We start from the raw sequence: 57671 nt of genomic DNA on the forward strand, positions 1-57671 counted from the left end.
AGAACTGACCACCTTTCTTACCTTCAGCAAGCGCAAACTGGCCTAAGAAGTATTCGTAAATATGACCAAGAATATCTTTACTATTAAGCGACTTATGATTGAATGGGATGGTCGCAATTAGGTTAATCAGTTCATTCAGTTTTGCCTGATCAATTTTTAGCGATGCGTAGTGCTTGTTGAGGACACCTTTAAGCTTCTGGTTATCGCGCTCAATGCCTTCCAGAGCATTATCAATCAGATGCCCTACAGACGTAATTTTCTTCGTCTTACCATCAATAACCAAATCGGCACCACCAATGACCATCGGGGCATTGTCTTGCAGGAACTTCCAACGAGATTCTGTCGGCAGCCAAAACACGTTTTTCTCTTTGTAGTAATCGCGCTGTTCCAGCTCAATCGCGATTTCTTGTTCAAGTTCTTCAGCCGTGTAACCTTCGGGGTCGAGGAAGTACTCGTGATCAGGGTTAGCAAAGTCTTGTTTTAGTTCTTCTTGGCGAAGCGTGAAGGCGTCAGACACGTATTTAACGAAAATTAAGCCAAGCACCGCATGTTTGTATTGAGAGGCATCAAGTGATGCACGGAGTTTGTCTGCGGCTGTCCAGAGCTTGCTTTCTAGCTCTTTCAGGAATAGTTGTTCTTGTTCGTTCATTGCTGATTTCTTGAATTCGAAAAATTTACCTTATGATACCAGTAACTAAGCAAACTTCCTTGAGTTCTGCCTTACTTAACAGTGATTTTTATGAAGTAAGGAGCACATTATGGTTGCTTGGAATAAAGGAAAAAGAGTTGGGCAGAAGAAAGCGTTCAAATTGGAAGACATTTGGCGAATCCGTATTCGGTTGGAGCTTGAGGAACGGTTATTTGAATTGGCGCTGTTTAACCTTGCCATCGATAGCAAACTCAGAGCATGTGACTTGCGTAACCTAAAGGTACAAGACGTTAGCCGCAGTGGCTGTGTGATGTCACGAGCGATTGTGAAGCAGCAGAAAACCCATCAAGAAGTGCACTTCGAGATCACGCCTAAGACCCAACAAACCTTATCTCAATGGATTATCCTGAATGGTCTGACACCAACAGACTACGTATTCCCAAGCCCACGCCGTGAAGGACAACCAATCTCTTACCATTACTACACGACTATGGTTAACCGATGGGTGACTGATATCGGTTTAGATAAAACTCAATACGGCACGCACTCGCTACGACGAACTAAAGCTTCTTTGATCTACGCCAAAACCAAGAACTTACGCGCTATCCAGTTACTTCTTGGTCATGCTAAGTTAGAAAGCACGATTGAATACCTTGGTGTTGAGATTGAAGATGCGCTAAGGATTTCAGAGAGTTGTGAGACTTAAGGGTTCCAAATTGTATTTATATAAATTTCAAAGAGTTGACAAATACTCAGTAGTAAACCTGCTGAATACATGCCTTTATTTTGCGAAACCTGCAAACTTGAACGACCCTACAGAGTCGCTCTTTGAATTAGAACTCCCAAATCGGGATGATAAATACTGTCCCGACTTAGAACATTTCAAAAACATCGCAGCTCTATCTATGGCTGTCGATATGAAACGTCCATACGAGCTATCCGACTCCTTGTTCCATTGGTCTTATTATGCAGATGGGCTAAGAGGCTTCTGTATGGTTTTTGATAAGCAGAGACTTGTTGAAGAATTCAACGATGAGACTTTAGTCCATGATTATATAGGCTATCAGCCTATTTCGAACATTCTCATCGGCGATAACCTAATTACTGAAGAATCGGGACTAGAGGAAGTTCCGGGAAAAAACTTCAAACATGACAACTTTGGAAGACTAGTCACCTCAGCATATATGAACAAACCTGACAGCTATGCAAATGAAAAGGAATATCGATTCATTAAAACTGGGGATGGCGAACTAAAGTACAATCACTTAAATTCTCTTCGAGAAGTGATTATTGGCTCTAAGATGTCCGACCATGACCGAAAGCTATTGGAAAGTATCATCAAGTTGACTGGCCAAGATTCAAAAATCAAGTACGCCAATATACGAAAGAATCGCTATCAAGTTTTCATAGAGCCAGAGCTGCGCCGCTAGCATCGACGTTATCTTGATGGTGACTAAGAGGTGCTGTCTCGATCTGAGGGGTATGGTGGCATAACCAAAACCTAGGGATAAATGACTCAGAAATTATCCAACACCTCCTTGTGCTTACGAGTTACGCGGACAAAAGAAACTTTAAAGTTTCTTTTGTCCGCGGTATAATTTCCTTTAGTAGTTAAATATTACTTGGAGATATTATGAGAATTACAGAAAAACGATTAAGTCTTCTTCTTGATCTAAAACCAAGAATAAGTGACCAAGCTAGACAAGCATTGATAGACATTATTTGTCACCAAAAAAAATTAACGGATATCGCAGAACAATATGATCTGAGTCCTCAAGGGATAAGAAAAAATATCAGAGAGCTTGAGATCCTAGATTTAAAAGTATCATCATCATATGACAGTAGTTTATTTTTTTCGGAATACGCTCATCGACTATGTATGAATGAGTATCCATATGTGGAAGCTATCACACTTCTTTCAAGTGTATGTCGCTCTTTAGGTGGAGAGGTAAATCACAATCGTAATAATGGTGATTATACCTTTACACTCGATGATATGATCTATGTTACTTACCTTAATGATTTCGATGACCCAGTTCGACCTTGGGGAATAGACTCTTACCTAAAATAACAGAATGTTAACGCACTTAGCCTATTTGTGCGGATTCCGATTTACTTGAACATCCATTCCGGTTTTATTTGAACACCTTGGGGGAATGGGTGTTCAGATCCGGTCGGAATATGCAATTTGAAACAAAACTTAATTACGGCAGCAATTTCTAAGGCGCTTTTGTCCCAATCCAATCGGAAGGCAGCACTCATTTTTTAGCTGAAAGTGAATGTCATTATACGTGTTGCGCGATTCTTAACAGTGGTATCACAAAATCATGAAGTTGCTTCTCTATAGATTCTACTGTTGTTAGCGTACTCGGCAATATAGTTGACATTGGAGCCTCGATATCAACGACCGGATCTGTCCCATGAGTTCTGCCTACTGTCCTCTTACAAATGGATACTTCCGATCCGAAATCAAGTCGTTTCACGGCTTGATAAATATCTTCTTGTCTATTTGGATTCGCTGTAAGTCGAACAAGGAAACGTTCAGGCTTAATAGGATTCACGTAAACCACACTAGCTAGACTTGCATTTTCATGCTCAAAATACCGCTCAACAATGTCACCAACGCCAATTTTCCAGCCGCCTTGCTGCGCCTGAGCCTCCGTCGTCCCCCAGAACTTAGAGAAATTTTCACGATGCTCTCTTGGAGCTTGTCGAGATAAATCCCCTATAGTTGGGTTAGGAGGAACAAAACCCATAAACTCAAAGCCGATCTTCAATTCTTGCACTAGCGGGTTCCTATCATCGATCAATAGTTCATAAAAGTCTCGCCAGAGAAAATGCTGCCTATTTTGCGGCTTTACATACCTAGGGTGATTTAAAACAGTCGCTGAAGGCGCTTTCAAACTAGTACGAATGTAGAGAACCCCGTCCACATCAAGTTGAAGATACCGCTCAAGCTGAGGCATAAAGTCAGTGTCCTCATTACCTTCAGTTTCCATCGCATCCAGTTTATTTTCACAAAGAAATACACTACCGTCGTCAAACGTGAGTTTCATATCTGGACGGCAGTTAGGATAAGCACATTGAGTTTCAACCGATAACAACGCTTTAGTACATTGCTCACCGAGTACCTGTCGCACAAATGCTAAACGAAATTGCTCTGATGAATTAAGGCATGCTGCCAAAAATTCAGTAAGGTGATCTTCTCGTGCTTGGGTCAATTTTTGGGTATTTCGAAATAGACTCATATTCCACTATGTTTGATATATTAATGCTCTTAGCATAAGGCAAGGGTGAGTAAAAGATTGGGACATGAAACTAAGAATCGTCAATAAGATCAGTGATACTGACTCGCTTTTGTCCCCCGAGTGGACTAAATCACCCAGTGTCGTAGACCTGAAGCAAGAGCTAAAGGATAGACCTACTACAACTGTAACGGTTACTGAACCAAGCAAAGGCTTCAACTTCTTCACTCCATTCAAGACAGAAGAACAACTCAAAAAAGCATACAAGAGCTTATCTCTTGCGTATCACCCTGACAGAGGCGGTGACACAGAGATAATGAAAGAGCTTAACGACCAATACAAAGCTGCTTCAGCTAACTAAATAACTGGAACTAACTTACTGGAAAAAGTGCTCTGCTATGGAGTTGGACGCTAAAGGCAGTATTTACAAAAATGCGGCGAATTCGACTCGACAGTTTCGGATAGGGCTATCCGAGTATTTTCTCTCATTGCAAGCGGTGTGAGAGCTGACCAATCACATGTGGGATGTGTGTAGTTTTACAGCTTTAAAATAAGAGCCTGTTATATAAGAGCTTCCGATTAGTATTATCCCATATTTGATTGTGATCTCATGGGCTGGCAGCTTCGTTCTATCTATGTTCACCTTCAGGCAGTCCCTGCACGAAATCAACCAATCGCTAGATAACTCTGGTTCTGACGATTTGATAGATAGAGTTAGCTCACACTCTTTTTCACCAAGGCTGGCATTTACTACATGAAACAAGTTCATTCTGTCTTCAGAGTTTAGCTTATCAATATACCGAACAAATTCCTCCACTTTAGGCTCCTTCTTAGAATTCAGTAACGATGGATTAAAACAGAGATTTCTTTAAATCCAAACTGATTTATGTTTCCAAACTACCTTTAGAAGGTAGGCTTTGGTGTGTGTAATGGTGCGTATGATGGTGGCTTTGATGTGATGGACGCACCTCCCTTCTAACATTGCTGTACCACACTACAGGTACAGCCATTAACGGGCGATGAGCGAATTTTAGAGCGGGTGTTCTATGGCGCTTTTGTTCCGAATAAGACTAGAAATCCCGGAGTCGTAAGAAGGTTCTGGACAAAATGAGATAGTCCAGAGCTATCTCCACTCGTTGTCAATCGAAACTGTCTGTAATCAGGCGCATCTGGAAACTAGTATTTAAGATACAATTAACTCGGATAAACCGTCTTCTTTTCTGCTCAGGAATTTGTTAACTCATTGGTAAGCCAAGCTTGTCGAAGAATGCCTTATTACGCTCTTTCGCCATGTTAACTAAGCGATCAAACGAAATAACTTCGATATATGCCTTAAAGCCTTTGTTGTAACCGAAGTAACCTAGATGGTCATGAGTCACTTGCAGGTCTAGCATCTTACATCTCTTAAGCAAAGATGGAGTGAGATCAGCAATCACGTAGCAATAACCCGGAATGTCACTAGCATGTGGAATAGGACGACCTTGAGGTGTTTTCGTTTCACCATCTCTCACTCGCTCTAGGTAGCCAAGTGCTTGCTCGATTGGGTCTTTATCTTCTCCAGCCTTAACATCATTACGCATAGGACGTTTTATTTCGACCACGGTAATTGAAGCAAGCGGCATCGACTTCTTATCCGATACGAGCATTGGGTTATCATAGATGTTCATAGCCAGTAAATCAGGTTCTTTACCACTGTCAGTATCTACAATAGGCATAGTAGTGAGTGGTTTATCGGATGCTAGGTAGTTGTGAAATGCTAAACGCTCATCAACTAGCCATAGGTTGCAAGAGTCCAAGAATACTTCACTAGAGTCTTTTCTCATCGGCATGATTAGCTCATGGATGATTTCTTCTTTGGCATACTTACCATCAGAAGTACGCTCGATAGACTTTTCTAGCAAATCGATAATCACTTTACGATGCGATACGTAATTAGCTAGGTCGGACTTTTTCAAGTCTTCTACTTTTTGTAAATAGCTCTGGATACGTTCTTCATACTCTTCCGCTTGCTCATTGCGTTTCGGAGTCATAATTTGTTGACCTTCGCATAGCAACTGACGCTCGACTGCATACCACTGCTCATGAAGGTGTAATTCAACATCTTTATCAGACTTATCCGGATCAATAATCAGGTCTTTTTCTTCGATGTAGTTGGTAATTGGACGATAACGAGGAGCTTGGGTCACGATGTACTCATCAATCCTACGCTTACCCGCTGAGATATTCTTTTCTAGGACATCTTCAAGGTAAGCTTGCGCTCTCTTAAGAACATCTTCACGAATTACCTTTAATGAAAGCTCTTGCTCAGCAAAGAGGCCATCGAAGCTTTCCGCTATTTCAAATGATGTTCGTTCTGCCCGCACGTTGTCATCCAAAAACTTAGACGATACATAACAGGTATAAACAAACTCTCCTGAGTCATCAGAAATCTTCTGATAGAGACCCGGAAGTTTGCCTTGAATTCCTTCTTCTTTTACCAAACGGTTAGCCGCACATAAAGACAGTTGGTGCTTCTTGTTAACCGAAGCCCTGAACTTGATGTGTGTAAGCTCAAACGTCTCACCAAGAATTTCAATCTGTTCATGTGCTGCCTGTGAGTGCATGTGAGCATCAAACAACTGATATAAACTGATGGTTTCTGAACCATCTTCAACAAAGATCTGAGGCACACCACCTTCACGAACAAAGTACCACAGACAGTGCTCTAGAAGGGCATTGGCAATTGTTTCAGTACCTGATGGGACTGCTTTTCTATACGCCTTATCAAAATCATGAAGTGTTATTACAGAGCCAGTTTGATTCTGCTTTGATGCTGTAACCTTATCACGATGTACACCGTTGCTACTGTTAAAGGCGAACTCACGGTGGCTAAAATTATCTTGTTCAGAAAAGACGCTTGATACACTTACTTGGTCAAATGCCTTAAGCCACAATAAGCGACCAACACCACGGCACCCTTTATCTATCTTGTGGTCAGAGTCTAAGGTCTGGAAGGAGTTAAAGTTTACGTTATTGAAGCCACAGCCATTGTCTGCGACCTTAAATCCAAGAATAGGCGCACAAGACGCACCACCAATATCCATCTCTCCTTGTGGTTCACGGATAATGGTTAGAGTGATTTTGCCTTGGTCTGTGTTGCCTTTTTCTTCAATAGAGTGAATAGAGTTAACAACCGCCTCAAACACTGGCATCAAGCCATGATTTCTTGGCAAAGAGGTATTTCTTAGTCGACCTCTAAGGTTCGTGTGCAAGCTCATCGCCAGCCCCTTGAATTTAATATAATGATTTTAATTTTAGATTAGGAAAAGCATGTTATTGCATAACTGGTTATAGATTAAGTTAAATTCTCAAATTTGCCGGATTTCATTGTCATTTTGGTAGCTAGCTTCTCAATACTAAACTTTATCTACAAAGGCGCTTTTGTCCCTGAGTAATACTATACACCGATTAATTGAAAAGAGGGGACGTCTCCATCCCCTCTAAGCCTATCCATAGTACGTATCGTCCATACTGTAACCACCAAGTTTTGATAGAGCTTCGCTTTCTTCTTCTGTATGCGGGGTATTTAACATTCTGAAATACTCACCCATTTTCATTTGAAATGCTGCACTTTCGATAACCTCTCTAGGTACATCAGGAAGCTTTGAAGAAAAAATGTCAATAATCGCAGTTTGAAGTTGATCATCATCACAGAACAAATATAGCTCTTCAGAAGTATCGGAGGTATGACAAGACTTTGCGAAAAAGGTGAGGTCACTATGGCCTTTATGGCCTAAAGCGTGAGAAAGCCAATCATTTCTCTTGAAAGCTGAAATTAGAGAAGTTTCTGTGTAGTGGCATAGTGAATTTGGCCACCTTATTTGAGTTTAAGAGTACGGCCACCTTTAGCCACTTTATCCAAGCATTCTTAACAAAAAAATAACAGCTTTTGAGCTGAACACCGTTTCTCATCATTTGATGAATTGTCTTCTTGAACATTTAGATTATTGTGCTCTAGACTAAAGCAGTGTGATACATCATTGGCCTCATGTGCGTGATAACAAGCATGAGGCTGTTGATTTTGTTTTCCCAATGCTCTAATTGCATTAACCTTCTTGAGCTTCTGCTACTAGCTTCAGTAACTTAGCAGCCAGATACGCAGAGTTGTCCTGCTTGTATACCGTAATGCTGTCGCAATACTGGACTACAACATTGCCATTTTTTCCCATAACCACAGAGGCTAGCGCCTTCTCCTGTAGGATTGTTTGCATAAATCTGATGGAGCCTTCTTCAAATTCTTCTTGTTGTTTATCATCATTCATAACTTTACCTGTTCGATAGCTCGGATTTGACGCAATAGTTGTGGTGTTACCCCCTTATTCGATGGGCTTTTTAAATGCAGGTGTTGCAGATGATTCAGTTCCCAGTAATACAAATCCCCACAACTGCGCCACTCACTGACACGAGCTATCTCAACGTGTTTTCGTATGCGTGCAATATGGTTATCACTCCCCATTCTTAATTTTCCAGTCCAGTCGATATCAGGAGCAAGGGATGAGCGCCTAAAAATGTTTCTATCACTAATTAATTTCCATGCACCTTTAGGTTCTACTGGATAAATTAACATCCCTGCTAATTTGGCAGCCTGCTCTAGAAGCCTTGCAGACAGGGGATCGTGTGGTATTGACTCCATCACCTCTAAGCTTTTTTTATAATCACCTGATCGGTATGCATCGCGTATAGACTCAATACTGTTGATAAAGCGTCCTGAGTATAGGAGCGAGAACGCGTTGATATATAGAACCCTCATGAGGGTCTCCTTACTGAAATAGGTTTACTATGTATGTATCGAAAACAAAGTTGCTTTTATTCTATTTATTATCGTATGCACTAATATGAAAAAGACTATTAAAAACAATGACTTGAAATGACACCTTGTTACAGTATACTCATATTTCTTACTCATGGGAATGCCGTACCTTTGTGTTAACAGCAATCAATGTGTTCAAAAAAGAAGCAGACATTCCTACCATGTAAATGTTTTGGTTTATTGATAGGATTCATATGAAAAGCATTAAATTTTCTAACGACAATATTTTGCAGCTAGCTAAAAGTAATGAAGCACTTGAGCAGATTCCATTGTTGCTTAAAAAACGTTATGGCAATCAGATGGCAGATATTTGGGCATTTGGAGTTATAACTGGGCTACGTATCGTTGATATGCTGAATATCAGGTTTGAGAACATATCAGGCGATAAACTAACTATAAAATTGGGTGAAAAAGGCAAAAAAAAACATGAAGTAGCTTTATCATCTGAAGCGCAGAAAATTATCAGATCAATAAAAAATAAACATCCAAAATCAAAGTACCTCTTTCAGTCTCATGCTAGGGGCGTTGGGATTAATAAGCCGATAACAGCACGGTCAGTGCACATCGCTTTTAAAGAGGTAGGCGAGAGCTTAAGCATCTCACTTGCTCCTCATATGATGCGTCATATATATGCAATGCGTTTTTTCAAATCATTTGCCCCCTCAGAGCTTGCTGGGACATTGAGTCACTCTTCAGTTGCCAGCACCATTTATTATTTAGGTAGAGGTGGAAAAGGCTTTCATTCTTTGCCACACAACTGAGGCGTAGGGATTATTAATATGGCGAGCTGTGGTGATAGTAACCATCAGAGCGAAGCCCCCCTACCAAGAAAAAATATGGCTCTTATTGCGAGACCCATTAATCATTCTTCAATACTTTGTGTACTTCCATAACTCAATTTGAGCTAGTCGCTTGGCACGGCTAGCATCAAATGCCTCAACGCAACGCCTATCCCAATTTTATTTCTGAATTCAAAGCAATCGACGATTGTTTTTTCAACACCCTTTCCCCTAACCTTTATGCCATCAATTTCGACGGTATTAACAAAAAAAATACATTAAACTGTCTGTGCACCTGATGACTGTGATATTAGGGTCGTCTCCGCATGTTGCTTGATCTCGACTATTGATAGCTAACCATAGTCGAAGTGAGCTGAGTGGCTAAATCATGAAACCTGTTAATGTGACCTCATGCCTCTATGATACATCTCGTCATACATTTCGTATCGAGCGTCTGATTTAACCGTTACATTATCCAGCTTAACAACAACCAAATACAACCTTTAAGTTATATTTATATAAATTGGGTTGCTATATGAAAAAATTTTAAATAGAATCCATTCATACCTTTTAGAGAAAGGGTTAACAAAAAATACCGGACGGACAGTATGTAAAGGGAAATACAAAAATACCCCACATAACAGTTCAAGTCTGGGAGGGGCCACCAAATTTCTAAAGGCGTAGCAGGTTAGTACCTACTACGCCTTTTTTGTATCTGATGGTTTTAAGTGTTGCTATGGGTACACCGTTGGCATCTGAGCTCATCTTCTTATCCCCCTTGTAAACTCTTTTGCTTCAACCCTTTCAACTCTCTTAACCATCTGCTCGATAAAATTCGTGCTCTACAGCCCTTGTGACCTTCAAATGATCCCTCAATGTTTTAGTCGTTGACCGTTTATATATTCCTGATAGGATAGCCGTATGGACGTCTAAATATAAAATGGAGTTACGATGACAAATTTAGGTCACATCAAAAAGTTATCTTGGGTTCTCGCTGCTGCGCTCAGCTTAAGTGCCTGCGGAGAAAAAGATAATTCAGTAATCAAAGTCGGAGCTACGGTTGGGCCACATGCACAAGTAGTTGAAGCAGTAGCGAAAGAAGCGGCAAAACAAGGGCTAAATGTTGAAGTCATCGAGTTCTCTGATTACGTGACACCTAACGCCGCGCTGAGTGACGGTAGCATCGATATTAACAGCTACCAACACCAACCTTTTTTGGATAATTTCAACAGCAGTCATAACTCTCAGCTCGTTTCAATTGGCCAATCTATCTTGATGCGCATGGGGATTTATTCCAATAAATACCGTTCGTTAGAAGAGTTACCAAACCGTGCCAGAATTGCCATTCCAAACGACCCAACTAATGGAGGCCGAGGGCTGTTACTACTCGCTGATGCGGGCTTGATTGAGCTTAAACCAGGTGTTGGCCATAAAGCCGCGTTAACCGATATTAAGAGCAATCAAAAAGAACTGGAGTTCGTTGAGGTAGATGCGGCGCAGCTGCCAAGAACGCTGGATGACGTTGATGCCGCAGCTATTACGATGAATTACGTGATGTCTTCAGGCTTAGACCCTAAGAAGCAAAGTATTTTCCTAGAGTCCAAAGACGCACCTCTCGCTGTTATGGTTATTGCGACTCGTGAAGCCGACAGAAACAACGAGGCTTACAAGAAGTTCGTCTCTATTTACCAATCCCAAGAAATTCGCGACTTCCTTGATAGCACTTTCAAAGGAACGATTGAACCAGCCTTTTAAGTAAGAATTAATCCTTGAGCAAGCTATCTTGCTTAGAGAGACAAAACGACAGAGGCTCATGAAAAAAAGCGTGAGCCTCTGTCGTATCAAATGGTATCAATCGTACTTGGAGTTAGATTATCGGTTTTCTGCTTCTAATTTTAGCGCGATATAGTTTTGTGCGGCGGTAACCAAATCAGAACGATTGATGATCTTCCATAGGAAAAATGGCGGGATTAAGAATGCAATGAAATAAAACGACTCATGAAAAAAGATCTGAGCAATTGCATCTTGATGTTCCCACAACGCCGTAAGCGCGAAAAGATCGAGCATCACGCCGAGCACACCAAAAACAACTGAAACCACGATAGCTAATCCTAGTAGCTCTCGAATAAAAAATTTGTATGCCATCATACTAATTCCTTCTAGCAATATTCGACCTTACGTTACGCCCCTCATCACCTATCTATTTTGATTATTATCAACTTCATTTCACTACGAATAAGAACTTAGTTTTATAAAAAAACGCTTGTAGAAATGGGAAAAGTGGTTGCTAAGCAACCATTGAGAATACAAAAGAGCCATGGAAAGGAAAACAATGCAGAGCTAAATACGCTCCACATTGTTTATACAAACATATTGGATAGCAGGATGCTAAATTCGATTCAAAGGGACTTGGTTATACGCAAGTAACTTGCGATATTGCTTTGGGCTAAAACCATGGCTTTCCTTAAACTTCTTACAAAAATACGAAGTACTATTAAAGCCAGAAAGCATTGAAATTTCATCCACACTTAAACTGGTATTCGTGATAAGTATGGTCGCATAGTCTAACCGAGCGTTAGAGATGATCTGCCCCATGCTCGTTTGGTTGTCTTTGAGCTTTCTATTTAGAGTAGATTTTGACGTGTAAGTTAACTTACAGACTTCCTCCAATGACCATTTCTTTTTAAGATCTTTACTTACCAGTCGGTATATCTTTTTTTCTAGAGGGTCGTAGTTATATAAAACTCGGTTGTTTTTGATTTTTTCTAACCTAGATCCAATGAGTTCGATGATAGTTTCTCGATTTGTTAAATTTAACTTTTCCACCTCAATATAAGCGTTAATTAAACTTGTTACTTTATCTTGCTTACAATTTAAATTGATACCATTAATATGATAAAGACTCACCTTTATTGATTTATTTTCATTTGAGTTAAATGAAAACCTCACCATTACTTTAGAAGGAATAAAAATAGCTTCGTTGGGTTTTACTTTGGTAATATTATTTTGAAAAGATAATATCCCATCACCATCCACACTGACGATATGATTGTGTCGAGTAAAAATAGCACCTTCAACCTGATGACCTAAGTTTATAGATCTCTCCCTAATCATTGTTATTCCTGTATAGCTTTACTTATATTTTTTAAGGTTATTATTTTTCGCTAAAGATCTAACTGAGAGGAAATAAAAATGGCGTTGTTATTCATTAGCGTTTGTTAAATTAGAAGTTTACATGCATTCTTGAGTGTAAACAACATTCAACCAAGCATAACTAACAGCAATAAATAAGTAAATGACTATAGATTATGGTAAGCAATCTTAGTTTTCAATCGTAGAGTTTCATAGTAAATCTAACAATACTGATTGATAATGGTTCTGATTTTTCTTACCAGATTTTATAGATTCATTTGTAGCACTTTTTTATGGTTGCGATTTTCTTTAAAAATATTCTTTGGTCTAGAATAATAATAACCTTGAGCTAACAAGTTATATTTTTTAACAAACTCATTTTGAAAGTAAGTTTCTACACCTTCAATAATCAAACCATTTTTACAATATGGTGATATAACAAATATAAGTGCTTTTAAACAATCATCGTTTCCAGAGTTATATAAAAGGAACGATTTATCTATTTTAATATAGTCCCAATCAATAACACCTAGTGATAAGTGTGCAATTTCATTTTCATGGTAATAGTCATCAAGAATTATATAGATGCCTGATTTTTGCAATCGCTTTATGTTCTTTAGTATCTTCACATCGCGTACAGGTGTATCAATTTCGTTAACTTCGATATGATACTTATTACTTTTATTTCGTTTAATTATACTTTCAATGAAGTCATCATCTTTAAGAGAAGATAAATTTACATTTAATAAAATGTCTTGCGATATGCTGTTGGATTGAGAAAAGTGCTCCATTTGCAGAAGCAATACAGTTTTGATGAACTCATCATTGATCGTTTCAAAGAAAGCTTCGCTATTGAGGTGCTCTCCAGAATCACTGATGACGCTTGATAATGCCTCGTAGTATACGGTTTGCCCATTTTTAGGGAAGTATATCGGCTGTAATAGGAACTCGAGCGTTACGTAACTTCGCTCACTCCTGATCGTTGTCCTACCGCCTTCTGAGTATTCAACAGTAAACATACATACTCCTTTGTCTCTATACAGATCAGAAATATAGTGGAGTTTTTGTTGCGATCCTACACTTGCGCAATAGATTTAAAAAATATGAGTCTATTTTTTTATTTACCTTTACGGTGTCAAAAAAATAGCCTTTTAGGAATCCATATCACACTATGAATTTCTCTTTTTTACATTGACCCCGTCATCACCAAGCAATGACATTTCGTCTCGACTCTGAGACTAATCTTCGATGTTTATCGGCAGTGTAAACACAAGAGGTCAATATGAAAAAATACACTTATCCTCTACTTGCTATCTCAGGCGGTCTACTACTGACTGGCTGCGGTGGCGACGACTCTTCATCAAATACAGAATCCGCTACGTTTTCTCTTGGTGTCTCAGATGCACCTGTGGATGACGCCAACAAAGTGGTCTTAGCATTTAAAGACGTGGTTTTAATTCCCTTTGACCCAGAAACGGGCGAGCAAACTGGCGAGCACATTCTGCTAGACGCAAGCGAGAACGGTGCTCTACATCAAGTTGATTTGATGGAATACCAAGGGAAAAATGCCAAAACCATCATTAGCGAACAACAAATTGCTCCGGGTGATTACGCCATGTGCGTTTACGCGAAAGATGGCCGACAGTTGAATGATACGTCTCTATCGTATGTCGAAAAAACTGATGGCTCAGTAAAAGGTCTTGTTGTTCCAAGTCGTGGGAGCTGCTTTGGCTTTAAGCCCGATACCAGCGATCAGGGTCGCTTGAAGTTTTCCCAAAAAGGTCAGTATGTAAAAGTTCATACTGGGCACAATAGCTACGTTGTAGAGTTTGATTTGCGTAAAGGTCTGGCGGATCCAGTCGGCCAAGATCACATGAATATGAACTCGAATGCCGTAAGTTTGGTGAACGCATCAGATTCAGGCCATATCGCTGGCACGGTAAGTAACGTGCAATACCAAGCTTGCGAAGCAGACAGTGCGGCATGGAACGCGATTCATGATGTGCCTGCCGTTCACTCTGTTTACCTGTATGCGGGTTCTATGGATCGCTCAACCATGGGCGATATGGGCGCGACAGCTCCACTCAACGCGCCAGTTGCGGTAGCTAACGTGAATGAATCACAAGACGAAGAAGGCAATACAACCTACAGCTACGAGTTTGGTTACATTGGCCCGGGTACTTACAGCATTGGCTACACATGTACCGCGTATATTGATACGCCTGACGCTCATGAAACGTCAGAAGACGGTTTCTTGATTTACCAGCACTACACGCCAGTTGATGTTGTCGAGACAGAGCTGACAACTCAGGACATTAATCCCATTCTTTAAGTCACCATATTAAAAAAGCCGCTCGTACTGAGCGGCTTTTTACTTAGTCAGAAAGGTAATATTGAACCGTCGATACCACTCGGACTTTTTTAATGTAAGGCGTATTGCTATCGCGGTCATAAATGGAGAACTGACCTTGCGTCGCTCGCTTGATCTTTCCTAATGAGCTTTGTGAGTCTTTCGCAAACTTTTGTGCCACCTCGCGGGCGTTTTTGGTCGCCTCTTCGATCATGTCTGGTTTGATGTCATTAAGTTTCGTGAAACTGTATTCGATTCGGTTTGCATAAGGATCTTGATTAAGAATCACGCCTTGTTTCCCAAGTTCACCAATCTCATTAATCGCCGCACGAACCACATTGATATTTTGGCTGTAAACCGTGACCGTTCGGGATGCTAAATAACGATACTCAATATCTTGCTCACCACCATATTGCTGCGCTTTACGGTCTATCACCGAAGGCGAAGACAGCGAGATGTTTTTGTCAGTTAAGCCTTTTGCGGTTAAAAAATCGAGAATCAAACGCGTTTGTTGGTCTATGTCATCAAACATCGCGCCCATATCATTGCTGGCTACCGTAAATTGGATTGGCCAAATGACGGTATCTGCCGGGTATTCTCGCTCAGACAATCCCTTCACCGTTACCACTCGCTCATAGGCTTTGTATTTGACTGCTGTTTGCTGAATAAAAAAGCCCAATACTCCTAAACCAATTATCAGACACAGCCCGAGCCATATTGACGCTTTATTGGAAATCTTCTCCATTCATCCTCCTAATTTCGCCAAAAGTAACAATTCGTAGTATCGATAACATAGCTCAACTATGGCCAGAAAATGGCGACCTAAAGCTAAATTTTTGTCATATCGTTCGAAATGGTGAATAGAATTAATTAAAATTGAACAGTGTTTTATTGTGAGTTTTAAGATTATGTTGAAAACAAAATGGTTGGTGGTTCTAGGCGGATTATTTGTCTCAACGGCCTGTTTGAGTGCTGACGACTTAGCTATAGATGACAACTCAACACAAGAACCCCAAGTGGATGCGTGTAATGAACAGCAATACGAAGGGAAAAGCTTTGATGGTCGAATTCTGCTAGATAATGAGCCGACCAAACAGATCTTGAGCTCACTAGAAAGTCTCGGTGAAACGCTCAACTCTCTGAGTATCCTGATGTTTGCTGGCGACAAAACGTAACGCTAAAGCTGTCCTATCCCCTTCGCCTTTGGTCAACAAAGCTTCATCAGTTTGTCACCAAAGGCTCATGGATTTGCCTCTGAACTGTCATCTGTAATTTCTACTATCCGATCAGCCACTTGTACGCTGAGGTAAATATGGATAGTTCGACCCCTTTTCGTCTCCCTCGTAAAACGCCGTTTGGCATTGGTGAAAACGTTGCAGAATGGGCTACGGGTTTAAGTCAGCTCGATAAATTCTACGCCCAACGCCCCGTGAATACGGATACCAAAACTTTCTTGCGATTCACACTGGATATTTTGGGTATCGACTATCGCATTGCCCATGGTTCGCTCGACGCAGTGCCAAAGCAAGGCGCAACCGTCATTGTGGCGAATCACCCTCTCGGCTGTGTTGAAGGCGTGATTCTCGCCGAACTACTGTTGATGGTACGAGACGATATCCAAATTTTAGCGAATCAGTACCTGAAAACCGTGCCAGAGCTCGACCAACTTTTTATTGGTGTCGACGTATTCGAGGGCAAAGATGCGGTCAAGTCGAACATGAAGGCACTTAGAGCAGCCAACAAACACCTTGCGAATGGCGGCTTGTTATTAGTTTTCCCTGCGGGTGAAGTGTCGCAGTTGGTGGATGCCAAACAACAGCGTTTAGAAGACAAAGAATGGAGCCGCAGTGTCAGTGCATTAATTCGTAAGAACAAAGCAGTCACTGTTCCCGTCTTCATTCGTGGGCAGAACTCAAAACGCTTCTACATGGCAGGTAAAATCCACCCTCTTTTACGCACCTTGATGTTAGGAAGAGAGCTACTCAACAAGAGCGCAAAAACCATTGAGTTGTCCTTTGGGCAAGCAATCAAGTTTAAAGAACTCAATAACCTCAACGATGATCAGATCGTCAATTATCTGAGGCTTAACACCTACCTGCTTAACCGCGATGTAAGTGCCACTCAGCAAACGGTCTCAGACAATGATCTCTTACCTATTGCAGCAGGGTTACCCATAGGCCAATTGCTTGAAGAGCTGCACAGCTTACCGGCAGAAACCCAATTGCTTCAAAATGGCGAGTTCGACGTGTACTGCGCCAGCGCACAGCAGATCCCATCTCTCCTGCATGAAATTGGCCGCTTGCGAGAACATAATTTCCGTCAAGTTGGCGAAGGGACCGGACAAGCAATAGACATCGATCATTTCGATCATGATTACCTGCACCTGTTTGTGTGGGATCGTGAGAACCAATGCATGGTAGGAGCTTACCGTCTTGGATTAGTTGATCAATTATTGGCGAAATATGGCGTAGAAGGATTGTATTCGCGCACCTTGTTCAACTATGACCAACGCTTTCTCGATCAAATGGGCAAGTCGATTGAAATGGGTCGTTCTGTGATTGCCGAGCAATATCAAAAAAGCATGAGTGCCCTACTCTTACTCTGGAAAGGTATAGCGACTTTTGTCCATCAACATCCCGAATACACGCACTTGTTTGGCCCAGTGAGCATCAGCAACGATTACAGCCATACCGCGCGTCAATTATTGGCACAATCGATGACCCTACACCACTACGACAACGACTGCGCCGAATACGTCACTCCGTCAAACCCACTGCCAGAAACCAACTTAAACTGGAATACCAGCATGCTAACCGCATTGGGAGATTTACAGTTGCTATCTCGCGTGATCGCTCGAATTGACGAAGGCAAAGGCGTCCCGGTATTACTGCGCCAATATTTGAGTTTGAATGGTAAGTTGGTGTGTTTTAACGTCGATCCGGCGTTTAACAACGCACTGGATGGATTGATTATGGTGGATTTACGCGATGTACCTGAGAAAACGCTGGCACGTTATATGGGCAGTGAAAACGCGCGCGAGTATTTAGCTATGAACAATTAACCGTCGTCTACAAACGTAGGAGGTATCGCGCTGCTCAAAATCGCTCTAAGCCAAAAAACGCGGGCAGCGTGATACGTTATTTGCTTATAAAACATTACAAACAAAGTGTTGAGTTAAGCTCATCGCAAAAAGGCCACTTATCTCCAGCTTTAATCCACAAAACGCCAACATCGCGCAAACGTTCACGTTATAAACTTTCACAAAACCTCAAAATGGTTATAGATCACATTTCAAATCAAACCGAACGCCAAACAAAATGTGACATTGATCGTTTCAGGCATTTAATTTGAATTAAAAAAGAAATTAAAGGTGATCTCAATCACAATGAATTTTGATTTTATATTTGTCAGAAGATCGAATTGATCACTAATATTTTTATTGACAGATTTGAAAGTCATTTTTTGTTATTAAGTTACATATCAATTAATTGATCATCATCACTTAAAAAATGCTTTTCATCCGAAGAAATGCGGGGGTTGATCACGAAAAACCCGTCGTCAGTTCCAATTGGAAAATGTGTGGTAAATTGATTGGGTACTAAGCAATCAAACAAGCGGTTTTGGCGAACCGTTTACGACAACATATTCATCAGAACATCGAACGGGGAATTGTTATGATATCACCAGATGCCAAGATCAAGATACAAAATTTTGGTCGTTTTCTGTCAAACATGGTAATGCCTAACATCGGCGCGTTTATCGCGTGGGGCTTTATCACTGCTCTATTTATCCCAACCGGATGGCTACCAAATGAGACGTTAGCTTCCATGGTTGGTCCTATGATCACTTACTTGCTGCCACTCCTTATTGGTTACACCGGTGGTAAGTTAGTGGGCGGCGATCGCGGTGCGGTCGTTGGTGCAATCACAACCATGGGCGTGATCGTCGGTACCGACATCCCAATGTTTATGGGCGCAATGATGGTTGGCCCAATGGGTGGCTGGGCAATCAAAAAATTCGATAACTACATCGATGGTAAAGTAAAAAGCGGCTTCGAGATGTTGGTGAACAACTTCTCTGCTGGCATCATCGGTATGCTGTGCGCCATTCTGGCTTTCTTCCTTATCGGCCCATTTGTCAAAGTGCTTTCAGGCGCATTGGCAGCTGGCGTAAACTTCCTTGTTTCAGCGCACCTTCTGCCACTGACTTCTATTTTTGTTGAGCCAGCGAAGATCCTGTTCCTAAATAACGCGATCAACCACGGCATCTTCTCTCCACTGGGTATTCAGCAAGCGTCTGAGACTGGTCAATCGATCTTCTTCTTGATCGAAGCGAACCCTGGTCCGGGCTTGGGTATCCTGCTGGCTTACATGGTGTTTGGCAAAGGTACGGCTCGCCAAACGGCTGGCGGTGCATCCATCATCCATTTCTTCGGTGGCATTCACGAGATTTACTTCCCGTATATTCTAATGAACCCACGTCTGATCCTTGCGGCTATTGCAGGTGGTATGACTGGCGTGTTCGTTCTAACCATGTTTAACGCGGGCATCGTTTCTCCAGCATCACCAGGTTCAATCTTTGCAATCTTGTTGATGACTCAGAAAGGCTCAATTGTTGGCGTTCTTGCCTCTATCGCGGCAGCAACAGGCGTGTCATTCGCGGTTGCCTCTCTGCTGATGAAAACGCAAACCTCGACAGAAGAAGATGGCGATGAAGCGGCACTAGAAAAAGCCACATCGCAAATGAAAGACATGAAATCTGCATCGAAAAACGGCGCAGTGGTAAACAACGAAAGCAAAGGTGACGTAGACCTAGCGACAGTACAAAGCATCATTGTCGCTTGTGATGCGGGCATGGGCTCAAGCGCCATGGGTGCGAGCATGCTACGTAAGAAAGTTCAGGACGCAGGTCTGAACGTCCACGTAACCAACCTTGCTATCAACAGCTTACCAGAGAGTGCAGATATCGTGATTACTCATAAAGACTTGACGGATCGTGCACGTAAGCATGCTCCAAACGCACACCACATTTCATTGACTAACTTCCTAGACAGCGAAATGTACAACCAGCTAGTCACCAAGTTACTGGCAGCACAAAAACAGTCGGCTGCGAATGACGATCAAATGGTCAAAGTATCGGTACTTGCTGCCAACGACGACAGCTTTGAGCCACAACAGCCATCGGTTTTCCAAATCCAGCGTGAAAACATTCATCTAGGTTTGAAAGCAGCCAACAAAGAAGAAGCCATCCGATTTGCAGGCAACAAATTGGTTGAACTTGGCTACGCAGAACCAGAATACGTAGACGCGATGTTTGAACGTGAAGCGTTGGTTCCAACTTACCTTGGCGAGTCTATCGCGGTTCCTCATGGCACCGTAGAAGCGAAAGACCGCGTGAAGAAAACTGGCATTGTAATCTGCCAATACCCATCGGGTATCCAATTTACTGAAGATGACGACGATGTCGCGAAACTGGTTATCGGCATTGCCGCTAAGAACGATGAGCACATCCAGGTGATCACCACCATTACAAACGCGCTCGATGAGCCGGAGGCAATTGAGAAGCTAACTAGCACCAACGATGTAGAAGAGATTCTGAACATCCTTGGCGGCCAGCAAGCGGCTTAATCACTCCTTTTAATTTGCTCCTGAGCAAACCGAGGTCAGCTGTCACCCCCTATGCGGTTGGCCTCACCCTAGTTTCGTAAGTCAACATTTTCAGATATTGGTAGGTAAGAATTATGAAAAACGCAGTTCATTTTGGTGCAGGTAACATCGGTCGTGGTTTCATCGGTAAACTCTTAGCAGACGCAGAAGTCGAGGTCACTTTCGCTGACGTTGATGTACCGCTAGTAGACCAGCTCAGCCACAAACAAGAATACAAAGTAAAAGTGGTCGGTACTGAGTGTCAAATCGACACCGTTACCCATGTCACAGCGGTAAACTCAGCCAGTGAAGACGTGATTGATCGCATCGTCAAAACCGATTTAGTCACCACAGCAGTCGGTCCAAACGTATTAGACATCATCGCGAAAACCATCGCGAAAGGTATCGCCAAACGTTTTGAAGCTGGCAATGACGCGCCACTTAACATCATCGCCTGTGAAAATATGGTGCGTGGCACTACGCACCTAAAAGGTGGAGTATACAAACACTTAGATAAATCATTGCATGCAAAAGCAGACGAGTTGGTTGGCTTTGTTGATTCCGCTGTCGATCGCATCGTGCCACCAGCAGAAGCCGCCAACGATGACCCATTGGAAGTGACGGTTGAAAGCTTCAGCGAATGGATTGTCGATGAGCAACAGTTCAAGGGCGACATCCCAAACATTGCTGGCATGGAAAAAACCAACAACCTAATGGCCTTTGTCGAACGTAAGCTGTTCACCCTAAACACAGGTCACTGTATTACCGCTTATTTAGGCTGTTTGAAAGGCCATCGCACCATTCGCGAAGCGATTGAAGACCCAAATATTCATGCCGAAGTAAAACAAGCAATGCAGGAAAGTGGCGAAGTATTGATTCGTCGTTACGGCTTCGACCGTGACATGCACAATGCCTACATCGAAAAGATTTTAGGTCGCTTCGCTAACCCATATTTAGTGGATGAAGTGGATCGCGTTGGACGACAACCAATTCGTAAATTGGGTGCAAATGATAGATTAGTGAAGCCATTACTCGGTACAATCGAGTATGGCACTGAAAATCAAACACTTTTGAAAGGGATCGCGGCGGCGTTGAAATACACCAACGACACCGATCCGCAAGCGGTTGAGCTACAGACCTCATTAAAAGAGGTTGGCGTGACAAAAACGCTAGCGAAATACACAGGTCTGGCTGAAGACAGTGATGAAGTGGCTCAAATCGAGACACTTTACAACCAGCTTTGATTGACTCAGGGGGAGCTCTGCTCCCCTTAATATAATAATGAAACAACTGATCAGTATATGGCAGATAACATCAACGAAAGCGAGATCATTGAACGACTCAACAGCGCACCATCGGTACGTGGCTTCTTTATTGCGACCGTCGACGTATTTAACGAATCCATCGACGGACTCATCCAAAGAATCTTCCGTAAAGATAACTTTGCTGTGCAATCGGTCGTCGGCCCATTACTGCAAGATTCAGGACCGCTTGGCGACTTATCGGTTCGTTTGAAGTTATTGTTTGGTCTAGGTGTATTGCCCGACGACATCTACCACGATATCGAAGACATCATTAAGCTGAAAAACCAACTGAACAGCGATGCATCGGACTACGAGTTCACTGACCCGAATATCCTAGAACCGATCAAAAAACTGCATCTGGTGAAGAAAATGGGCATGGTGCAATTGGAAGTCAACGAACCCGATGACGACATCGATCTTGAGTTTTACCAACTCCAGCTTCAGCGCCAACAACAAATCATTAAGTCCGGCCTGTCACTCGCGATTGTCGAAATTTGCAATGAACTGGGCAAGGACAGCCCTTTTTAACCCAACCTCTGGCAAGGAATGCCTTCTCAACTAGCCTCTTTTCTTTGCGTATCCTTTCTGTATAACGTGCGTGAAAGCCATCACAGTCCATATTCGTATGTCTCTGTAATATCGGACCAATCTATCGCTGGCATTGAAACGGTATGGCATGCTTTCAATCGAAGACACTAAAACCAAATGGGAGTTTTTCCAGAAACACCATTGGGTATCTCCAGAATTTTCCCGCACTCCCGTACTTGAGTCGTGGGAGCGTTGCATAAAGCAATGCAGCCCTTATACCTGGTCAAAACCACATATTGCCTCTGGCTTTACCTTCTCATCTCTGATGAAACGCAACGAGCACCTCATCGAATGCGCCACTACCGTACTTGAAGACACTTACGACATGCTAGGAGACGAAGACCTGCTATTGATGGTAACTGACGGCAACGGCTGCGTTCTTTCCGTTGTGGGACATCACTCAATGCAACAAGAGATGCAAGTGCTCGGCATTAAACAAGGCTGCTTTCTGTCTGAAGGGAAAATTGGCACAAATGCGGTCAATCTCTGTATTAGTACTCATATCCCGTGTGAAGTGTTCGCAGCAGAACATTTCAATCGCCACTTACATCCTTATGCCTCTGTAGCTGCGCCTGTTTTCGACCAGTTTGGCAAGTTACGCGGCACAACATGCCTTCTCAAAAAAGCAGAGAGCTATAAGAAAGAAAACTTGGTCATCATCGCGTCGAGTGCGAAAGAAGTCAGTTTGCAAATCCATATTCAGTCGGAACAAGAAAACATTAACCGCCTCACTTGTGCGCACAACGCAACGTTAGAATGCATGGATGATGGCCTTCTGGCCTGGGATGAAGAAAGCCGTATCACGATGGTAAATCATCAATCAGAGCGCTTGTTAAACATTGAAGCCAGTCAGGTTTTGGATAAAGAAGTCTTTTCTGTTTTACGTTTCCCGCCAAATGTCCTCAATAGTCTTGAGTCGGGTGCAAGCATCAACCGCAAGCTCACAACGGTAGAAGTTCGTGGTGAGTTTGTTGAGGCAATCATCACCTTGCGTCCACTCAACGACGGCACGCACTTATTATTTTTGCATCCCATCGATAAAATTCGTGAACTTGCTCAACAACAAATAGGTGGCAATGCGCGCTATACGTTCAGTACTTTGCCCGTCATCTCACGAAAAATGAAGCATGTCATTACCGTGGCAAAACGGGCCATAAAGTCCAAATCACCGATTCTAATTACAGGTGAAGAAGGCGTAGGAAAAGCTACTCTCGCCATGGCGATTCATAACGAAAGCACCTACAAAGAAGGGCCGTTCATTACGCTCAACTGCCGCTCCATCAATACAGAGCAACTGATCAAAGAAACCCTGGGATACGACGAGGGACAAGGCATGCCCTCTAAGTTTGAACTCGCCCATGGCGGCACGCTCTTTTTGGAAAAGGTGGAATATCTGTCACCCGATTTACAAGCCGTGTTACTTAAGTTGTTAAAAACTGGGCTCGTCAGCCGCAGCGACAGTTTGCGATTGATCCCCGTAGACTTTCAACTTATTACGAGCACCGCTTCAGAGATCAGCGAGTATGTCACTCAGCGCTCATTCGGCCGGCAACTTTATTACGAAATATCCTCGAACGAGCTGTATATTCCGCCACTAAGAAAGCGCAAAGAAGACATTGAATTTCTCGTCCAGCAACTTATCAGCCATTATGAACGCCGCCACAATGTGACGATCTCGATAGAGCCAGTCGCACTGGAAGCGTTGATGAATTTTCGTTGGTCAGGCAACAACTCTGAATTAAGAAATCGAACTGAGCGAATTTTGCTTAACCGCAGTTCCAACTTAATCAAGCTGAACGATATTCCTGAAGACATTAAACTGAATTCTCGCCATACCGCAGAAAATACGCCAGTAATCACGTTAGAAGAAGCCGAGAGAAGAGCTATCGTTCAGGCTTGGAATCAGTGTGATGGCAAAATGCATGATATGGCGAAAGCATTGCAAATTGGCCGCACGACCTTATGGAGAAAAATTAATAAGTTTGGGCTGCAGGAGCAAATGAAGCTGTATTAAGCCAAGAAGTGGCGTTCCTACAAAAGTAAAACCGGCGTAAGCTCGCCGGTATACATGTACTAACGATAAAGGTATCGATTAAACATCAACAGACAACTGACGAATCTGCGCTTTTAGTCCCGGTAGCAGACTCGAACTGGCGCTGAATTTTCGTAACCCCACACGAAGCAATGTTTCTGTGGCATTTGGATCACCAGCCATCTCACCGCACATACTGACCGGTATGCCCGCGCGATCGCCTGCTGCACAAGTGAGTTCAATGGCTTTTAGTACCGATGGTTCAAAGTAGTTCACCAATTCAGCAACGGCAGCGTTGCCTCGATCGGCGGCCATAACATATTGAGTCAAATCATTGGTGCCAATAGAGAAAAAGTCGACTTCTTGTGCTAACGCATCAGCATTCAACACCGCGGCGGGTACCTCAATCATAATACCGACAGGCAAATGAGTCGCATCCAAGCCGAGTTGGTTTGCTTGATGCGCCAACAGCGCTTTTACTTTTCTCACTTCTTCAACCTGAGCCACCATCGGTATCATCAATTGAATATTCGGTTGCTCGTGAAAGGCTCTCAGAATGGCTCGAAGTTGGGCGGTAAACAATGACTCATGTTGAAGGCACAACCGCACCCCTCTCAGACCTAAAAATGGATTATCTTCCGCTGGCATAGGGTAAGCAACTAAAGGCTTATCACCGCCAACATCTAGACTACGAATCGTAAGTGGCTTATCGCCAAGTGCGGCGGCAATATCACGATACACTTGGTATTGCGCTTCCTCAGTCGGCAACTCATCACTGTTTTGAAATAGAAACTCAGTCCGGAATAGACCAACGCCCTCTGCTCCTGATGTTAGTGCATCATCAATATCTTTCGGTCCACCAATATTGGCGAATACTGGAATATGGACACCATCACAGGTGACTGCGGCTTGCTGAGCACTCGCTAGTGCACTTTGTCGGGTGCTTTGCCACTCTATTTGTTGCGCTTCTAATTCCTGCTGTACGGAACCTGAAGGAGAGAACCATAAATGCCCTCGGAAGCCATCAATAGTCACCACTTGACCAGCACGCACAGCATCAAGGCAGCCCTGAGCTTTAACGATGGCAGGAATCCCCATCGCACGAGCAAGAATCGCACTGTGAGAGGTTTTCCCTCCTTCACTCAAACAGATACCAAGCACTTTCGATTTATCAAGCCCGGCCACATCAGAAGGCATCAGGTCGCGGGCCAACAAAACACTCGGTTCCTGAATGTCGATGGCATTAGGCGTTAAGCCTGTCATTTCGACCATAACTTGGCGTGCGATATCATGCACATCTGCTTCGCGTTCCCGCATGTACTGGCTTTCAGCCTGGCGAAACTCGTCGGCCAACGTTTGCAGTGATTCTACCCAAGCTTGCTCGGCTATCATGCCCGTTTGAATTCGCGACTCGACCGATGCCCATAATTCTGGGTCACTGAGCATCATGCTATGAGCGGAAAATATTTCCCCTTTCGGCAGCTTCGCTTGCTCCTGCAAATGTTGAACAACCACGCCTATCGCACGCTTAACCCGTTCAATTTCATCTTGTTCACTTTGGAAATCACGTTCAGGCACAGCTGGCATTTCATGAGTAAAAAGGACAGCAGGAGCAGTAGCGATACCGTCATTGACTCGAATACCAACAACAGCACCTTCAATCTGACTTGAAGCCATGTCATCGAGCAAAGTATCCGTGCACTCTTCAGATTCGGTAATGCCTTGCTCAACCGCCTCTTTTTCTCCGAAGTGCTCATGAGCTAAGGCTTCAAATGCCTGAATTGCTTCACTGGATTGAGGTCCGAGTGCGCACAGCGTGATCGTCTCTTGGCTACGAACGCCAAGTTTCGCAATGCTGTTTAAGCTTTTCGCGTTCACACGGCGCTCGCCTTTTTTCAACCATAATTGGCAGTCAAAAGGCGCGAGTGCACCAACAATGGCCGCAGCGGGACGAGCATGTAATCCATGCGGATTTTGCACTACCCAATCAAATGTCCGTTCTTGCTCAAAGCTGTCTGATACTGGCGCTATCTCAGCGGATGTTAGTGGCTGATCACCAAGATGCTCTTGTTTTACACTTAACGCATTCTGTGCCTCTTCGACTACTGTCGATAAAGGTAATCCGGCGGCAGCAGCCACCGACGCCGCCATGGTTCCTTCAACAATAGGAGCCGAGATAAGGGTGACATTTTCCCTCACATGATCATCAATCAGATCCAGAGCCATTTCCGTGCTAAGCAACGCACTGCCAAGATCCATCAACACAACAACCCCTTGTTGATCATGTACCTGCTCAATCGCTTCCATCACGGCAATGGCATCGGTTCCGATCGGGTTCTCTGGGTCATCAATCCCCGCCGCAATCGCAAGCTTGGCTTTGCCTTGCGTCATTTGGGTGGCAAGTTCGGCCACCCCTTCAGCAAGGCGACGACTATGAGATACAACAACAATTCCCACCATCTTAATTACCTGCTATTGCCTGCTGTAGTGCTTTAATCATTAACAAAGAAGAGGTTGCACCGGGATCTTGGTGGCCAATACTACGTTCCCCCAGATAGCTTGCTCGCCCTTTTTTCGCCAACATTTCAATCGTGGCAACCGCATTTGTTTCTGCTAGCTCAACCATTTCATTCAATAGATGGTCAGCGCTCATGCCATTTTCTAACGACGCCTTCACGCTAACTAAAACGGGTAACCAAACATCACACATGGTTTTATCACCCAGTTCTGCTTTACCACGAGACACCACGCCATCCACACCGCTTTTTAGTGCATCCACTAACTCTTCAAACGTTAATTGCTCTCGAGTTCCGACAGCGGCAGCCGTGCGAATAAACAGCGTGCCATACAGCGGGCCACTTGCCCCACCGACACTAGAAAGCAAGGTCATGCCCGTATTCTTGAGAATGCTGCCGATATTTTGGTCCGCAAATTGCGGCAGTTTTTCAGCAACTTTTTTAAAGCCTCGGTTCATATTGAGACCATGGTCTGCGTCACCAATATCACGATCAAGGTCGGTCAGAAAATCTTGATTCTCTTGATACGTTTTTGCACATAACTCTAACCAGTGAACGATATGTTGTTTTTCAATTTGCATGTTTGCTCCCCCCTGTTACCACTTGATCGCAGCCGTATCGACAGGAGCATCAAACAGCTCCAACATCTCTTTATCTGCTTTCAGCAACGTAATTGAAACGCCTTCCATATCGAGTGACGTACAGAAGTTACCAACCATATTACGCACGATACGGAACCCCGCTTGCTCGCAGTTATGGGCAAGACGGCGGTACACCCCGTAAAGCTCAGAAATTGGCGTTCCGCCCATACCATTCACCATCACAATGTAGTCGTGTTCAGCGGCGAAAGGCTCAATGCTGGATTCCACTTCATCCCATTCACCTTCGTCACGATTCCAAATACGCAATGTGCGCTGATAAGGCGTGTTTTCAGCAACTTCAGCAAACATCTCATCCACTAACGTATCGGCGTCGGTGTATTTCACTCGCTTGATACCTGGTTCACCATGGATACCAACACCAAACTCCACTTCATCATCTTCCAGAACAAAAGATGGTTTACCCGCAGCTGGCACAACACAAGCATTAAGCGCCACGCCAAATGAACGACAGTGATTATTAACGCGACGAGCCAGTGCTTCACATTGCTCCAGCGAATAACCTTTGTTCGCGGCAGCACCAACTAACTTCTCAACTAATACCGTTCCAGCAACACCACGACGACCAGCGGTGTACAGGCTGTCTTTGACCGCAACATCGTCATCCACCAACACCGCCCCAACTTTGATGCCATCGGTATGAAGCAACTCCACGGCCGTTTCAAAGTTCAACACGTCACCGGTGTAGTTTTTAATGATGAATAGCACGCCCTCACCAGTATTCACTTGGTTACCACATTCGTACATTTGATCTGGCGTAGGTGAAGTAAATACCTCTCCAGGGCAGGCGCCTGTCAGCATGCCTTTACCAATAAAACCTGCGTGCAAAGGTTCATGACCACAGCCACCACCAGAAACCAATGCCACTTGCCCCGGCGTTTCCTCATGCCACATGTAACGAGGTTCGTAGTTAGCTTTTAGCTCAGGGCGGGACAATGCCAGGCCTTCCATTTGCTGCAATACAACATCATCGACTTGGTTAATTAACTTTTTCATCGTTCTATCTCATTCCATTTATATTTTTATGTAGGGTATGAATTCATCTTAAACAGAGAAAAAGCGTACTCAACAAAAATCAATCCGTTTCATATTGAAACAACTACTTCGATATTTTTGTTTCAATATGAAACGAAAAACGACAAATTTTCCTGAATAGTGATCGTCGCCATAAAGCATGCTGATGCTTATTACTTCTGACAGTCGGTTTGACACAGAGGTCATAAAAGCATGGAACAAAATCAGAGATATCCTTCACCACTTACCACACCAAACCTAATATAAACCTTATCGCTACAATGGATTTTCATTGCAGTCCAAAACACACATAAAAAAGGTTAAAGGTTTGAATTATGGACAAAATTATTATCAGCCCAAGCAAATACGTCCAAGGTGAACAAGTACTTACATCTATCGCTCACTATGTGAAAACATTGGGTGAACGTCCGTTAGTAATTGCTGATGAGTTCGTGACTAACCTGGTTGGTGATGACGTCAAACAAAGCTTTGCTGACGAAAAGCTTCCACTCACTATGAACATTTTTGGTGGCGAATGTTCGCGCGTTGAGATTGAACGCATCACGGACATTTGTACGACTCAAAAACATGATGTCATTGTCGGTATTGGTGGCGGTAAAACGTTAGATACAGCAAAGGCCGTTGCGTTTTACACCAAAATTCCTGTCGTGGTGGTTCCTACGATTGCCTCGACTGATGCGCCAACCTCTGCTCTTGCGGTGATATACACACCAGAAGGTGAATTTGCGGAATACTTGATGATCCCTAAAAACCCAGACATGGTCATCATGGATACATCAGTCATCGCCAAAGCCCCTGTTCGCCTACTGGTATCGGGGATGGGTGACGCGCTTTCCACCTACTTTGAAGCCAGAGCCAACATGACCTCTGGTAAGGCAACAATGGCTGGTGGTTTAGCGACACGTTCAGCGCAAGCTCTTGCGAAACTTTGCTATGAAACCTTGCTTGAAGATGGTTTAAAAGCAAAAGCTGCGGTAGAAAATGGTGTGAGCACCAAAGCGGTAGAAAATATTATTGAAGCCAATACATACCTAAGCGGTATCGGTTTTGAAAGCAGTGGCCTGGCAGGTGCTCACGCTATTCATAACGGCCTAACTAAGCTTGAAGAGTGTCATCATCTCTATCATGGTGAGAAAGTCGCGTTCGGCACACTTGTTCAATTGGTGCTAGAAAACGCAGCGATGGAAGAGATTAATACGGTTCTCGCCTTCTGCCGCTCTGTAGGTCTACCAACCAACTTATTTGATATGGGCGTTAAAGAGCTTAATCACGCTAAGTTGCGCGAGGTCGCCGAAGCTTCAACGGCCGAGGGAGAAACCATCCACAATATGCCATTCCCAGTGACGGCAGAAAATGTCTACTCTGCTATTCTAACCGCTCATCAACTGGGCCAATAACCCAAACAACTTCAAACGAGTTTGAGTCTCAAAAGGCAAGCCAAGGTTTGCCTTTTATGCTTCAACTGACTTATCACTTCCATTGACACCTGCCGATGGCAACATCATAACAAACCGCGTCTTGTCTTTATCTGATGTTACTTTTATCTGTCCTTCATACGCTTGCACGATAGATTGGGTAATCGACAAACCTAGCCCTGCACCTACGCTACCTACATGTTGGCGAGATTTATCTGCGCGATAAAAACGGTCGAAAAGGTACGGTAAGTTTTGCTCGGCAATGGCGTCACCTTGGTTGCTGACCGATATCGTCACCTGTTCATCAACCGCTTGAACGTCAATCACAATGGTTGAATCAGCATACGCATGACGAATCGCGTTGGAGAGCAAATTGCCCACCGCACGTTCAAACATGTTTTTGTCCATATGGAGCTGACCGTCGCCTGAGCTCACGATTCGCACCTCGGTATCTTCGGCCAATATTTCAAAATACGCGACCAAACGTGCGATTTCCTCCTGCACCGCAAACACTTCGTCATGGCGATGAATAAGCTTGTTTTCAGCCTTGGCAATGTAGAGCAAATCGTTGATGGTTTTCGTGATGCGGTTGAGTTCTTCCAACGTTGAGGCAATCGCATCCTGATACTCTTCAGACGTTCGACACGCACCTAAAATGACCTGATTTTGCGTAGTAACGTTGGTGAGTGGCGTTTTTAACTCATGTGCTATATCAGAAGAAAACTCGCTCAAGCGGCGAAAACCAGTTTGCAACCTATCGAGCATCGCGTTGTGTTTGTTGGCTAACTCGCGCAGTTCTATTGGCAACGAATCGGGGTCAAGACGAATGCCCATTTGCTCTGGTGATATCTGTTGAATGTGCTGATTCAATCCCACAATCGGCTTCAACCCACGTTTTACCATCCAACCGCTCAACGCTGAAGAAATCACAAACGCCAAACCGAGCGCCCAAAACAAAATCCAGTCGAGTTTATCCAAAAACAAAATATGGTGGTTGATACTCATGCCGAGCACCACCTGATACTCCCCAGCTTGAAACGCAAACGCACGAATATTCAGCGAGTCCTCACTCCATTCGATGGCACGCTCGTGATTTAAGACCTGAGGAGAGCTAATGCTGTAGGCTCGGTTCTGAGGAATCGTCAGGCTCGAATTCTGATAGACGTTCTGCTTGCCTTCAAACACCCACATGTAGAGCGTGCTGTTATTCGCTTGCTTGAACACATCCTCTGGCGAGCGTTTTAACTCGTTCTCAATGGCATTGAACTTACTGGAAATATAGCTGAAATCTTGCGAATAAAAGTGGCGCTCAATGGCGTACTGTAGGATGAAAGCCAAAGAAAAATAGGTCACAAACGTCATACTAACAAACATCAGCACGAGCTTGTTTTTCATGGAAAAAGGCAGCGAGAACTTAGGCATCACGACTCTCTTCGAGTTTGTAGCCCATCCCTCTGACAGTGTGAATCAGTGGTCTATCGAACGGTTTGTCCACTTTGCTACGCAGACGTTTGACCGCCACATCAATCACATTGGTATCGCTGTCAAAGTTCATATCCCACACTAACGACGCAATGGTGGTACGTGAAAGTACTTGGCCAGTTTTGCGCATCAACAACTCAAGCAGGGCATATTCTTTGGCGGTAAGCGACATCGACTGCCCCGCGCGCGTGGCAACGCGTTTGATCATATCAAGTTCTAAATCTGCCACACGTAATGTTTGCGGCGATGCGACCACTTGCGCGGCAATATGATGACGAAATACGTTTTGAACACGCGCCAGTAGCTCCGCAAACGCGTAAGGTTTTACCACATAGTCATTGGCACCCAGCTCAAAACCGCGCACGCGATCTTCCACTTGCTCCTTCGCTGTCAGCATGATCACTGGGGTGTGAATCCCACTACTGCGCAATGTGTTAAGCACCTGCCAACCATCGAGTTTAGGCAACATAATGTCGAGGAGGATTAAGTCATATTCTTCACTGGTAGCGTGATAAAGCCCATCGACCCCATCATGCACTAAATCCACCACATACCCAGATTCAATCAAACCTTTTTGCAGATATTCTCCGGCTTTGTGCTCATCTTCGACGATCAATATTTTCAACTTTACTTACCTAGTGTGTTAGCGGGAGGATGAGAACCCAGTATAAAGATCGAAAAAGAGCATGATGTGAACCACACCATACTCTTCCCCATTGGCAAACCATTATCGATTGTTATCGCGTTCGGCATAATGCACTTTGACATTCACTTTGCCCAAATATTCCAACTGACCATCTTCATTCATGCGTTCTTGCACGGTCACGAAGCCTCCATCTTTTAAATGCGTACTGCGAGACTTCACATTAAACGTCAGGATATTGAGCTCTTTATTCAATTCACGAGCCGTCATGGTTTTAAGTGAATTGAGTTCAGACAGTGCCTGTTGATAAGCCTCATCTGACGTTGCCATCGGCGTAACTGAGATGGTTTTCATCTCTTCGCGGCTCACGTAGTTGCCACCAGTGAAAAGTGGTTGAGCGAATGCAGATGCGCTAGTCATTGCCATTACCGTTACAAAAAGAGCAGTTTTGATTGCGTTCATGTTGTTAACCTTTGAGTGCTTGTTTTCAATGAGGTCATTATTGAACACCGCCTCTGACACCACCCTTTCAACAACATGACATTTTTGTCATGAAAGCAACTTATTGGCGAAGGCGCTTGAGCGCTCCATCACGCTTAGCACAAGACAAAAAAAGCGGCACATGCTCTCGCATGTGCCGCTTGGAATTTTTGCTGTTAAGCGTTATTACTCAACCGTTACCGCTTTCGCTAGGTTACGTGGTTGGTCTACGTCCGTACCTTTGATCAGTGCTACGTAGTAAGACAGCAACTGCATTGGGATGGTGTAGTAGATCGCCGCCGTGATTTCACTAACGTGAGGCATCGTGATGATCTTCATTGTTTCATCGCCTTCGAAGCCTGCGTCTGCATCTGCGAATACGTATAGAAGGCCGCCACGTGCACGCACTTCTTCAACGTTTGATTTTAGCTTCTCAAGTAGGTCGTTGCTTGGTGCAACCACCACAACAGGCATGTCAGCATCAATCAGCGCAAGAGGACCGTGTTTCAGTTCACCCGCCGCGTACGCTTCTGCGTGGATGTAAGAGATCTCTTTCAGTTTTAGAGACGCTTCCATCGCGATTGGGTAGAACTCACCACGACCTAGGAACAATGTGTGGTGCTTGTCTGCAAAATCCGTTGCTAGTACTTCAATTTCTTTCTCGAAAGAAAGTGCCGCGTTGATTTGCTTAGGAAGTGCGTGTAGCGCTTCGACAATCTCTTTTTCTTTCTCTTTGCTGATGCGACCTTGCTCTTTACCCAGTGCTGTTACCAGCATAAGTAGTGCAGAAAGCTGAGTCGTGAATGCTTTGGTTGAAGCCACGCCGATTTCGACGCCAGCGCGAGTCATGAATGCAAAATCTGATTCACGAACCAAAGAAGAACCCGCTACGTTACAGATGGTCATCGCCGCCATGTAACCTTTTTCTTTCGCAAGACGAAGGGCTGCTAACGTATCTGCTGTTTCACCAGACTGAGACAACGTAATAAGAAGGCTGTTTGGACGAGTCACAAACTTACGGTAACGGAACTCAGACGCGATTTCGACGTCACAGCTCACGCCAGCAATGTCTTCAAACCAGTAACGCGCTGTCATACCTGCGTTGTAAGACGTACCACACGCGACGATTTGTACGTGTTCTACTTTGCTTAGAATGTCTGCCGCATGCACACCGATCGCATCAGTTACAACAGAGTCTGCCGTGATGCGGCCTTCCATTGTGTTGATCAACGCTTTAGGTTGCTCGTAGATTTCTTTTTGCATGAAGTGACGGTATTGGCCTTTATCACCTGCATCATGCTCTGCATTTGATTCGGTAATTTCACGCTCAACACGTTCACCAGTCACATCGAAAACCGTTACGTCACGGCGAGTAATTTCTGCTACGTCACCTTCTTCTAGGTACATGAAGCGACGTGTTACGTTAAGAAGTGCAAGTTGGTCAGAAGCAAGGAAGTTCTCACCGACACCAAAACCGATCACGATTGGGCTGCCAGAACGTGCTACAACGATGCGAGATGGGTCTTTACGGTCCATCGCCACTGTGCCGTATGCGCCTTCAAGTTGTTTCGCTGTTTTTTGTACCGCTTCTAGTAGAGATTCAGCTGTACGCAGTTCCCACTCAACCATGTGTGCGATAACTTCTGTATCCGTTTGCGATTCGAATACGTAACCACGAGATTGAAGCAGCTCGCGCAGCTCTTCGTGGTTTTCAATAATACCGTTGTGAACCACCGTGATATCGCCAGACATGTGTGGGTGAGCGTTGATTTCAGAAGGTTCACCGTGCGTCGCCCAGCGAGTGTGAGCAATACCAGTACCGCCAACCACTTTTGCTTCATCAACCGCGTCCGCCAACTCTTGTACTTTACCTAGGCGACGAATGCGCGTTAGGTTCGCTTCAGCGTCAACAATTGCCACGCCCGCAGAGTCGTAACCGCGGTATTCCAAGCGGCGTAAGCCTTCAACTAAAATTTCTGCAACATCTCGTTGTGCTACTGCACCTACGATTCCACACATGTGTTTATCTCCGTTTGTAGTTTTGTTCTTCCCTAGCCATGTTTCAGATAGAGGCAGCAAGCAAAGGCCTGTATTCAGAGGGAAGCGAAATATGAAACTGGTTACATTGTTAGATTAGGCGCAAATGACTTTCACGCCATGTTGTTCAATCTGTACTTTGTGCTCTGGTTGGATATCCGCATCGGTGACCAGCACATCAATTTGATGCCAAGCGAGCTCTAAGTTAGGGATCTTACGACCGATTTTTTCGGACTCGATCATAACGATGACTTCACGAGAGACTTCTGCCATCACCTTACTTAAGCCAACCAACTCATTAAATGTTGTGGTTCCGCGCTCCAAATCGATGCCATCCGCACCAATAAACAGCTGGTCAAAGTCGTAAGCTCGTAATACAGATTCGGCTACTTTGCCTTGAAAAGATTCAGAGTGCGTATCCCAAGTTCCGCCTGTCATTAGCAGAGTGGGTTCACTCTCTAGTTCGTTAAGGGCATTGGCGACGTGCAATGAGTTGGTCATGACCACCAAGCCACGTTTGTCGTTCAGTTGCTGAATCAGCGCAGCGGTCGTGCTACCGCTGTCTATCACGATTCGATTATGGTCGCGAATCAATGATGCCGCAGCTTTCGCCAAACTTAACTTTCGAGTCGAAACATTAGAGCTTAGTTCTTCATGAATAACTTCCGTAGGGATGGCAATCGCACCACCGTATCGGCGTAAAAGTTGTCCATTTTTTTCTAGAGAAGCTAAGTCCTTTCTAATCGTGACTTCTGAGGTTTCGAACTTTTGAGCCAGTTCATCAACACTGACTTCTCCTAGCTCATTTACCATGTTTGAAATCGCGTGTCTTCTCAGTTGAGTGTTTCGTTTCGACATTTACGTTTTGAATTTAAGTTTCGATGTGAAACTTATTATAGTCAAACCGAAACTTTCAAGTCCATTTATTTCGATCCAAAAAATTAATATTTCTCGATAAAACCTTGTCCTAAGACAATTCTTAAACAGTGATATTGGATTCATTCGGTGGTAGAATTCGCCACCGAAAAGAAAAAAAATTACAGAACTGACGGCTATTTTTTTGCAACTTTCTGCATATAAAGTGGGATTAGTCACAAAAAGGTAACCAAAATCGCCGATCTTTTAGTCATAAAATGACTAAACTTGGTGAAAGACTTTCAGAATCTGAAGTTCAATAATACGGCGGAAAATCGGTGGGTGGCAGGCACTAAATGTCATCAAAAGCGCCTAACTTCAGAGTAAATAACCGACTTTCAAATTGTAACTATACTTACCGGAGAGTATCTTCCATGAAAAAGACCAAAATCGTTTGTACGATTGGCCCTAAAACTGAATCTGTAGAGAAGCTAACTGAACTAGTAAACGCAGGCATGAACGTAATGCGTCTTAACTTCTCTCACGGTGACTACGAAGAACACGGCACTCGTATCGCGAACTTCCGCAAAGTAATGGAAGCTACTGGCAAACAACTAGCAATCCTTCTAGATACTAAAGGTCCAGAAATCCGCACTATCAAACTAGAAGGCGGTAACGACGTTGATCTAGTAGCTGGTCAAGAATTCACTTTCACAACTGACACTTCAGTTGTAGGTAACAAAGACAAAGTTGCAGTAACTTACGCTGGCTTCGCAGCTGACCTAAACGTTGGTAACACTATCCTAGTAGACGACGGTCTAATCGAGATGGAAGTTATCGCAACAACTGACACTGAAGTTAAATGTAAAGTTCTTAACAACGGTGCTCTAGGCGAAAACAAAGGTGTTAACCTTCCAGGCGTTTCTGTAAACCTACCAGCTCTATCTGAAAAAGATAAGAACGACCTTAAATTCGGTTGTGAGCAAGGCGTTGATTTCGTAGCTGCATCTTTCATCCGTAAAGCTTCTGACGTTCAAGAAATCCGTGAAGTACTTGCTGCAAACGGCGGCGAGAACATCCACATCATCTCTAAGATCGAAAACCAAGAAGGTGTTGATAACTTCGATGAGATCCTAGAACTTTCTGATGGCATCATGGTTGCTCGTGGCGACCTAGGTGTTGAAATCCCAGCTGAAGAAGTAATCTTCGCTCAGAAAATGATGATCGAGAAGTGTAACCGTGCACGTAAGATGGTTATCACTGCAACTCAAATGCTTGATTCTATGATCAACAACCCACGTCCTACTCGTGCGGAAGCAGGCGACGTTGCAAACGCAGTAATGGACGGCACAGACGCAGTAATGCTTTCTGGCGAAACAGCAAAAGGTAAATACCCTGTTGAAGCGGTAACTATCATGGCTCAAATCGCTAAACGTACTGACTCTGTACTTAAAGCTGAACTAGGTTCTCGTCTAGACAGCCCACGCCTACGCATCACTGAAGCAGTATGTAAAGGCGCAGTAGACACAGCTGAAAAACTTGCAGCTCCACTGATCGTTGTTGCAACTGAAGGCGGTAAGTCTGCACGTTCAGTACGTAAGTACTTCCCAACTGCAAACATCCTAGCTCTAACAACTAACAAGAAAACTGCAGCACAACTAGTTCTAACTAAGGGTGTTACTCCAGTTGTTGTTGATGCTATCGAAAGCACTGACGCATTCTACGTAGCAGGTAAAGAACTTGCTCTAGAATCTGGTCTAGGTAACAAAGGCGATATCGTAGTAATGGTTTCTGGTGCTCTAGTCGCTTCAGGTACTACGAACACAGCTTCTGTACACGTACTATAAGACTGAATTTTTAACACTTCAGTTTATTGAGAAAGAGGGCTTATGCCCTCTTTTTTTATATGGCTTTCTTGCTCTAATAATACGCTACCTGTATCATTCACCTCACGCAGAACTGCGTACTGTTTAATTTTGTCGTCACGATAAAAAATTCTATGAGGTGTATGTGTCCAGTCCCACTCTTACCGACAAAGTATCAAAAATGATCTGTCAGGATATCCTGACTGGTGAGCTAAAACCTGGTCAAAAACTTGTGGTTGCAGAGCTAAAAGAGAAATACAACGTAGGTGCCTCCCCTATTCGCGAAGCATTGGTTCAGCTATCGTGGAGCAAATACGTCAAACTCGCGCCGCAAAAAGGCTGCTGGGTTGCACCAGTGTGTAAGCATGAGTTGAATGACTTGTATGAAAGCCTACGGATGACGGCTTCATTTCTATTGAAAAAGGCGATCATGACAGGCGATGAAAACTGGGAACTGGACGTCCTAACTTCATACCACAAACTATCTCGAGTGAATCTAGACCAAGGCTTTTGCTGGAGAGAATGGGAAGAACGCCACTATCACTTTCTTGAGGCGTTGCTTGAGGGGGCGAACTCGCACAATTTGTTTACCTTCTTCCGAGATATTTTAAACCAGATCAAGCGTTACCATTACTTTGCTATGCAAGTGCTAGGAACGAACAATCAAGGTCACTGCAATATCGATGAACAAGAGATGATCATGAAGTTATCGCTGTCTAAAAATAGTGACGATGCGGTGCAGTTTCTGGATCGTTATTTGTTGAAGTCGTTGCAATGTGTCGAAACCGCCATCGACAATCCGCTATAAACGTCACGCCAAATCAACTCGCTTATTAACGAAAAATCGGGTATATCCCGATTTTTTCTTTTTGGTATAAACGGTTCTCTCGCTCATGTGAACTAAGCAATATCATCAATGCTATGACACAAAGAAACGCAGTTTCTACCAGCGCTTTTGGATTCATACAGCGCGATATCTGCGCACTTATAGCTTCGAGTTCGGTCGGCAGTGAGGTCACTATAACCCGCACTGACGGTAACGGTCATATTGCTTCGCAGCTGAACCGCGACTCGTAAACGATTGAGCACCACTTCGGCCTCTTGAACTGTGGTATGAGGCATGATCACCGCAAACTCCTCACCACCGACACGAGAAACAAAATCCGTAGTGCGCACTTCACGTAGTAACGTTTCTGCGACGCTACAAATGACTTTATCCCCTTCATCGTGACCGCGTTCATCGTTAATGCGCTTAAAGTGGTCAATATCAAACAAAGCCAAACACGTCGTCGGTGTATCAGGATAACGTTCTACAATATTCGCGTAGTGGGTTAATTGTTCTTCAAACTTTCTGCGGTTCCACAGTCCAGTCAAACCGTCTTTCTCACTTAAGTTGCGCAGCTGCTCTTCCAACGCTTTACGTTCAGAAATATCCACCAGCGAAGTGATGTAATAGCTGATTTTACCGGACTTTGTTAAGTTCGCTTGGATACGCATGATCGCCGTAAACACATGATTCAATTGGGTACGGCAGCGTACTTCGCCTTCCCAAACATTCTCGCGCCCTAACTTATTCCAAATGTTTAGCGTCTCTTCGAGGTCTTCAGGAAGCAAAATCAGGCTATGGGCATTTGAGCCTTTCACTTGTTCGGTAGAATAACCCATCATGTTTTCAAACTCTTGGTTGACCATGATGATGCGAAGCGACGCGTCAGAAATCATGACGGCGGTCATACCATCGAGTGCGGCACGGGCTAACTTCGATTCCACACTATGACGACGGTAATGCAGCGCCAACGCGGTAATTGGCAAAGTGAAAACCAGCACAAGACTTAAGACAAACAAGGATTCTTGAATAAGGTCATTGATGTCGCGAGTCGCTCTCTTTGATAACTGCTCATTCGAGAGGTCGATGATGAGATGCAAAGGCTCGTTGGAGACAAACTTAATTGAGCTAAACGCAATCAAGTGTTCACCGTTATAAGAGTACCCCGCTTGCTCAGATACCACTCGCGGCCATATATCTGGATACATGTTCGAGAAATTAAACTGAGAACGCTCAGGAATAATATCGCCATACAAGCGCGACTCGTCAGGACTCGCGATATAAAAGCCTTTGTGCTTAACCAACTCGATATGGAAATCCCGCACTGGTGAATAGTTGAGGAGGGATGACAAATACTCGATATCGACATTCAACACTAAGTAGCCCTGTCGAACGTCATTCACTGAAATTGGCATCAAAATGCGTAGTGACGGACTTAGCGGATAAACCAATTCACCTTTGTCCCTTTCAAGTTCAATCCCCCAAGCTGAGATTTGCTCGTTATCCAAACTCTGCGCGTACTTAAAATACTCTCGCGCAGATTTATCTCGAAGGATCAATGATGGGCCAGCGATGCCGGTTTTGAAATCGTACTTAATGCGAACTTTTTCGGTGCCAGAGGTATCGAGAAAACGGATCTGCTTGTACAGTTTTTGGTTGCGAGCAACCGAGCTCCACATGTTCTCTAAGATGGTCAGATTGGCTTTACTGGGTTCACGTAAGTAATCGTAAAGGCTTTGACTGTGACCAAGTAGGTCGCTGATGGTTTCTATCTGGTCTTGAATATTGTTGTATTCGCGCCCAGTGTAAGCCAGTTGGTGTAAGGCTTCTTTGGCGGTGTTTTCAACATTATTCGCTAAGAGGGCTTGGTATTTCTGGTAGTAGTAGGTGGCGGTGAGGGCACTAAAGAATAGTGCTGTCGCCAATAATGTGCCGACCAGCTTTTTTACTTTCACGCGTCCTACAGCCTATGATGCCTACTAAAACGACAATTATATCATTATTTGGCAGCATCTAAACAAAAAGCCACTGTAATACAGTGGCTTTTCGGTCAGATATGAGGCTTGTTAAGGCTTTAACGCTCGTTCTCCACGGGCAATACCCACTACCCCGCTACGTGCTACTTCGACCACTTCGGTGACTTCGGAGATGGCTTGGATGAACGCGTCGAGCTTTTCACTGGTGCCAGCAAGCTGCACTGTGTACTGAGAAGCGGTGACATCCACAATCTGTCCTCGGAAAATATCTGCCGTACGTTTCACTTCCGCTCGAGCAAAACCACTGGCTTTCACTTTCACCATCATCAGTTCACGTTCAATGTGTTCAAACTCAGTAACTTCTTGCACTTTCAGTACATCAATCAACTTGTGTAGCTGTTTCTGGATTTGCTCCAGCTGCATTTCATCCGATGTGGTTGTGATGTTCAAACGCGATAACGTTTCGTCATCCGTCGGCGATACGGTCAATGATTCAATGTTGTAACCACGTTGAGAGAACAAGCCGACAACACGAGACAACGCACCCGGTTGGTTTTCCAATAGCAATGAAATAATGTGTCTCATATTAAGTTCTCTCCGTTTTGCTTAGCCACATCTTGTCCATACCTTCGCCTTTAATTTGCATCGGGTATACGTGCTCGGTTTCGTCTACGTTGATATCAACAAACACCAAACGATCTTTCATATCCAACGCTTTTTGTAGCCCTTCTTCGAGCTGATCTGGCGTTTCGATACGAATGCCGACGTGACCATAAGCTTCTGCAATCGCAGCAAAATCCGGAACAGAACTCATGTAAGAGTTAGAGTGGCGACCTTGATAAATTATGTCTTGCCACTGTTTTACCATACCGAGGAATCGGTTATTAAGGTTGATGATCTTCACAGGAATATCGTACTGCATGGCCGTCGATAGCTCCTGAATGTTCATCTGGATACTGCCATCACCCGTCACCACCACCACTTCTTCTTCAGGCATCGCGAACTTAACGCCCATACCAGCAGGAAGACCGAAGCCCATTGTGCCCAAGCCACCCGAATTGATCCAACGGCGAGGTTTGTTGAATGGGTAGTACAACGCCGCAAACATTTGGTGCTGGCCTACATCAGACGCCACATACGCATCACCATTGGTTAGCTTGTGCAGTGTTTCAATGACTTGCTGTGGCTTGATACGATCCGACGACGTTTCGTAAGACAAGCACTGACGATCGCGCCACACTTGAATATCATCCCACCACTTAGTGATCGCCGCTTCATCGTTGCCACAATCTTGCTCTGCCAGTAGACCAAGCATAGTAGTCAGTACTTTTTCAGCAGAGCCTACAATTGGAAGATCCACTTTGACGTTTTTGGAGATCGACGACGGATCAATATCAATGTGCATCACTTTCGCATTTGGACAGTACTTCTCAAGGTTATTGGTGGTGCGGTCATCAAAACGTACCCCAATACCGAAGATTAGATCCGCTTCGTGCATCGCCATATTGGCTTCGTAGGTACCGTGCATCCCCAACATACCAAGCGAGTTTTTGTGAGTCCCCGGAAATGCACCTAGGCCCATTAAGGTACTGACAACTGGCAGGTTAAGTTTGTCTGCCAGTTCTAAAATATGTTCGTGAGCACCAGAAATGACTGCGCCACCACCGACATAAAGCACCGGTTTTTTCGCTTCAATCAAAGACTTCAGCGCTTTCTTGATTTGGCCTTTATGACCCGAAGTGGTTGGCTTGTATGAACGCATCGAAATGCTTTCTGGATATTGGTAAGGCAGTTTGATTTGCGGATTCATTACGTCTTTTGGCAAATCAATCACAACTGGCCCAGGACGACCCGTTGTTGAAATGTAGAAGGCTTTTTTGATCGTTTCAGGGATATCTTCCGCCTTTTTCACCAAAAAGCTGTGTTTTACTACCGGACGAGAGACGCCCACGATGTCACATTCTTGGAAAGCATCGTTACCAATCAGGCTATTTGGCACGTTCCCTGAAATCACGATCATCGGAATGGAGTCCATGTACGCCGTTGCAATACCGGTAATGGTATTGGTTGCGCCAGGCCCTGAACATACCAGTACCACACCCGGCTTACCTGTTGCGCGAGCATAGCCATCAGCCATGTGCGTCGCAGCCTGTTCGTGTCTTACTAGTACGTGTTTAATTTGGTCGGTTTTTGCGTGCAGTGCATCATAGATATCCAAAACGGAACCACCCGGATAACCGAAGATCTGCTCTACGTTTTCCTCTATCAGAGATTGCACCACCATCTCTGCACCTGACAACATTGCTGTCATAATTGCTCTCCTTACCCAGAATTCCACACCGTAAGGTCAACGGTTTGGTCTGGTTTTACATAGTCTAGGTCTTATTCGTAGCCTAATCGAAATACTTCCACGTTTTCGGCTATGTCTTGCGTTCGTCATAACATCCCGCAAGGTTCATCAACAAATGTAACGGTTTATTAGCAACGGGTCTAATGAGAGATATGTCTAGTTTTTAAACAAGACACTAGAAAGCAGAACGATAACAGGAATAGAAGCCAACTAAGCGCAAATACGCAGCACGATCAAAAAACATAACGACAAAAAAAAGAACATAATTTCACAGAGATTTACCCAAACATCAGAAATTCACCCGTTATCTGCATCATCAAGCCGAACTGCTGCACATACAAAAATCCCCAACGATACCAAAAGGTATGGCTGGGGATCTTTTCATCAATCTGAAATCTAAGTCAGTGCTTGTTACTTTTTATCTGACTTTTCGTTGTACATTTCTTCGATTTCGTCTTGGTATTTATCGTTAATCACTTTACGACGCAGTTTTTGCGTTGGCGTTAACTCTCCATCGTCCATAGAGAAAGCTCTTGGTAGCAGTTTGAACTTCTTAACTTGCTCAAATTTCGCCAGTTCTTTTTGCAGTTCATTCACTCGCTTCTCAAGCATTTCGACCACTTGGTGGTGTTTGATAAGCTCAACTCGGTCGTGGTATGCGATGTTCAGTTCTTTCGCATATTCTTCAAGAGAGTCAAAACACGGCACAATCAGCGCAGAAACAAACTTGCGTGTATCGGCAATCACCGCAATCTGCTCAATGAAGTGGTCTTTACCAATCGCACCTTCGATCATTTGCGGTGCAATGTATTTACCACCAGAGGTTTTCATCAATTCTTTAATGCGATCGGTGATGAACAGGTTGCCATTTTCATCAATATGACCAGCATCACCGGTCTTTAAGAAACCGTGCTCATCAAACGTCTTTTCGGTCTCTTCTGGCATTTTGTAGTAACCGCGCATCACCATCGGGCCACGAACTAGAATCTCGTTGTTTTCGCCAATCTTCACTTGCGCGCCAGGCATCGACATACCGATAGAATCCGGATCAAAGCACTTGTCATCCCAGCACGAAATCGTCGCGGTGGTTTCTGTCATGCCGTAGCCCAACTTCACGTTGATGCCAATAGCATGGAAGAAGCGACCAATGGTTTCATCCAACTTCGCGCCACCACATGGCATAAAGTTGATACGACCACCGAGCAGTGCACGCAGCTTACTGAGCACCAGCTTGTCAGCTAATGCGTGTGCTTTGCGCAGCATCATCGAAGGTTTGCGCTTTTCTTGATGGCAAAGTGCCATTTTCGCGCCCATGTTCACCGCCCAAGTAAACATGATCTTGCGATGAATCGGTGCTCGAGACACTTTCTCGTGAATCGCTGAGAAAATCTTTTCGTAGAAACGAGGAACTGCACACATCACGGTTGGACGCACTTCACTTAATGCATCGCGCACCTGCATGGTGTCTTGCAAGTAACAGTTCGTCGCACCTTTGTATAATACGTAGAATGTCCAAGCGCGTTCAAATACGTGTGAAAGCGGAAGGAAACACAAAGAAACATCATCTTGAGATAAGCTCAAGCGTTGGTCGTGACCTTCTAGCTGCGCTGCGATGTTGCCATAATCCAACATCACGCCCTTAGGTTGACCCGTTGTACCTGAGGTGTAGATCAGCGTAAGCAAATCATCAACTTTCGCTTGTTCCAAACGCTCATCAAGTTCAGCTTGATGGCTTGTATCGCCTTTTGCGACAAAGTCTTTCCAAGAGATAGCAAAGTCATGATCGCCAAGCTCAATATCATCCGACATCGCAACAATCAGCTCTAACTGCTCACATTGTTCAAAAATGCTCACAGCAGCATCAAACTGAGGCTGTTCGCCAACAAACAGAACTTTTACGTCTGCGTTGTCGATGATGTATGCCGACTGAGCAGCAGTATTGGTTGGGTAGATAGGCACCGTCACGCCACGCAGTTGCAGTGCGGCGAAATCAGCAATCGTCCATTGCGGCATGTTGTTTGAGAAAATGCCGATCTTATCTTGGACTCCTAAACCCTGAGCCAAAAGTGCAAGCGATAAAGTATCAACTTGCTGACCAAACTGCTCCCAAGTAATACCTTGCCATGCTCCTGCTACTTTATGTTTCAGTGCAACGCGGGTACCACCGTTCGCAATTTGTTCACGAATACGTTTAACGATATGAAAATCTAACTTGGCCATTCTTTTACTTACCTTTTGGCTTACAGGCGTAAGCTATTTGAGCGAACAAGTGTACTCACGCAATGCTAAAACGCAACTGACCAGTATCAAACTTATCACTAATAAGAGACAACTATCACTAATGAACCCAAGGCCCAATTGAAGTTGATGGAGGTTTAGGCAAAATAACTTGCTGTTTCGCTTATTAATTAACCTAAATAAAAAGCCCCGAAAGACAAGCGTCTCTCGGGGCCAAACAATTGTAAAAATTGATGATTACAAATCCAGTCTGACCAGTTCATCAGACCAAATAATAAACTTATTTTGATGCAACCACTTCACCACACGTCACCATTAGCTGGTCACGTAGCCAAATGTGGCCTTTGTCTTTTTCACTTGATTCATGCCAGCTAAGGAAGCCGCTGATTTCTTTGTTCGCAAATGGGAAGTCTAGAATCTGCAGTTGGTCACTGTTCACCGCATTTTCCGCCATCCAGCGTGGTGCGATAGTCACTAACTCAGATTGGCTAACAACGTAAAGCAAGTTGCTTAGGCTTGAACCTTCGTACGCAGCTTGGCAGTCAAGCTCGCGGTACGCCTGCTCAGAGAAGCTACGTTGACCGTGAACTTTAGACAGTTTCGCGTGCTTTTCGTTAATTAGCTGCTCGGCGCTTACGCCACCTTGAATACGTGGGTGCGTTTTCGAAGCGATAACCACCAATTCATCTTTGAAGATTTCTGTGCTTGAGAAACCTTGCTCATCAAAACGAGCGTAATCGATCACGAAGTCGATTTCTTGGTAACGCATACGCTCAGAAAGAAGACGGTCAAATTCCGCGTCTAGATGCAGCTGAACGTTTGGCGCTTGTTGATTAATCTTCGCCATGATTTTTGGAGCAAAGCGCATGTCACATGGGCTGCAAATCGCCAGTTTGAATAGACGAGTTGACGACTCTGGTTGGAATACCGAGCTTGGCAATTCGTTACGGATCAATTGCAATGCTTGGCGGATAGGGCCAAACAGTTGACGCGCACGTTGAGTTGGTTGAATACCACGGCCCTGACGCATGAACAGTTCATCGTTAAACATCACTTTTAAGCGTGCCACGGCATTACTTACTGCCGGTTGAGACATGCCTAAGTTGTGTGCTGCACGAGTGATATTTTGCTCTTGCATCACAGCATCAAATACAGTCAGTAGGTTCAAATCTACACCACGCAAAGTGCTTTCCATACGGTAGCTAGCAATTGCGCTCATCGCATCTTTCTTCTCTAACATTGAGTGCGCCTCTTTTGTAATCGTCAAATTGTTTCAATGAATTCATAACGAATAGAATCCCATCTCGCACAAAAGACGGCGGCTGGATTCGAATCATTTTTACGAATAGAAACCTAATTTTTATTATATTTATCGTCCGGATACTTCCGGCTCGAAGCGTACTATCAACTAATCGATTGGGGTTTAGCAACTAGATTGATATTTAATCACTAAATTTTAGCCAATTAGGTATTTAGTCTTTAAAAATCAACCAATTGAGAAAAATATAAAAAACTATAAAACAACTAAAACCACACTCTTTGAGTATGTATTTAGCAAATTGATAAGACTAAGAACAAACATCGAAACATATTTACCTCACCTATTAATAACCAACAGACCAAAAAACACAGCCTATGTCTTTGGCGTAAATTTGCGCGTATCAGTCAAATAATCTGCAATTAAACAATGAATAGAAATGAACGAGAGGGAATAAAAATGCAGCCCTTCGAAATCGAAAAGCTGCATCAAGTACCATGTAGGAATGTTGGAAGGAACGTAATAATAGGTAGTTAATAGTTATTATGTGTTTGCCACAAATAATCCGAGCAAACAAACTTAGATATTGGATACATAGCTCGGAAAATCCACCTGCTCCCACAACTGTTTGGAGAGTTCTTCTTGCGAATCCCACGCCCCTTGTAAAACCCAATTCACGATGGCTTGTGCAACGTCGGGGTATTTAACACTCTCAGCTTGCTGCTCTTTGAGCCACTGACGTACGGTAGAAATGTCTAAACTGTCCATTGCAGTGGCTAACCCAAGATCTTCAAGTGTGGCTACGTTGCTCTGCTGTTCAAATTGTCCTGCCAGTGGTTTCATTAGCAGTTTTTTGCCAAGAGAAAGTGCTTCTGAAGGCAGTTCAAAACCGCCATTGGCGATGACCCCACAGCAACGATGTAGATGGTGCTGAAAGTTGGTATGGCACAGCGGACGCAATTCTATGTTCTCCACTTTCTCTACTTCTATCACGTCGGGGTGATAACAAATAAACGTCTGCTGATTAAAGTGGAACAACAGGTCGCAGATGTCCTCAATCGACTCAAACGGTAAATACACCAACACGAAATCATCGTTATCCGCTTGGTTATCCAAAGTGTGGACGATGGGCGGTAGCAACGGCTGGTCAAAGTGATACCAGTGCAATCCAAGCTGATGTTGAGATGGAGCAAAATACTCAAGTACTGATTTATCCAGCCAGCTCGCCCCCTTCAGAGGCACTGGATAGCGAAACGCATTTTGGTGACTGATGCCGATACACGGCTTATTTTGTTGACGAGCTGCCCAAGCAGTGACGGGTTCAAAGTCATTGATGATTAAATCATAAGGCGCCAGATTAAGTTGGTTCACTTCTTTGAAAAAATGAATCAAATTGTTGTTCAAGGCCGTTTTGGCGTAATTGACCGAGCCTTTTTCCGTCACAAACGTAAAACCGCGACGAGTCTGATAATCGCCAAACGCTTCCATTGAAAAGTATTTCTCCGGTGCTCGTCCAGAAAAAAGAAAGTCGACCTGCACATCGTGCGATTCAAATGCCTTGCTCATTGCACGAGCACGTGCGATATGGCCATTTCCCGTACCTTGAACACCGTATAGAATTTTCATTCATTAGCCTCCTACGATCGCAATAGCTAGAGCACCACACGCACTTCCCAACAGCGCCCCTATGATGACGTCAGTAAAGAAATGGACACCGAGCAAAATACGCGCCGTACCAATTAAGCTCGCCCAAAAGAATGCGGCATAACCGAGTTCTGGGTAGTAATGGTTGATAAGTGTTGCCATAACAAACGCAGCAGCAGTATGTCCAGACGGTAAACTATAGCGATCAGAAGGGGTGATAAAAGCAGGTAACAAAGCGCTCTGTTCTTCAGGACGGCGGCGTTTAAAGCTGTTTTTTAGCGTCCAGTAAATGGGTAGCTCGACGGCAAATGCCAGCAATCCGGCTAACATAAACCAAGATCCGTGTTCTTTATCTAAATACCAAGCTAACAGCCCTAAGACGACGTAGAGATGCCCATCTCCACTGTGCGAAACGCCTTTACTGATGTTGGCAACTTGTTGGTTAAAACGGTGCTGAAGACATACGCTAGAGAATGCTAAATCAAACTTAGCGATGGTTGCTATTGGCTGTGTGATTGTCTCAATGGTTCGCATGTGACCTTCCCTTACTTTGACAACGCCTTTGTGTGCAAAGTAGGAGGTTTAGGTGACAGCTACATGACGGGAAGTTGGACAATTAGTGACAAAAGTAGAATGGACGGAATAGCGCACATTGATGTGCCCAACCATACCGTTAAACACATCAATAAAAGCAATAAGAATTACGAAGGGTTAGCTGGTGAGGCTGACGGCGTATCGATATACCAAACTTTGCGTTTTTTGCGGCATGCGCGTAATGACCCCGTGGTAACATCACCGTCTTTGGTTAACTCATAGCTCAGCGCTCGACAAGTGTAGCTGCCCAGCAGCTCGTGTCGGGCACTCGATACGGAATGAGTCGCTTGCTGAGCATCGAGCAACGGATTCGGTTGAGTCGACAAAATATCGCGATTCACTACGTTGCTGCGTACGTAATCTTGATGCACGTAGCCCTTAATAACGCCTTTTTGTTCAACCAGAATCCAAGGTTCTCCTTCAACTCTCGCCAACGCATTGAACACTTCGCCTTTTTCAAGTTGCCCCAGCTTTGTACTCTCTACACTCGGTTTGGAGCGCAAATTTAACCCCGTTTTTGAACGATAGGAGACATCCATAAACTCCAGCTTGTTAGAGGTATCCACTCCCTCTTCTACTGGCCTGACTATCTCAGCTTGTTGCCACTCATTAGGTTGCACGCGGATCTTCCACCACGAATAGGTGTCAGGATCTTTGCCTTTGAATTTATCTCGGCTGTCCGACTCAAGCGCCACCAGCATCTGATTTAAGAAAGATTCCCGCCCTTCACTGCTTAAGTACATGTCCATTTGATCGCTGATCACCATAATACTTTGCGCATGATCGTTCACGATCACCGGAGAAGCCACCTCAGCATTCGTGTTTGATTGAAACAGCTGACAACCAGATAAGCTGATCAATGTTAATGCGAGTGCCGAACGTCCAAGTTGTTTTGCTGTGACCATGAATCCTTTACCTTCTGTTTCTCTTCACCTAATGCAACTGCACTACTATAAATGGTCAGCGCGTATTTTTGCCAAGCAATTAAGACCTTTGTGTGATAAGTCGCAATCCCTATACCGGAATTTTGATAACACAAAGCTTTAGGCTGTGATCTTTGTCGCCACGCACAGGTTCTAGTACGTTTCCTTCACTTTTAACTGATTGCACTTTGAATTGATTGAATGTGTCGATGTATTCGCTGACTATTATTAAACCACTCATCCGATATGAATAAAAAATCGACTTTAGGGTTGACGCGCTCCAAGGAGTGCGGTACTAATTTGTTAACTTAAATTTGTGGAAAGCTTAACAACTATGTCAGCTCATTTTTCTATCCTGCTTAGCCTCCTCCTGATCGTGACCAGTTCGCGCGGGTAGGCTGTGGAAGAAAAATAACCACACCAATTTCTTAGAAACCCGCATGAAAATGCGGGTTTTTTTATATCTAAATACTGGAAGTAAACGATTAACTTGCACGAAAGTGCAGAAATCAGGAAGGAAGCAAACATGAACGATCAGGTCATTATATTCGACACCACCTTGCGTGATGGCGAGCAAGCGTTGTCAGCAAGCTTGACGGTTAAAGAAAAACTGCAGATTGCCTATGCGCTTGAAAGGCTGGGCGTTGATGTTATCGAAGCTGGTTTTCCTATCTCTTCCCCTGGCGATTTCGAGTCCGTACAAACTATTGCAAAACACATCAAAAATAGCCGAGTTTGTGCCCTTTCGCGTGCCGTTGCGAAAGACATCGATGCCGCAGCTGAAGCGCTAAAAGTTGCTGACCAATTCCGTATCCACACTTTTCTAGCCACTTCCACGATTCACGTTCAAGACAAGCTACGCCGCAGTTACGATGACGTACTTGAAATGGCGGTCAACGCCGTTAAACACGCGCGTAACTACACCGATGATGTCGAATTTTCTTGTGAAGACGCAGGCCGAACACCAATCGACAATCTATGTCGCATGGTTGAAGCCGCAATTGATGCTGGAGCAAGCACCATCAACATTCCCGATACCGTTGGCTACACAGTACCAAGCGAGTTCGGTGGCATCATCCAAACGCTTTTCAACCGCGTGCCGAACATCGACAAGGCCATCATTTCTGTGCACTGTCATGATGACTTGGGCATGTCGGTCGCAAACTCAATTGCAGCAGTACAAGCCGGTGCTCGCCAAATTGAAGGCACCATCAATGGTATCGGCGAGCGTGCGGGTAACTGCTCACTAGAAGAGATCGCGATGATCATCAAGACGCGTCAAGAGCTTCTGGGCGTAAGCACGGGGATCAAACACGAAGAAATCCATCGTACTAGCAAGTTAGTGAGTCAACTGTGCAACATGCCGATCCAAAGCAACAAAGCGATCGTAGGTGCCAATGCATTCAGCCATTCTTCAGGTATCCACCAAGACGGCATGTTAAAGAACAAGAACACTTACGAGATCATGACTCCTGAGTCGATTGGTCTTAAGAACCAAGCACTTAACCTAACCAGTCGTAGCGGCCGAGCGGCGGTGAAGAGCCACATGGATTCCATGGGTTATAAAGAAGATGAGTACAACCTAGACGCACTGTACGCCGACTTCTTGAAACTGGCCGACCGTAAAGGCCAAGTGTTTGATTACGATTTGGAAGCGCTAATGCACTTCTCCAACTTGCGTGAAGAAGATGACTTCTACAAGTTGAATTACCTAAGCGTGCAATCGGGCAGCGTGATGGCAACCACCAGCATCAAGATGCAATGTGGTGATGCGGAAATGTGTGAAGCGGCGGTCGGCAATGGTCCGGTTGATGCGCTATACCAATGTATCTACCGCGTGACAGGTTACGAGATCGTACTAGATAAATTCGATCTAACCGCAAAAGGTGAAGGTGAGGATGGTCTAGGTCAAGCAGACATCATTGCCAACTACAAAGGTAGAAAATACCACGGTACGGGCGTGTCAACCGATATCGTAGAAGCTTCTGGTCAAGCACTATTGCATGTTATCAACAGCATCCATCGCGCAGACACCATTGCCGAGATGAAGCAGAAAAAGATTGCTACGGTATAGTCATGCTGAGCTTTATCGCTCAGAGACACACAACACGATTTCAAATAATTAAGCTCAAAAATTAGAAGATTAAAGGAATAACATGACAGACAAATCATACAAAATCGCCGTACTTCCTGGTGACGGCATCGGCCCAGAAGTGATGGCTCAAGCGCATAAAGTTCTGAATGCTATCGAGCAAAAACATGGCATCTCATTTGAGCGCGAAGAACATGATGTTGGTGGTATTGCTATCGATAATCATGGTTGCCCACTTCCAGAAAGTACGGTAACAGCGTGTGAAGAGTCTGACGCAGTTCTATTTGGTTCGGTTGGTGGCCCTAAGTGGGAACATTTGCCACCAAACGACCAGCCAGAGCGCGGTGCATTGCTGCCACTACGTAAGCACTTCCAACTGTTTTGTAACCTTCGTCCAGCGCAAATCCACGCTGGTCTAGAAGCTTTCTCACCGCTACGTGCAGACATCTCAGGTCGCGGCTTTGATATTGTCGTCGTACGCGAATTAACTGGTGGCATCTACTTCGGCCAGCCGAAAGGCCGTGAGGGTGAAGGCGCTAACGAAAAAGCGTTTGATACCGAGGTGTACCACCGCTACGAAATCGAACGTATTGCAAAAATCGCGTTTGAATCTGCTCGTCTACGTCGTAAGAAAGTGTGCTCAATTGACAAAGCAAACGTTCTGCAGAGTTCTATCTTATGGCGTGAAGTTGTGGAAGAGATTGCCAAAGACTACCCAGATGTCGAGTTGTCTCACATGTACATCGACAACGCGACCATGCAGTTAATCAAAGACCCAGCCCAGTTTGACGTCATGTTATGTTCAAACATCTTTGGCGACATCATCTCTGATGAGTGTGCAATGATCACGGGCTCTATGGGCATGTTGCCTTCAGCAAGTCTTAACGAAAGCAAGTTCGGCCTATACGAGCCTGCCGGTGGCAGCGCACCAGATATCGCAGGCAAAAACATTGCTAACCCAGTTGCGCAGATCCTTTCTGCAGCACTGATGCTGCGTTACAGCCTTGGCGAAGAAGCCGCGGCGCAAGATATCGAATCCGCAGTATCTAAAGCACTTTCGGCAGGCGAGCTTACCGCAGACCTAGCAAGCGACAAGCCTGCACTGACGACATCAGAAATGGGTGACAAGATCGCTGAGTACATTTTGAACTCATAAACAGACTGACATTATAAATATAACTGTCGTTTGCCATCACCACAGCGGATCATCCCGTTGCGGTGACAAGGACGACGAGGAAAGGAAGCAATGGGCAAAACACTATACGAAAAAGTCTACGACGCACACGTTGCAGTCGCGGCAGAAGGGGAAACCCCTATTCTTTATATTGATCGTCACTTGGTACACGAAGTGACCTCTCCACAAGCCTTTGATGGCTTGCGTGAAAAAGGTCGTAAAGTTCGTCAGGTTAGCAAAACGTTCGCCACGATGGATCACAACGTTTCGACCACAACCAAAGACATCAATGCCTCTGGCGAGATGGCGCGTATCCAAATGGAAACGCTATCGAAAAACTGCGAAGAGTTCGGTGTTACCCTTTACGACCTAAACCACAAATATCAGGGCATCGTCCATGTTATGGGCCCAGAGCTAGGCATTACTCTACCGGGTATGACCATCGTTTGTGGTGACTCTCATACCGCAACACACGGGGCATTTGGCTCACTGGCTTTCGGTATCGGTACATCAGAAGTTGAACACGTACTAGCGACTCAAACGCTAAAACAAGCACGTGCGAAAACAATGAAAATCGAAGTGAAAGGTAAAGTCGCACCGGGTATTACCGCAAAAGATATCGTTCTAGCGATCATCGGCAAAACAACGGCAGCAGGCGGTACTGGTTATGTGGTTGAATTCTGCGGTGAAGCGATTACTGACCTTTCTATGGAAGGCCGCATGACGGTATGTAACATGGCCATTGAATTGGGCGCAAAAGCAGGCCTAATTGCACCAGATGAAACCACGTTTGAATATATCAAAGGTCGTAAGTTCTCACCGCAAGGCGCAGATTTTGATGCTGCAGTAGAGTACTGGAAGACGTTAAAAACTGACGCAGATGCCGAATTTGATGCCGTAGTAACGCTAAATGCTGCTGACATCAAACCACAAGTAACTTGGGGCACAAACCCAGGTCAGGTCATTGCCGTTGACCAACCGATTCCAGCACCAGAAAGCTTCACAGATCCAATCGAAAAAGCGTCTGCTGAAAAAGCATTGGCTTACATGGGCCTAGAAGCAGGCAAATCATTGTCTGACTACCAAGTAGATAAAGTGTTTGTTGGCTCTTGTACGAACTCTCGCATCGAAGACATGCGCGCTGCCGCCGTCGTGGCGAAAGGCCGTAAGGTCGCATCGCACGTTCAAGCATTGATTGTCCCGGGCTCAGAACAGGTGAAAGCACAAGCAGAAGCCGAAGGCTTGGATGTCATCTTTAAAGAAGCGGGCTTTGAATGGCGTCTACCAGGTTGTTCAATGTGTTTAGCAATGAACAATGACCGTTTGGGACCTCACGAGCGTTGTGCATCCACATCAAACCGTAACTTTGAAGGCCGTCAGGGCCGTGATGGTCGCACTCACTTGGTTAGCCCTGCAATGGCAGCCGCGGCAGCTATCGCTGGTCACTTTGTTGACATTCGTGAATTAACTTTTGATAAACAGGATTAGGGAGAACAACAATCATGTCAGGTTTTAAACAACATACTGGTTTGGTTGTGCCTCTAGATGCCGCCAACGTTGACACGGATGCCATCATTCCAAAGCAGTTTTTACAAAAAGTTTCTCGCCTAGGTTTCGGTAAGCATCTTTTCCATGACTGGCGCTTCCTTGATGATGCAGGCGAGCAGCCAAACCCTGAGTTTGTAATGAACGCGCCACGTTACCAAGGCGCTTCTATCCTACTTGCGCGTGAAAACTTCGGCTGTGGCTCATCTCGTGAACACGCACCTTGGGCTTTGGCTGATTATGGCATTAAAGCGATGATCGCACCTAGTTTTGCGGACATTTTCTACGGCAACTCCATCAACAACCAAATGGTTCCGATTCGTCTGACTGAGCAAGAAGTGGATGAATTGTTCCAATTCGTTGAAGCCAATGAAGGTGCGCAAATTGAAGTGGATCTGGAAGCCCTAAAAGTGCGCGCAAACGGCAAGGAGTATGACTTTGAAATCGACGAGTTCCGTCGTCACTGCCTGCTTAATGGCTTAGATAACATCGGTTTGACGCTTCAGCACGAAGACAAAATCGCTGAGTATGAAGCCAATATCCCGAGCTTCCTGCGTTAAAACGCATCCTTGAATACACAAATAACAGGCTGACCATTGTCAGCCTGTTTTGTTTTTATGCGTAGATTAAAGAAAGAAAACAACAACTAGACGGGTCTACACTAACAATCAAGTCTCACTAAAGGTATCTCTATGAAGCGTTTCTTATTGCTACTGTGTGCCCTACTCTCCTTTTCCGCTCTGGCCGCACCAAAAGCCGACTTATGGCCTTATTGGCAGCAGTCCAACGGGGTCAACCAAACCTCAATCTCTCATCTGGAGTGGCAACAGTTACTCGACAGCTATCTAGTTACCCGAGGTGACAACACTCTATTTCGTTACAACCAAGTCTCGTTCGCCGATAAAACAAAGTTAAAGCAGTACATTCAACGTCTCGCTAGTTTAAATCCATTGCAATACCGCCAAGCCGAGCAATACGCATATTGGGTAAACCTGTACAACGCGTTGACGGTTGACCTAATTTTGGATAACTACCCGATAACGTCGATCACCAAGTTAGGCGGGCTGTTTAGCTTTGGCCCATGGGATCAAGATGTCATCACCATTAACGGAAAAAGTCTGACCTTAAATGATATTGAGCACCGAATTTTACGACCAATCTGGCAAGACCCAAGAACGCACTACGCTGTCAATTGTGCAAGCCTAGGCTGCCCGAATCTTCAAACTCAAGCTTTTACCGCTGAGAATACTCAAACCTTGCTAGAGAGTGCCACAAAGACCTTTATCAACAGCAAAAAAGGCGTCTCTATTGAAGGTGATACGGCGAAAATATCTTCAATTTATGAGTGGTTTGCCGTTGATTTTGGTGGTGAGGAAGAGGTGTTTAACCACATCAGAAAGTACGCGCCACAATACAACCATTTTTCAGGTCGGGTGAAGTACGACTACGATTGGAACTTGAACCAAGCCGACTGATTTATCCATCCTTGTTCAGCTTGAGATGCTTTTAGCCACCGATAACCCAAAAGCTAAAAAAGGGCACCAAGTGCCCTTTTTACTTTCTAGTTTGCTTGCTAGTTTTGGCTTACTTAAAGCCTTTTACCTTTTTAATCAAATCGTAAGCGTTTTGAATTTCTTGCGATTTTTCTTTTGCGACGTTCATCATTTCTGGCGGTAAACCTTTGGCCATCAACTTATCAGGGTGATGCTCATTCATTAACTTACGGTAAGCTCGTTTAACGGTTTTACCGTCCGCCTCTGGTGACACATCCAAAATTTTGTACGCATCGGCCAATTGATCCGCCTGTGAGGCTTGCTGCCAACCTGACGACTGGTATTGACCTTGTTGCTGGCCATGGAAACCACCTTGATGTTGGAAACGGAACGCCGCTTCTTGCATTTGCAGGCGACGCTCTAGTTGCTCAGATGAGAAACCTAAACCACGAGCAATTTTGTGCAGCACATTACGTTCGCTTGGATGGATAGCTCCATCAGCAAAAGCAGCGGAAATTTGCAGTTCAAGGAAGAATTGCAGTAAATCAAAACGGCCAGCGGTCGAGATTTTTACACGCACCAGCACATCTTCTAATGGGAAATCACTCTCTTTCCCTTCGCGGAATGCATCTTGCGCCGCACGGCGTTGTTCGCCATGCAAATTCATACGATCCATCATGGCAGTCGCAAGTTGGATCTCTTCTTTAGTGACCTGACCTTTGGCTTTTGCCACATGTCCCATTACTGCAAACGCCGCTTTAAAGAATTCTTCCTGACGCTGTGCCTGACTCGGTCCTTTTCCAAAGCCACCTGTAGAGAACCCAGCTTGACTTAAACGTCGGGCTTTATCGAATTGGTGACCAATAAATAAACCAAACAGCAAACCGAATGGACCACCCAGTAACAAGCCAAAAAAGGCACCCAGAATTTTGCCAAAAATATGCATTATGTGTTCTCTATCAATGAATTTTTATCGACGACGACGGTCTTATAGTGCCGGATGGAACGATTTCCTTTATGATAATGGAATTAGTTTTATTTCGGCTAGGCCATTTCGCCTGCTTATCTTTGCAGCTATTTTTGTCGTCATTATGCCATAGCAAATCAATACGCTGGGACAATTGCGACTATAGTTGATTCATTTGGCTATGACGCTAGGGTACAACAAGCCCTATAGCCATCGAGTAGTAGTGACACAGGAAAGTTCAATTCAATGCAACATTTCTCCCGCACATTTATAGCGGCCTCTATCAGCACCGCCTTGTTTGTACCCACCACTCAAGCTGAAGCGAATATAAATGATAGTGTGCAGGAAATGCCCGCCACAGATCAATGTTTGGTCGAAACAAGTGGCGAGGAGGACGCTCTTAATACCCCAGTAGTGGTAGAAGCGGACAACCTGCAAGCCATTAATGGTGACAAAGCACAATACTCTGGAAACGTCCAAGTAACGCAAGGTCCGAAGAAAATCACCGCAGATAGCGTAACCCTGCACCAACAAGACAACATGGTGGTGGCAGAAGGCAACGTGACCTTCAATGACGGACAAGTTAAAGCCCGTTCAGATCGTGTTACCAACGACATCAACCAAGATACCTTCTCGCTTGAAAACACCGAATACCAATTTCTTTGCCAACAAGGTCGTGGTACTGCTGCTTACATTGCGCGTACAGGTCAGTCTGTCTATGAACTAGAAGATGGCTCAATCACATCATGTCCGGAAGGCGATAATTCATGGCGTTTGGTTGCGTCTGGTATTGACGTAGACCAAGACGAAGAGACCGCCACGCTGCACCACCCTCGTTTTGAGATCATGGATGTGCCCGTGTTTTACGTGCCATACATGACTATGCCTATTGGTAATACGCGTAAAACCGGTTTCCTATTCCCTTCTCTTTCTTACGGTTCTAGTGACGGTATGGAAGTGGAAGTGCCATTTTACTGGAACATCGCACCTCAATACGACATGACACTCACTGCACTCTACATGCAGCAACG

At 44.4% G+C, this 57671-nt stretch carries 49 protein-coding genes (1 of these 49 running past the window's edge); 22 read left to right on the forward strand and 27 right to left on the reverse strand.

What is annotated here, in order from left to right:
- On the reverse strand, positions 1–649 hold a 649-nt coding region (locus ACF8EG_RS08280; protein WP_392419358.1), incomplete at its 3' end, for a type I restriction-modification system subunit M N-terminal domain-containing protein.
- Between the two features lie 109 nt (positions 650–758).
- Here ACF8EG_RS08280 and ACF8EG_RS08285 point away from each other — a divergent pair.
- The 3 genes from ACF8EG_RS08285 to ACF8EG_RS08295 all read left to right on the forward strand — a co-directional run bounded on the left by ACF8EG_RS08285 (position 759) and on the right by ACF8EG_RS08295 (position 2720).
- On the forward strand, positions 759–1355 hold the full coding sequence (locus ACF8EG_RS08285) for a tyrosine-type recombinase/integrase (RefSeq protein ID WP_140284035.1): 597 nt from the start codon (positions 759–761) through the stop codon (positions 1353–1355).
- A gap of 211 nt (positions 1356–1566) precedes the next feature.
- Positions 1567–2079, forward strand: a complete 513-nt coding sequence (locus ACF8EG_RS08290; protein ID WP_392419359.1) for a DUF2971 domain-containing protein — start codon at positions 1567–1569, stop codon at positions 2077–2079.
- 203 nt (positions 2080–2282) lie between these two features.
- Entirely contained in the window at positions 2283–2720 is a 438-nt protein-coding gene (locus ACF8EG_RS08295) for a hypothetical protein (RefSeq protein WP_392419360.1), read from the forward strand.
- Between the two features lie 214 nt (positions 2721–2934).
- Here the strand turns inward: ACF8EG_RS08295 and ACF8EG_RS08300 are convergent, their stop codons facing one another.
- Positions 2935–3897, reverse strand: a complete 963-nt coding sequence (locus ACF8EG_RS08300; RefSeq protein WP_284634002.1) for a hypothetical protein — start codon at positions 3895–3897, stop codon at positions 2935–2937.
- Between the two features lie 64 nt (positions 3898–3961).
- Between ACF8EG_RS08300 and ACF8EG_RS08305 the strand changes: the two genes are divergently transcribed.
- On the forward strand, positions 3962–4255 hold the full coding sequence (locus ACF8EG_RS08305; protein ID WP_392419362.1) for a hypothetical protein: 294 nt from the start codon (positions 3962–3964) through the stop codon (positions 4253–4255).
- An 874-nt stretch (positions 4256–5129) separates the two neighbouring features.
- Here the strand turns inward: ACF8EG_RS08305 and ACF8EG_RS08310 are convergent.
- The 4 genes from ACF8EG_RS08310 to ACF8EG_RS08325 all read right to left on the reverse strand — a co-directional run bounded on the left by ACF8EG_RS08310 (position 5130) and on the right by ACF8EG_RS08325 (position 8683).
- The gene (locus tag ACF8EG_RS08310; protein ID WP_392419364.1) at positions 5130–7151 is read right to left on the reverse strand and encodes an ATP-binding protein; all 2022 of its coding nucleotides are present in this window, start codon (positions 7149–7151) and stop codon (positions 5130–5132) included.
- Positions 7152–7379: 228 nt separating this feature from the next.
- Complete coding sequence (locus ACF8EG_RS08315) at positions 7380–7592, reverse strand: hypothetical protein (protein WP_392419366.1); 213 nt, start codon at positions 7590–7592, stop codon at positions 7380–7382.
- 387 nt (positions 7593–7979) lie between these two features.
- Positions 7980–8195 (reverse strand): hypothetical protein, encoded by a 216-nt coding sequence (locus ACF8EG_RS08320; RefSeq protein ID WP_025794853.1) that lies wholly within the window; start codon positions 8193–8195, stop codon positions 7980–7982.
- On the reverse strand, positions 8192–8683 hold the full coding sequence (locus ACF8EG_RS08325) for a hypothetical protein (protein WP_392419367.1): 492 nt from the start codon (positions 8681–8683) through the stop codon (positions 8192–8194). The genes ACF8EG_RS08320 and ACF8EG_RS08325 overlap by 4 nt, the downstream gene beginning before the upstream one ends.
- A gap of 254 nt (positions 8684–8937) precedes the next feature.
- Here ACF8EG_RS08325 and ACF8EG_RS08330 point away from each other — a divergent pair, with 254 nt between their 5' ends.
- Both ACF8EG_RS08330 and ACF8EG_RS08335 read left to right on the forward strand, forming a co-directional pair.
- Positions 8938–9504 (forward strand): tyrosine-type recombinase/integrase, encoded by a 567-nt coding sequence (locus ACF8EG_RS08330; RefSeq protein WP_392419368.1) that lies wholly within the window; start codon positions 8938–8940, stop codon positions 9502–9504.
- Between the two features lie 969 nt (positions 9505–10473).
- Positions 10474–11277: a MetQ/NlpA family ABC transporter substrate-binding protein gene (locus tag ACF8EG_RS08335; RefSeq protein ID WP_021450160.1), complete on the forward strand. Its 804-nt coding sequence runs from the start codon at positions 10474–10476 to the stop codon at positions 11275–11277.
- A gap of 117 nt (positions 11278–11394) precedes the next feature.
- Here ACF8EG_RS08335 and ACF8EG_RS08340 read toward each other — a convergent pair whose 3' ends face one another.
- The 3 genes from ACF8EG_RS08340 to ACF8EG_RS08350 all read right to left on the reverse strand — a co-directional run bounded on the left by ACF8EG_RS08340 (position 11395) and on the right by ACF8EG_RS08350 (position 13673).
- Positions 11395–11667, reverse strand: coding sequence for a hypothetical protein (locus ACF8EG_RS08340; RefSeq protein WP_005497023.1), 273 nt, complete (start codon positions 11665–11667; stop codon positions 11395–11397).
- A 243-nt stretch (positions 11668–11910) separates the two neighbouring features.
- On the reverse strand, positions 11911–12636 hold the full coding sequence (locus tag ACF8EG_RS08345) for a helix-turn-helix transcriptional regulator (protein ID WP_005453784.1): 726 nt from the start codon (positions 12634–12636) through the stop codon (positions 11911–11913).
- A 284-nt stretch (positions 12637–12920) separates the two neighbouring features.
- Entirely contained in the window at positions 12921–13673 is a 753-nt protein-coding gene (locus ACF8EG_RS08350; protein WP_005497021.1) for an EAL domain-containing protein, read from the reverse strand.
- 263 nt (positions 13674–13936) lie between these two features.
- On the opposite strand from ACF8EG_RS08350, the gene ACF8EG_RS08355 reads away from it, so the two are divergent.
- Positions 13937–14986 carry a DUF4382 domain-containing protein gene (locus ACF8EG_RS08355; RefSeq protein ID WP_065768163.1) on the forward strand — a complete coding sequence of 350 codons (1050 nt, stop codon included), beginning with the start codon at positions 13937–13939 and terminating at the stop codon, positions 14984–14986.
- 43 nt (positions 14987–15029) lie between these two features.
- Here the strand turns inward: ACF8EG_RS08355 and ACF8EG_RS08360 are convergent, their stop codons facing one another.
- Positions 15030–15749, reverse strand: coding sequence for an SIMPL domain-containing protein (locus ACF8EG_RS08360; protein ID WP_005453781.1), 720 nt, complete (start codon positions 15747–15749; stop codon positions 15030–15032).
- A 163-nt stretch (positions 15750–15912) separates the two neighbouring features.
- On the opposite strand from ACF8EG_RS08360, the gene ACF8EG_RS08365 reads away from it, so the two are divergent.
- The 6 genes from ACF8EG_RS08365 to dhaR all read left to right on the forward strand — a co-directional run bounded on the left by ACF8EG_RS08365 (position 15913) and on the right by dhaR (position 24555).
- A complete protein-coding gene (locus ACF8EG_RS08365) occupies positions 15913–16179 on the forward strand; it encodes a hypothetical protein (RefSeq protein WP_392419372.1) in 267 nt (88 codons plus the stop codon).
- A 137-nt stretch (positions 16180–16316) separates the two neighbouring features.
- Positions 16317–18065 carry a lysophospholipid acyltransferase family protein gene (locus tag ACF8EG_RS08370; RefSeq protein WP_025441268.1) on the forward strand — a complete coding sequence of 583 codons (1749 nt, stop codon included), beginning with the start codon at positions 16317–16319 and terminating at the stop codon, positions 18063–18065.
- Between the two features lie 613 nt (positions 18066–18678).
- Positions 18679–20631: a PTS mannitol transporter subunit IICBA gene (locus tag ACF8EG_RS08375; RefSeq protein ID WP_005487444.1), complete on the forward strand. Its 1953-nt coding sequence runs from the start codon at positions 18679–18681 to the stop codon at positions 20629–20631.
- Between the two features lie 113 nt (positions 20632–20744).
- Positions 20745–21893 carry a mannitol-1-phosphate 5-dehydrogenase gene (locus ACF8EG_RS08380; protein WP_392419374.1) on the forward strand — a complete coding sequence of 383 codons (1149 nt, stop codon included), beginning with the start codon at positions 20745–20747 and terminating at the stop codon, positions 21891–21893.
- A 57-nt stretch (positions 21894–21950) separates the two neighbouring features.
- The gene (locus tag ACF8EG_RS08385) at positions 21951–22481 is read left to right on the forward strand and encodes an MltR family transcriptional regulator (protein WP_023624883.1); all 531 of its coding nucleotides are present in this window, start codon (positions 21951–21953) and stop codon (positions 22479–22481) included.
- A 148-nt stretch (positions 22482–22629) separates the two neighbouring features.
- Positions 22630–24555, forward strand: coding sequence for a dihydroxyacetone kinase operon transcriptional regulator DhaR (dhaR, locus tag ACF8EG_RS08390; RefSeq protein ID WP_392419376.1), 1926 nt, complete (start codon positions 22630–22632; stop codon positions 24553–24555).
- A 78-nt stretch (positions 24556–24633) separates the two neighbouring features.
- Here dhaR and ptsP read toward each other — a convergent pair whose 3' ends face one another.
- From ptsP to dhaK, 3 genes are read right to left on the reverse strand one after another with little or no spacing between them, the layout of a single operon-like run.
- Positions 24634–27033, reverse strand: a complete 2400-nt coding sequence (ptsP, locus tag ACF8EG_RS08395; protein ID WP_392419378.1) for a phosphoenolpyruvate--protein phosphotransferase — start codon at positions 27031–27033, stop codon at positions 24634–24636.
- 1 nt (position 27034) lies between these two features.
- On the reverse strand, positions 27035–27670 hold the full coding sequence (gene dhaL / locus ACF8EG_RS08400; protein ID WP_005379705.1) for a dihydroxyacetone kinase subunit DhaL: 636 nt from the start codon (positions 27668–27670) through the stop codon (positions 27035–27037).
- 15 nt (positions 27671–27685) lie between these two features.
- Positions 27686–28744 carry a dihydroxyacetone kinase subunit DhaK gene (gene dhaK / locus ACF8EG_RS08405; protein ID WP_020904270.1) on the reverse strand — a complete coding sequence of 353 codons (1059 nt, stop codon included), beginning with the start codon at positions 28742–28744 and terminating at the stop codon, positions 27686–27688.
- 353 nt (positions 28745–29097) lie between these two features.
- Between dhaK and ACF8EG_RS08410 the strand changes: the two genes are divergently transcribed.
- On the forward strand, positions 29098–30180 hold the full coding sequence (locus ACF8EG_RS08410; RefSeq protein ID WP_020904271.1) for a glycerol dehydrogenase: 1083 nt from the start codon (positions 29098–29100) through the stop codon (positions 30178–30180).
- 54 nt (positions 30181–30234) lie between these two features.
- On the opposite strand, the gene ACF8EG_RS08415 is transcribed toward ACF8EG_RS08410, so the two are convergent.
- The 5 genes from ACF8EG_RS08415 to ACF8EG_RS08435 all read right to left on the reverse strand — a co-directional run bounded on the left by ACF8EG_RS08415 (position 30235) and on the right by ACF8EG_RS08435 (position 35698).
- Positions 30235–31620 carry a heavy metal sensor histidine kinase gene (locus ACF8EG_RS08415; RefSeq protein WP_392419381.1) on the reverse strand — a complete coding sequence of 462 codons (1386 nt, stop codon included), beginning with the start codon at positions 31618–31620 and terminating at the stop codon, positions 30235–30237.
- Positions 31613–32305, reverse strand: coding sequence for a heavy metal response regulator transcription factor (locus ACF8EG_RS08420; RefSeq protein WP_005480575.1), 693 nt, complete (start codon positions 32303–32305; stop codon positions 31613–31615). The genes ACF8EG_RS08415 and ACF8EG_RS08420 overlap by 8 nt, the downstream gene beginning before the upstream one ends.
- A gap of 102 nt (positions 32306–32407) precedes the next feature.
- A complete protein-coding gene (locus tag ACF8EG_RS08425) occupies positions 32408–32785 on the reverse strand; it encodes a DUF3316 domain-containing protein (protein WP_069506293.1) in 378 nt (125 codons plus the stop codon).
- Positions 32786–32989: 204 nt separating this feature from the next.
- Positions 32990–34822, reverse strand: coding sequence for a glutamine--fructose-6-phosphate transaminase (isomerizing) (glmS, locus tag ACF8EG_RS08430; protein ID WP_025631416.1), 1833 nt, complete (start codon positions 34820–34822; stop codon positions 32990–32992).
- A 114-nt stretch (positions 34823–34936) separates the two neighbouring features.
- Positions 34937–35698: a DeoR/GlpR family DNA-binding transcription regulator gene (locus ACF8EG_RS08435; RefSeq protein WP_005453786.1), complete on the reverse strand. Its 762-nt coding sequence runs from the start codon at positions 35696–35698 to the stop codon at positions 34937–34939.
- A gap of 431 nt (positions 35699–36129) precedes the next feature.
- Here ACF8EG_RS08435 and pykF point away from each other — a divergent pair, with 431 nt between their 5' ends.
- Both pykF and ACF8EG_RS08445 read left to right on the forward strand, forming a co-directional pair.
- A complete protein-coding gene (gene pykF / locus ACF8EG_RS08440) occupies positions 36130–37542 on the forward strand; it encodes a pyruvate kinase PykF (protein ID WP_005453794.1) in 1413 nt (470 codons plus the stop codon).
- 157 nt (positions 37543–37699) lie between these two features.
- Positions 37700–38368, forward strand: a complete 669-nt coding sequence (locus tag ACF8EG_RS08445; RefSeq protein WP_005480529.1) for a GntR family transcriptional regulator — start codon at positions 37700–37702, stop codon at positions 38366–38368.
- 92 nt (positions 38369–38460) lie between these two features.
- On the opposite strand, the gene ACF8EG_RS08450 is transcribed toward ACF8EG_RS08445, so the two are convergent.
- From ACF8EG_RS08450 to ACF8EG_RS08485, 8 genes are all read right to left on the reverse strand, one after another.
- A complete protein-coding gene (locus ACF8EG_RS08450; protein WP_276419669.1) occupies positions 38461–40341 on the reverse strand; it encodes a diguanylate cyclase in 1881 nt (626 codons plus the stop codon).
- A gap of 111 nt (positions 40342–40452) precedes the next feature.
- A complete protein-coding gene (ilvN, locus tag ACF8EG_RS08455) occupies positions 40453–40947 on the reverse strand; it encodes an acetolactate synthase small subunit (protein WP_005459526.1) in 495 nt (164 codons plus the stop codon).
- Position 40948: 1 nt separating this feature from the next.
- On the reverse strand, positions 40949–42673 hold the full coding sequence (locus ACF8EG_RS08460; protein WP_005480580.1) for an acetolactate synthase 3 large subunit: 1725 nt from the start codon (positions 42671–42673) through the stop codon (positions 40949–40951).
- Between the two features lie 450 nt (positions 42674–43123).
- On the reverse strand, positions 43124–44932 hold the full coding sequence (locus ACF8EG_RS08465) for a long-chain fatty acid--CoA ligase (protein WP_005480577.1): 1809 nt from the start codon (positions 44930–44932) through the stop codon (positions 43124–43126).
- A gap of 298 nt (positions 44933–45230) precedes the next feature.
- Entirely contained in the window at positions 45231–46190 is a 960-nt protein-coding gene (calR, locus tag ACF8EG_RS08470; RefSeq protein ID WP_005459522.1) for a LysR family transcriptional regulator CalR, read from the reverse strand.
- Positions 46191–46787: 597 nt separating this feature from the next.
- On the reverse strand, positions 46788–47834 hold the full coding sequence (locus tag ACF8EG_RS08475) for an MJ1255/VC2487 family glycosyltransferase (protein WP_005488416.1): 1047 nt from the start codon (positions 47832–47834) through the stop codon (positions 46788–46790).
- 3 nt (positions 47835–47837) lie between these two features.
- A complete protein-coding gene (locus ACF8EG_RS08480) occupies positions 47838–48386 on the reverse strand; it encodes a phosphatase PAP2 family protein (protein ID WP_276419668.1) in 549 nt (182 codons plus the stop codon).
- Between the two features lie 167 nt (positions 48387–48553).
- A complete protein-coding gene (locus tag ACF8EG_RS08485; protein ID WP_023584988.1) occupies positions 48554–49351 on the reverse strand; it encodes an SH3 domain-containing protein in 798 nt (265 codons plus the stop codon).
- A 544-nt stretch (positions 49352–49895) separates the two neighbouring features.
- Here ACF8EG_RS08485 and leuA point away from each other — a divergent pair.
- The 5 genes from leuA to ACF8EG_RS08510 all read left to right on the forward strand — a co-directional run bounded on the left by leuA (position 49896) and on the right by ACF8EG_RS08510 (position 55655).
- Positions 49896–51443 carry a 2-isopropylmalate synthase gene (leuA, locus tag ACF8EG_RS08490; protein ID WP_017449029.1) on the forward strand — a complete coding sequence of 516 codons (1548 nt, stop codon included), beginning with the start codon at positions 49896–49898 and terminating at the stop codon, positions 51441–51443.
- Positions 51444–51525: 82 nt separating this feature from the next.
- A complete protein-coding gene (gene leuB, locus ACF8EG_RS08495; RefSeq protein WP_015296196.1) occupies positions 51526–52617 on the forward strand; it encodes a 3-isopropylmalate dehydrogenase in 1092 nt (363 codons plus the stop codon).
- Positions 52618–52707: 90 nt separating this feature from the next.
- Entirely contained in the window at positions 52708–54123 is a 1416-nt protein-coding gene (leuC, locus tag ACF8EG_RS08500; protein ID WP_005459505.1) for a 3-isopropylmalate dehydratase large subunit, read from the forward strand.
- A 14-nt stretch (positions 54124–54137) separates the two neighbouring features.
- Entirely contained in the window at positions 54138–54740 is a 603-nt protein-coding gene (gene leuD / locus ACF8EG_RS08505) for a 3-isopropylmalate dehydratase small subunit (protein WP_276419666.1), read from the forward strand.
- 132 nt (positions 54741–54872) lie between these two features.
- Entirely contained in the window at positions 54873–55655 is a 783-nt protein-coding gene (locus tag ACF8EG_RS08510) for a DUF547 domain-containing protein (RefSeq protein ID WP_140057543.1), read from the forward strand.
- Between the two features lie 109 nt (positions 55656–55764).
- On the opposite strand, the gene djlA is transcribed toward ACF8EG_RS08510, so the two are convergent.
- Complete coding sequence (gene djlA / locus ACF8EG_RS08515) at positions 55765–56619, reverse strand: co-chaperone DjlA (RefSeq protein WP_005459635.1); 855 nt, start codon at positions 56617–56619, stop codon at positions 55765–55767.
- Between the two features lie 267 nt (positions 56620–56886).
- Between djlA and lptD the strand changes: the two genes are divergently transcribed.
- Positions 56887–57671 carry the 5' portion of an LPS assembly protein LptD gene (gene lptD / locus ACF8EG_RS08520; protein ID WP_276419664.1) on the forward strand. The gene runs 1561 nt beyond the window's last position, so 785 of the gene's 2346 nt are visible here — the first part of the coding sequence; the start codon lies at positions 56887–56889; the stop codon falls past the right edge of the window.

This window comes from Vibrio sp. YQ_11 (assembly GCF_043103065.1).
Classification (GTDB): Bacteria; Pseudomonadota; Gammaproteobacteria; order Enterobacterales; family Vibrionaceae; genus Vibrio; species Vibrio parahaemolyticus.

Coding starts and splice junctions, on each gene's coding strand:
- ACF8EG_RS08285 (WP_140284035.1), top strand. CDS start 759: ATGGTTGCTTGGAATAAAGGAAAAAGAGTTGGGCAGAAGAAAGCGTTC.
- ACF8EG_RS08290 (WP_392419359.1), top strand. CDS start 1,567: ATGAAACGTCCATACGAGCTATCCGACTCCTTGTTCCATTGGTCTTAT.
- ACF8EG_RS08295 (WP_392419360.1), top strand. CDS start 2,283: ATGAGAATTACAGAAAAACGATTAAGTCTTCTTCTTGATCTAAAACCA.
- ACF8EG_RS08300 (WP_284634002.1), bottom strand. CDS start 3,897: ATGAGTCTATTTCGAAATACCCAAAAATTGACCCAAGCACGAGAAGAT.
- ACF8EG_RS08305 (WP_392419362.1), top strand. CDS start 3,962: ATGAAACTAAGAATCGTCAATAAGATCAGTGATACTGACTCGCTTTTG.
- ACF8EG_RS08310 (WP_392419364.1), bottom strand. CDS start 7,151: ATGAGCTTGCACACGAACCTTAGAGGTCGACTAAGAAATACCTCTTTG.
- ACF8EG_RS08320 (WP_025794853.1), bottom strand. CDS start 8,195: ATGAATGATGATAAACAACAAGAAGAATTTGAAGAAGGCTCCATCAGA.
- ACF8EG_RS08325 (WP_392419367.1), bottom strand. CDS start 8,683: ATGAGGGTTCTATATATCAACGCGTTCTCGCTCCTATACTCAGGACGC.
- ACF8EG_RS08330 (WP_392419368.1), top strand. CDS start 8,938: ATGAAAAGCATTAAATTTTCTAACGACAATATTTTGCAGCTAGCTAAA.
- ACF8EG_RS08335 (WP_021450160.1), top strand. CDS start 10,474: ATGACAAATTTAGGTCACATCAAAAAGTTATCTTGGGTTCTCGCTGCT.
- ACF8EG_RS08340 (WP_005497023.1), bottom strand. CDS start 11,667: ATGGCATACAAATTTTTTATTCGAGAGCTACTAGGATTAGCTATCGTG.
- ACF8EG_RS08345 (WP_005453784.1), bottom strand. CDS start 12,636: ATGATTAGGGAGAGATCTATAAACTTAGGTCATCAGGTTGAAGGTGCT.
- ACF8EG_RS08350 (WP_005497021.1), bottom strand. CDS start 13,673: ATGTTTACTGTTGAATACTCAGAAGGCGGTAGGACAACGATCAGGAGT.
- ACF8EG_RS08355 (WP_065768163.1), top strand. CDS start 13,937: ATGAAAAAATACACTTATCCTCTACTTGCTATCTCAGGCGGTCTACTA.
- ACF8EG_RS08360 (WP_005453781.1), bottom strand. CDS start 15,749: ATGGAGAAGATTTCCAATAAAGCGTCAATATGGCTCGGGCTGTGTCTG.
- ACF8EG_RS08365 (WP_392419372.1), top strand. CDS start 15,913: ATGTTGAAAACAAAATGGTTGGTGGTTCTAGGCGGATTATTTGTCTCA.
- ACF8EG_RS08370 (WP_025441268.1), top strand. CDS start 16,317: ATGGATAGTTCGACCCCTTTTCGTCTCCCTCGTAAAACGCCGTTTGGC.
- ACF8EG_RS08375 (WP_005487444.1), top strand. CDS start 18,679: ATGATATCACCAGATGCCAAGATCAAGATACAAAATTTTGGTCGTTTT.
- ACF8EG_RS08380 (WP_392419374.1), top strand. CDS start 20,745: ATGAAAAACGCAGTTCATTTTGGTGCAGGTAACATCGGTCGTGGTTTC.
- ACF8EG_RS08385 (WP_023624883.1), top strand. CDS start 21,951: ATGGCAGATAACATCAACGAAAGCGAGATCATTGAACGACTCAACAGC.
- dhaR (WP_392419376.1), top strand. CDS start 22,630: ATGCTTTCAATCGAAGACACTAAAACCAAATGGGAGTTTTTCCAGAAA.
- ptsP (WP_392419378.1), bottom strand. CDS start 27,033: ATGGTGGGAATTGTTGTTGTATCTCATAGTCGTCGCCTTGCTGAAGGG.
- dhaL (WP_005379705.1), bottom strand. CDS start 27,670: ATGCAAATTGAAAAACAACATATCGTTCACTGGTTAGAGTTATGTGCA.
- dhaK (WP_020904270.1), bottom strand. CDS start 28,744: ATGAAAAAGTTAATTAACCAAGTCGATGATGTTGTATTGCAGCAAATG.
- ACF8EG_RS08410 (WP_020904271.1), top strand. CDS start 29,098: ATGGACAAAATTATTATCAGCCCAAGCAAATACGTCCAAGGTGAACAA.
- ACF8EG_RS08415 (WP_392419381.1), bottom strand. CDS start 31,620: ATGCCTAAGTTCTCGCTGCCTTTTTCCATGAAAAACAAGCTCGTGCTG.
- ACF8EG_RS08425 (WP_069506293.1), bottom strand. CDS start 32,785: ATGAACGCAATCAAAACTGCTCTTTTTGTAACGGTAATGGCAATGACT.
- glmS (WP_025631416.1), bottom strand. CDS start 34,822: ATGTGTGGAATCGTAGGTGCAGTAGCACAACGAGATGTTGCAGAAATT.
- ACF8EG_RS08435 (WP_005453786.1), bottom strand. CDS start 35,698: ATGTCGAAACGAAACACTCAACTGAGAAGACACGCGATTTCAAACATG.
- pykF (WP_005453794.1), top strand. CDS start 36,130: ATGAAAAAGACCAAAATCGTTTGTACGATTGGCCCTAAAACTGAATCT.
- ilvN (WP_005459526.1), bottom strand. CDS start 40,947: ATGAGACACATTATTTCATTGCTATTGGAAAACCAACCGGGTGCGTTG.
- ACF8EG_RS08460 (WP_005480580.1), bottom strand. CDS start 42,673: ATGACAGCAATGTTGTCAGGTGCAGAGATGGTGGTGCAATCTCTGATA.
- ACF8EG_RS08465 (WP_005480577.1), bottom strand. CDS start 44,932: ATGGCCAAGTTAGATTTTCATATCGTTAAACGTATTCGTGAACAAATT.
- calR (WP_005459522.1), bottom strand. CDS start 46,190: ATGTTAGAGAAGAAAGATGCGATGAGCGCAATTGCTAGCTACCGTATG.
- ACF8EG_RS08475 (WP_005488416.1), bottom strand. CDS start 47,834: ATGAAAATTCTATACGGTGTTCAAGGTACGGGAAATGGCCATATCGCA.
- ACF8EG_RS08480 (WP_276419668.1), bottom strand. CDS start 48,386: ATGCGAACCATTGAGACAATCACACAGCCAATAGCAACCATCGCTAAG.
- ACF8EG_RS08485 (WP_023584988.1), bottom strand. CDS start 49,351: ATGGTCACAGCAAAACAACTTGGACGTTCGGCACTCGCATTAACATTG.
- leuA (WP_017449029.1), top strand. CDS start 49,896: ATGAACGATCAGGTCATTATATTCGACACCACCTTGCGTGATGGCGAG.
- leuB (WP_015296196.1), top strand. CDS start 51,526: ATGACAGACAAATCATACAAAATCGCCGTACTTCCTGGTGACGGCATC.
- leuC (WP_005459505.1), top strand. CDS start 52,708: ATGGGCAAAACACTATACGAAAAAGTCTACGACGCACACGTTGCAGTC.
- leuD (WP_276419666.1), top strand. CDS start 54,138: ATGTCAGGTTTTAAACAACATACTGGTTTGGTTGTGCCTCTAGATGCC.
- ACF8EG_RS08510 (WP_140057543.1), top strand. CDS start 54,873: ATGAAGCGTTTCTTATTGCTACTGTGTGCCCTACTCTCCTTTTCCGCT.
- djlA (WP_005459635.1), bottom strand. CDS start 56,619: ATGCATATTTTTGGCAAAATTCTGGGTGCCTTTTTTGGCTTGTTACTG.